The following is a 57,671-nucleotide window of genomic DNA, read 5'->3' as shown; positions in this document are numbered from 1 at the left end:
CAACATTCGATGGTTATATCGAGGGTTCAACATCTCAAAAAGACATTGAGATGACCATATATATTGAATTATAAACAGAGAATATAGGAGGAGAAAAAAGTTGGAATTTAAATCAAAAACTATTCGTAAATCATTAGTACTAGTTTTGACATTCGCAATGATTTTTTCAATGTTCAGCACAGTTTTTGCTGCAGGGTCATCAGATGTTGATGGACACTGGGCAGAAAAGCAATTAAAGCAATGGATCGATAACGGTTTATTAAACGGTTATGGTGAAGGCGTATATAAACCAAATCAAACCATTACAAGAGCTGAAGCAGCTGCTTTAGTCAATCGTTCTTTTGAACATGAAGAAACAGCAGAGGTTGCTTTTTCAGATGTAGCAGCTGAAGATTGGTTCTACAATGAGGTATCTAAAGCTCTAACAGCAGGTTTCATGACAGGTTATGAGGATGGAACATTCAAACCTGATCAAAATATTACTCGTCAAGAATTGGCAGTCATGATTTTCAGATTGCTAGATTTAGAGGCTAATGCAGATGCAGTGGCTTCATTTGATGATGTGGACACTATTGCCGATTGGGCTAAAGGTGAAATCGGTGCATTAGTAGATTTAGGCATCGTAACTGGATATAACGATAACACAATTCAACCTAACGGATTAACAAAACGTGCAGAAGCGATTGTTATGATCGAACGTGCTTTTGAGTACTTGTTTACGTATAGCGAAGCAGGAACGTATGGTCCTGAAGAAGGTACTGAAACAATTACGCATAATGTGACAGTTATAGCAGCTGATGTAACATTGCAGAACTTAGTGATTGAGGGCGATCTTCTTTTAGCTGAAGGGATTGGCGAAGGAGACGTTTACTTAAACAATGTCACTGTGAAAGGAACAACTACGATTCTTGGTGGTGGAGAAAACAGTGTACATTTAACAGATACAGTGTTAGTGACTGTAATTGTTGACAAGAAAGATGGAAAAATCCGTATCGTCGTTAAAGGTGATTCAGAAGTAAAAGAAGTAACATTAAACTCTGGTGCGAAATTAGAAGAATCTGACCTTGATGGTGCAGGATTTGCTGATGTTATTCTTTCAACTGAAATTGCTAAGGATGCGAATGTTGAATTAGTAGGGGAGTTCCAAACTGTAGATGTATTTGCTGCAACTGTAAGCATCGAAATTCCAGAAGGAACTGTTGACAGTTTAAACGTTGATCAAGAAGCTGAAGGTGTAGAATTAGATCTTGGTAAAGAAGGAACCATTGTAGAGCTAGTTCTTGATGCAGTTACTGAAGTAATAGGTGAAGGAACTGTTGAATCAGTTGAAGGTGAAAAAGCTGAAGCGTCTGATGTCCAGGGAGAAGATAACAAAGTACCTGTGACAACTGGAGGCGGAGGTGGATCTTCTAGTGATGATGACGATGACGATACTCCATCTGGACCAGCTGCTGAAGCTGAAGAAATTGCTTTTCAAATAGGTGGAGAATGGTTTGCAGCTAGTTATATTGATAAAAATGAGTTTGAATTTGTTATCCCTAGTGAATTAACAGGTGACGAATATATTACTTTAATTGAAATCGAATCTACTTCATCAAATGCTAAGGAAATAAGTTTTGGAAGTTATGAAGTGCCTTTCGATGGTGATATAGCGGAAATAGATTTACTACAAGTATTAAATGATGAAGATGATCCTCAAAATGATGGAGTACGTGTAGCTACTATTAGAGGTGAACTTGCAGAAGAACCTGTTACGTTAACAGGAGTATTAACAGCTGATAATGGTAGAGAAACAAATGTATCCATTACTTTATTTGATGAGAACAAACTTCCCAATATTGAAAAAGCTTATGTTTTTGTTGAAGGTGGAGAAACTTTAGAAGCAGTTTACAATGAATCTTTTGATGAGTGGACACTTACTATACCAAGAGGTTTAGACGGTGATGAAAGAATTACTAGTATTGAAGTGTTAGCTACTACAGGATCTGTATTATATTATGATGAGACAACTGACTTCGAATTAATGAATTTTGAAAATGGCACTGATACGAAAACAGTTGAAGAACTTTTTGAAGCTATATCTGGTTATCATGATGAAGATCCTATAGATTCAGGTGATCCTGGGGTTACTATTCAGGTGGTGCGTGAAGTATTTGGTTCTGGTTCTACTTATGAAGATTGGTTTGTAGTGAGCAATGACTATGGTAGAACTTTTATTGATGTTGCTGTTGAAATTGAATCTCCAGTAGGAATTGCTATGATTAGATCAATATCAATTGTGGGTATTGAAGAAATAGAATATGATTATGATAATAATAATTTTACAATTGATTTAAGTGGGGAAGATGGTTCCACTATGATTGATGAAATTGTTTTTACAGCTGCTGATTCAGATGTTGAAACTTTTTATGCTGGGTTAGTTTTTGAGGATATAGATGAAGAATTTGTAGTTGAGCGTACGTTTGATAATAAAGAACTTACTATTAGTGTAAGTGAATTACTTGGGGAATTTGGAATACCTGATAATGGAGAAAAAGGGATTTCATTGAGTAGTTTACGTGAATGGATTGCTGATGGAACTTATTTTGTATATATTGAAGGAGAAAACTTCAGTAAACGTGTTCTTATTGACATTAAATTATAGAACATAGTAGTTTGAAGTAAAATGAATATGTAACTTTTGAACAACCTGTATTATTGGTACAGGTTGTTTTTGTTTATAATAAAAGAATGTATAAGTTTTCAAATCCCATATTCAAGAAAATTAATTTTTAAAGAGAAGGATTGGACGATATCTTTGAAAGGCCACTGTTAGGTGGTTTTTTTATAAAATGACTTATCCATATAAAATGTGGTAAATTAAAATAAATATTTATAAATTTTTTTATATTAAGTAATAATTAAAATCACTAAGATAGGTGATAACATGACAAGTAACATGCAATTTTACCCTATAGGAGAAAGAGCTATAGTAGTTAAGTTTGGCTCTGAACTAAACGAAAATACATATGAAGCTGTAACAAGTCTATCTAAAAGCTTAAAACAAAAACCTATTAGAGGAACAATTGAAATAGTACCCACATTTACTACAGTCACCATATATTATGACCCTATAGCTGTCTTAAATTCAAATCAGTTAAAAACCAAGGGGAATTTGAATAATCAATTGACCCGATCACCATATAAAATAATGCACTCCATCCTTCAAGAAAGAATTTCAAATATGGAAGCACGACCTTTAGCTGAATACAGAACAATTAAGATTCCAGTATGTTACGAAGGAGATTTTGCCCCTGATCTTGATTATGTGGCAGCACACAATAAACTTAAAAAAGAAAAGGTCATTCAAATTCACACAGAAGGAGATTATCTAGTTTATATGTTAGGTTTTGCCCCTGGATTTCCTTATATGGGTGGGATGTCTAGTGAGATAGCCACACCAAGACGTAAAAAACCTAGATCGTTAGTTTCATCAGGAAGTGTTGGTATAGCAGGAGAGCAAACCGGAATCTATTCTATAGATTCACCAGGAGGGTGGCAAATCATTGGACGTACACCATTTAAATTATTTAAACCCAAAGAAGAACAGCCAACTTTATTTCAAGCAGGGGATCGAATTCAGTTTTATCCCATATCTTTAGAGGAATATGCTGAAATAGAGGAGAAACAGAAATGAGTCTAAAAATATTAAAACAAGGATTACTCACAACTGTTCAGGATTTAGGTCGATATGGATTTCAAAAATATGGTGTTGTAGCAAGTGGAGTAATGGATCACTTTGCAGCTCGAGTTGCTAATTTGTTAGTTCACAATGAAGAAAATGCAGCAGTTATGGAAATGACCATGATCGGCCCATCGTTACAATTTCAAGAAGATGTATTGATCTCTATATGTGGAGGTGACTTATCTGCGTCTATAGATGGAGTCGTGGTACCTTTATGGCGATCAATGATGGTTAGATCAGGTAGTGTACTTCGATTTGGCAGTGCAAAATCAGGGTGTAGGGCTTATTTGGCTGTTGCAGGTGGTATTTCAGTAGAGAAAGTAATGGGAAGTAGCAGTACATATTTACGTGCGTCTATTGGTGGTTTCCAAGGGCGGGCTCTTAAGCAAGGGGATGTAATCTCTGTAAACCAAGTTGATCCCACATGGCAACAAAAAGCAAACTTCTTAATGCAAAGGAACCCATCAAAATCTTTTATCCCATTCTCTTGGTATATAAGTGAACATAGTTTACCAGTTTATCGATCCAACGTGATGATCAGAATCATGAGAGGGAGAGAGTTTGAATATTTTCAAGAGGAAAGTAAGGATCATTTATTGAATGATACATTTACAATCCATCCTCAGTCCGATCGAATGGCATATCGAATAACGGGTCCACAAATAAAACTCAAATCACAACTAAATATGATTTCGGAAGCTGTTACGATGGGTACTATACAAGTACCTCCAGATGGATCTCCTCGCATATTATTAGCTGACAGACAAACGACAGGAGGTTATCCACGAATTGCTCAAGTAGTTTCTATAGATCTTCCGTTAATCGCTCAATTAAAACCAGGAGACACGATCATGTTTCAGGAAATTTCGTTGGAGGAAGCTGAGATGCTCTATATGCAACTTGAAAAAGATCTTAGTGTATTAAAAAAAATCATACAAGAGCGCTGGATAAGGGGGCATTGAGATGTTAACTGTAGATTTGAATTGTGATCTTGGGGAAAGCTACGGAATCTACTCCATTGGAATGGATGAGGACGTATTGCAGTATGTAACCTCAGCTAATATAGCTTGTGGTTTTCATGCAGGTGATCCAAGCACAATGCGAAAAACAGTATCTAGCTGTATTCAAAATAAAGTAGCCATAGGAGCACATCCTGGATTTCAAGATTTACAAGGATTCGGACGTAGAAATATGCATATTTCCCCAAAGGAAGCTTATGAACTTGTATTGTATCAAATAGGTGCTTTAAATGCGTTTGTAAAAGCTGAAGGTGCTAAGTTAAATCATGTAAAACCACATGGTGCATTGTACAATATGGCTGCAAAAAGTTGTTCATTAGCAGATGCCATAGCAAAAGCTGTTTTTGATTTTGATGATCAGCTCATTTTATACGGATTAGCCGGAAGTGAATTAATAAAAGCAGGGAAGAGTATTGGACTTCCATGTGCAAATGAAGTGTTCGCAGATCGTACATACCTAGAAAATGGTACATTAACACCTCGAAATCAAAAAAATGCACTTATAAAAGATGCAGAAGAAGCGAAGGCTCAGGTCTTGGACATGGTTCAGCATAAAAAAGTAAAAACAATAACAGGTAAGGAAATTTTAATACAAGCCGATTCTGTATGTGTTCATGGGGATAGTGCAGAAGCTTTAGTTTTCGTTAAAATGTTAAGAGAAAAGTTGTTAGAGGAAGGTGTACATTTAGAGACACTAATTTAAACACGAAGTTCCACTATTTAAATCCAGTATTTAGTTTCTTGTTAATATACATCATTCCCTAGATTTTTAGAATGGAGAACAATATATATGATTATAACTTTTATTAAATGGGCTTTTATATTTATCGTTATATACTTGGTGTTTAACATCGTGAAAGGAATCTTAAAATTAAAACGTGTAATAGATAGGGGAGGATTCGCAGCAAAAAGTATCGATAAATGTCCAGCTTGTGGACAAATGATTCAACTTCCCGCTAGCCAGGATCTCATATGTCCGAAATGTGATACTAAATTAGCACGTACTAAGGATGGCAAGCTGTTAATTCGAGTGAATTAGTTGTACGAAAATTGTTTTAGATATGTAAATAAAAGGAGGTGTACTGGTACGAAGGACCTAAACGAGTTACTGTTTTAAGTTTTGATTATTATTAAAATTTAAAACAGAAAGAGGAAGATGAAATGATATATGAGTTACATCCCAAAGATTTTAAAAAGATAAAACCATTGTTAAACGGTTTAGAAAAAAATCCTGTAATTAACGGAGTGATTGACGGGAACAATCTAGGTAGAATTTACGTTGATCAGATTGACTCTCCTAAAGCTGCTTTAGTGTGGGTTAAAATGGAGCTGTTCTATCTAATAGGCATTAGCAAGAATTCAAAATTCAATTCATTCATAGAGCAATTTATCATCCAAAACATAAAACCTGAAGCGTTGGAAATAGGGGACGATTGTTTAAATTTAGAGTTATATCCTTTTGATTTATGGAATTCATCTATAAATGATATTTTCAAATCACAACTAATAAAAGGGGAAAGAGTTCCTTTCCAATTTCAAAAGGAATGTTTCTGTTATGCTAAATGTAATCCTATTCCTAGTGAATATCAGGTCTTAAGAATGGATCAAAATTTAATGGGATTAGATGAAAAACATATCATACGAGAAGAAATAAAGAAGTTCTGGAATTCGTTAGAAACTTTTTTTGAAAATGGTTTTGGGTATTGTGTAATCAAGGATGATGAAGTAGTAGGTACTTGTATTTCTGTTTTTGTATGCAAAGATGAGTATGAGATCGGAATCAATACTTATCATCCAAGACATAGAGGAAAAGGATTGGCTACAGCAATGGCAAGTGAATTCATTAAAGAATGTTTAGAAAAAGGGATCACACCCCATTGGACCACTGAGCATTTTCGTAAGGACTCGATCGCTATTGCTAATAAGTTAGGATTTAAACAATTACCAAACTATCAAGTGTACTATCTTCCTTTTGAAGAATTAATTTAAGAAAAAATAGAAGTAGTATTCAACCCTAATTCTGTTTTTGATGAGCGTGGGGCAATGATAGAAATGAATGGTTAGAATGGTTACAGGATTTGCTGTTTTATGCCCCATTACTCGAAAACAAAAAGGCTACCCTTTTGAAGTGGTCTTGCCTAAACATCTTGCTATTGAAGGGGTTATTCTAACTGATCAAGTAAAAAGTTTAGATTGGAAAGCTAGAGCGTTTCAAATTGAAGGGAAAGCCCCTGGTGAAGTAGTTGAAAGCTGTCTTGATTTAATCCATCCATTTCTGTAATGGTATAAAAAATACAACTATGATCAGAGGCTTGTGATTGTTTAATCTAGTTAGCTCAGCAAAGTTTTTTCAATTAAATTCACAAATCCTACTAATTGTTCTTCAGTTTTAAACATTGCCTGCCCTTGAACTTTACTCCCTCCGCCTTTTCCTTCAAATTGTTTTAAATGTTCTTTCAAAATAGCCCCGCAATCCAAAGAAAATCCACCGCTTTGTGCTAGTAATATTCTTTTTTCAGTATTTGAAACAAGTATGGTCATTCCTTCTTTTTCAGTGAAAATTGCTTTTGTAATGAGCTGTAAATCCTTCATGGTATAGTCATCAAAATAACGTACGATCAAACCATTGTTTTTTTGCTCTTTTAAAAGCTCTTGCCCTAACGAAGAAAATAGTTTTTCTTTTGTTTCCGATAGTTCTTTTTGGAGTTGCTTCTGCTCCATTTCCATTTGTTCAATTCTAGATGGCAGGGTATCTCGGTTTGCATTCAATTTAGCTCCTGTTGACATTAACACCTGATGAGTCTGACCGTAATCCTTAAGTGCTCTAAATCCACACTTAAAGTAAAGGCGAACTCCACCCTTGTGTTTTTCTGTTTTTAAACATTTTATGATTCCAATCTGTCCCGTTGATTCTACGTGAGTGCCACAACAAGCTGAAGTATCAATACCGTTTATTTCTACAATTCGGATATTGTCCTCCACATCAGGAATTTTTCGTAAAGGGAGTTTTGAAAGTTCTTCTTTTGCTACCATATAACTTTTTATAGGTCTATTTTCATAAATATATAAATTTGCTTGATGTTCGATATGGTCTAATTGTCTATTAGATAACTGTTTTACATTCAAATCAATGGTTACGGTATCTGCACCAAGGTGGAAACTCATTGTATGTACATCATATAACTCAATACAGACTGCGGATAATAGGTGTTGTCCTGAATGGTGCTGCATATGATCAAAACGGCGTTTCCAATCAATTTCACATGAAACAGTATTTTCTTCAGGTAGGCGATCAACCAAGTGATAAATCAGATCTTCTTTCTCTTGAACATCGATCACTTTTACCCCATTAATCGAACCAATATCAGAGGGTTGTCCACCACCTTCTGGGTAAAACGCAGTTTCTTCTAGTTGTAAAATGAAGCGGTTGTTTTCTTCTCTTATTTCTTTGATGTTTGTTTTCCATGATTTTAAAAATGGATTTGAATAATACAATTTGTTTGACATCTCGTACTCCTTATTTGTTTTATTATTATCGTTATTTTACATTACATTGATCAGACTAGAAAGCTTGTGGAATTTTGTAGACTTGTTTTTATTTTTTGCTCTTCTTTTGGTAATATATAGATCATGATGATTGGAGGGATATATTAAATGACTAATGCAAATGAAGTTTTTGGACAAACATTAGTAAAATCATTAAGAGGAGAACGGGGACATATCCCGATCAAAAGAGCATTATCTGATATTGATTTCGACCTTGCTGGAAAAAGGATAGAGGCGTTGCCTTATACAATATATCAATTAGCAGGACACATGTTGTATTGGCAAAGATGGTTTCTGGAACATCTAGAAGGAGAACAGCCGCAAATGCCAAAAGATGCGATGGAAACTTGGCCAAGTGAACATAAACCAGCTGATGAAGGAGCATGGAAAAAAATCATTGAAGAACTGCTGTTAGGTGTAGATCGAGCCTGTGATTTCGCAACAACTGTTCAATTAGATGATCCTTTGGAACATTGGCCTTCAGAATCTAAGGCAGGAATTTTGAGAAACATGGCATCCCATAATTCATATCATCTTGGCGAAATTGTATTGATTCGTAGACTATTTGGAGCTTGGCCACCACCAGGTGGGGGATATCCAGCATAACTGTAGTTTCTAGTTAACGCTTCTAAAGTATAAGCATATGGTCAACATGTTTGATGCAAATCAAAGGACCGTTCGATGGTTTTTTCGAATGGTTTTTTTGTACATCACCCTTACATCCAGTGATATTTTAATATATCAGTCTAAAGTTGTAGTTTTGCTCATCCCATTAGTCGATGTGATAGTTACAAAAATAAAGTAAGATTAAAATATCACTTAACGACAAGGGAGATTGAATATGAAACATCACAATGTACTACCGATTATCGTTGGGATATTAGGTGCAAGATATGAAGGAGCTGTAAATCATGAATGATAAACCAATACCAAACTGGGTTTCAAAATATTTAGAAAAATTATATCTATCAATACCTGAAAAACCTTCATATGAATTCTTAACTTTGTTTAGTGAACGTCATCTATCTACATTACCATTCGAAAATGTAAGTAAATTAATATATTTCTCAAAATTTAATATAAACAGGTACTATATTCCTTCTATGGAGACGTATGTAGAGAGCTTATTCAAACATGATTATGGTGGTACTTGTTATGTCTTAAACCAATATGCTCATAAATTGTTATCATTTTTAGGCTATGATTGTTCTCTTGTAAATCTGGATAGAGGTCATATTGGTATTTTAGTTAAATTGCCTGAGTTTCCAGCTGAACGTTTATATCTGGATGTCGGAGCGGCGGCTCCTATATTGAAACCGGTAAGATTTGAAAACAAGGATAATTCTTCTAAATATAGTGTGGATGAAATTCAAATATTACCAGATGCTGAACAAGAAGGATATTACCGTTTTACTCGTTATCGCAATGAGAAATTTCTGACTAATACATGGATTTTTAATCCTAATATTTCTTTTTCAAAACAAAATCTAGATGAGAGCATTCAAAACTCCTTTAAATCGGATGCTTTTTTTATGACAAAACTGAGGGTGGATCTTTTTCAATTAGAACATGGACGAATCTTATCCTTAAATAATAATAAATTTACAATTAGAACTGAGGATCTTCAGGAAACCGTGACAATATTGAACTCCATAGAAGAAGTGGAGAGCGTGATTGATAAAGAATTTGGTCTTTCAAAACTTCCTGTTAGAAAAGCGGTTGAGATATTAAAGGGATTCGGCGTTGATATATTTGAGACTTAACTTCAACTTTGTTGAAGTTTTTTTCAATCGACTAAAAAATCCCTTCTATTGACTTTTACTGATGGATATGTTAATTTGTATAAGTTGTTGCTTTAAAACCTCAGATTGTTCCTCATTAGGTATTATTCCTCACCATAGGATTCAAATTCTCATAACCCTAATAGAGTTTGTAAGTATTACTGATTCACACTGGCGCGGTCATCGGAGCCGCAAGGACAAAAGAGAGGTAGGGCTTTTGTTGTTTTAGGATATACAAAAAATAATGGTACACATTTATATATATATGGAACTAAGTAAGCAACACTCAAAAGCTGATGTTCATACTAAAGAAGTATGGAACACCAGCTTTTTTTAAGGATAAGAAAGTATAGGGGTTTCAGTGGGAGATATTAAAACTCCCATTGAAAGAAAGATTCTCTTTATAATTTTTGAATACCATCTTGTAAAACTTGGAGTTGACTCTTGTGGTATTCTATACCGATTTCAAGACTTATCTTCTGTGTGTCAGACATATTTCCACCATATAAAGTATACATATGTTCAAGTTGATGGACTGTTTTCTCATTTTGTGAAATTGTATTTTTTATTATGGTTAGCATTTGTTTTTTATTTATAAATTCTCCAAAATACAATCTCATGCAAATATCAGAACGTATATTATCTCTCTTCACTTCACTTTCCAAATAACATTCAAAAAGTTCTTCCCCTTTTTTAGTGATTGAAAATAAATGTTTATTTGGTTTTCCTTCTTGAATTAAGGTTTTTTTATGGATATATTGATTACTTTCTAGTTTTTTTAATGTAGGATACACGCTGCCATAACTGGAATCAAAGAAAAAGGAAAATTCCTCCTCAAACCTTTTTTTAATATCATAACCAGACATATCCTTCTTTTTTAACAATCCTAAAATGACATCTTTCGCTTGCATATTCGAACTCCTTTTTAAATATTGTTTTATTATTCCATTCGTTTGACTGCATCAGTCCAACTAGGCAAAGTGTTTGATTTAAAACGTGCTGAATCTACATGTGATGCTAAAGTATTGGTTCTTTGCATGGATTTTAAATGTGAACCATGATTTTGGAATTGTTTTAATGCGTTTTCAGAATGAAAGACCGTTAATGTCATGTATGTTTTTATTCCTATTATTTTAACGGATGAAGTAGAAATACCTTTTGTTTGAGAAAGCTGAAATAAAACTTTAAATGTACTCCACATAAAAGGAATGAACTGAGATAATGACTTCAATCGAATTTTAGTTGCAGATACCAAATATTGCTGAGTAAGTATCGTTTTTGAACTCCATAACACCCATATAATAAGGAGTGGCTGCAGTGCAAGTCTTATCCATAAATAAGTTGGATTACTTGGGATGGCACCTGATAATTGTGTAGCATAGATTGCGTTATTTAGATTTGCAGGAAAAACAGCTATAAAATAAATGACCAAGAGAATACCCGATATTCTTTTATAACGAGGTATTAGTAATCCAATTCCAAAAAGAATTTCCAATACACCAGTCATATACACAATAACTAATTTAAAAGGGATAATAGAAGGTATGATTTTCAGCATATCATCAATTAATACAAAATGACTAATGCCTATAAAAACAAGCATGATTGACATTGAATAATTGCCTATTTCTCTGATCATTAAAGCTCTAGGTAAAAAACCAAATGTGGAAAGAATAAATAAAACAATAAAACTAACGCTTATAATAATAAATGGAATCATATGTAATTCCCCCAATCGTTTTATATTCATAATATTAATATATATAATATGAATATAAAATGATACTCTTTTTTTAAAAAAAACTAAAAAATAATAAAACCATTCGAGAAATGGGTTCTTTCTCGAATGGTTCTCATGTTTGGTTTTTACTTTAGTATATCTTTATGAATTTAGATGTTATTATTTACTATGACTGTCACAATAAATATACATTGTGTCTTTCATAAACTGCGCTAAACCTTTCTTGTGTTTGTCAATGTTTTTAGTAAATCGTTCATCTGCAACATACATTTCCCCTAGTCCTTTAAAGGTGTCAATTGTACATTCATAAAAGTACTTGGTAATGTGTTGTCTCCATTCATGGATAGCTTCTTGAGCTTGCTCATCCTCTGCACCAAATTCCATTCTAGAAGCTAATTTTGCATAGATGCCATTTGCCTCTTCGGTGATATTTTTCCAATCTTCTTCTGTATAGTTTTTTGTTTTTTCCACAGTTTTATTATAGGCTTCACCGAATTTTTGTTTGGCTTCTTCTGCGTATTTCTGCTGATGTTTTTCGATTTCTTTCATATCAAAGCCATTGAACATTTCTTTGTTTTCCATTTTGATTCCTCCTTCAATTGACACTAAAGTGTAATCCACTGTTTTGATCATTTTCTCGATACGTTTTTTCTTTTTCACCAATACTTCTTTGTGTGTTTGAAGTGTTTTTTTTCTGTCAAAATCGGGTTGATCTAAGATCTCTTTAATTTCTTGCAGACTAAAATCCATTTCCTTAAAAAATAAAATTTGCTGCAGTCGTTCGAGGTTATGATCAGTATAAAGTCGATATCCGGCCGGAGTTGTCGTTTCAGGTTCAAGCAATCCTATGCGATCGTAGTGATGAAGCGTGCGCACACTTACACCTACCATTGTTGAAACTTCTTTTACTTTATACATGATGTATCACCTCCCCAATTTATCGTAATCTATGACGTATGGTTAGAGTCAACTAGAAAAGGATGAAATTTTTATTTATGTAATATTTATTTGCTTTTTTAAAGAAGTTATATTAAATAGTATCTAACTGATGTTACAGAGTGTTTATAAAAGGATTAAAAAAATGGGGGAGAATGAAATGGGAGTTAATTTCACTGTAATATTTGAGCACTCGTATAGTTTTGACGAAATAAAAAAGATCCCAGACATTATTAATAACAATGAGCAGATGTTCCATTTAAATAACATCTACTATAAGGATTTAATAGTTATCAAGGATATTATATAGACACTTTTGAGGGTTTCAAGAAAGGTAAACCACACAAAGATGAGTAGACCGCCCTCAACTTAAGAAAACCATATAGAAAGAGATTTCTTTCTTAAGTTAAGGAGCGGTGCAAATGCATTTATTCTTCCTTTTCTTCATCCTTCCAAGCTTGAGGATGATTTTCACTTATGTACTGAATAGCCGCTGCGTTTGATTCAACCTGCTTTACATTTTTACAACCTGGGATAACCGTCGTAACTGCAGGATGTTTTAGACACCAGGCTAAAGCCCACTGAGCCATATCTATACCTTCTGGGACTTCGTATTTTTTGATCTCCTCAACGATTTTCAGTCTGGCATCACGATCTGTATGTCGGTGTCGAACATCAGTTTGACCAAACTCTGCACCAGGTTTGTATTTTCCACTTAAATAACCACTGGCTAATGGAACTCTCGCTAATACACCTAGATCTTGTTCCTGACAAGATGGGAAAACCTCTTTTTCTGGTTTGCGATCTAATCGGTTGTATACAACTTGAATTGCTTTCGCCTTTACGTTCGTTGCATTTGAAGTTTGATGAATGTTTTCGTTACTTCCTATAGAAATACCGAGGTGGCGGATTTTTCCTGCTTGTACTTGTTTATCTAGGGCAGTCCAAAGCTCATCATTATCAAAGTATTCATCCATACCTGAATGGAATTGGTATAAATCCACATAATCTGTTTGTAATGCTTTTAAGGAATCCTCTAATTGTTGTACGACTTGATCTGCACTCCATACTTGATCACGTTCAAATAAGTCATTGAATTTATGACCGAATTTAGTAGCTACAACCCAGTCTTCTCGGTTTTCATTTTTTAAATATTCACCAATTAATTTTTCAGATAAATGATCGCCATAACATTCTGCAGTATCTATAAGATTGATGCCAAGCTCTTTCGCTTTTTCTAATATTAAAGCTGCATCCTGTGCGGTATAAGTTTCACCCCACTCACCTCCAAATTGCCATGTTCCTACTCCTACAATGGAGACTTTTAAATCTGTTTTTCCAAGACGACGATATTTCATAATCTCACTCCTTGATTATTCATTTAAAGTTCAATAAATATATAGTTACGTATAAACACAGATAGTAAATCTTGGTTTCCAGGTCATCTAACTTTCAGCGGGAGATATTAAAACTCTCATTGAAAGAAAGATTCTCTTAATTTTATCATTATCAAATTGAAAGATCACTCAAGCTATTCGTTTCTAATGTTGTGGTTGTTTATGTACTTCACAATAAATTTAGCATCCTCACCAACACCGCCTAGAAGTGCAGAGGGTCTTTTATGTAACCATGGCAATCCGATAAAAAATAATCCTGAAACCTGTGTAATGCCTCTATTGTGTAGTGGATTTCCTTGTTTATTAAGTACATTATCTATTTTAATCCAATTGAAATCTTGTGTAAAACCTGTAGCCCAAATGATGTTGGCTACTTTGATTGAACTGCCATCTTCAAAAGTAACTTTATCACCGTCTGTAGATTTTGTTCTTGGGGTTAGCTTTACTTTGTTTTGTTGTACAAGTTCTTTTAATTCGGTTCCCATAATAGGTTCAGGTTGCTTTTTGATCCATTCCCCCACTTTGGTCCCTGTTCGAAACATATCATATATTCTAAGTTTCTCAAACCACCAAAACATACTTTTTCCTGCAATGAAATGTGGTGAAAACTTTAAATCTTGATTAGATGATATATAGACATCGTGAGTATTATAAAGTTCTACAGCAATCTGTGCCCCAGAGTTTCCAGCACCAACAATCAAGGTTGTTCCCCTTTTTAGTTGTTGAGGATTTTTATATTTTGAAGAATGTAATTGTATGATTTGTTCATCTAATCCAGAACCAGTTAGTTTAGGGAGAAATGGAGTTTGAAATGGGCCTGTAGCAATAACAACTATTTTTGAATGATATGTAAAGTGGTTAGTTGAAGTAATAAAAGTATCGTTTTCCTTTGATATTTGCTCAACAAATGTGTTCAGCTCTACAGGTATAGAAAATTTCTGTTGATACTTTTTTAAATACTCGGCTGTTTCATTCTTGTTAGGATACCCATCAGATTCACCAGGAAATTCATAACCAGGCAAGCTGCTGTATGTTCTAGGTGAAAATAAAATTAAGGAATCATACCGATTTAGCCAAGTTTCTCCGATTTGTGAGCTTTGATCTAAAAGAACAAAAGATAAATTAGATTGAGTTAAATAATACCCTATAGATAATCCGGCTTGTCCTGCACCGATGACAACTACATCAAGTTTTACTGAATTATTCATAAAAATCCGCCCTTCTATAAAAAAATATTTGCATTTTATTATAAGTCATGATATATTAATTCTTGTCGCAACAAAAGGTATTGATCATCAACGGGACGTAGCTCAGCTTGGTAGAGCACTTGGTTTGGGACCAAGGGGTCGCATGTTCAAATCGTGTCGTCCCGACCACTAATACCTTAACATGCGGGTGTAGTTCAATGGTAGAACTCCAGCCTTCCAAGCTGGTCGCGTGGGTTCGATTCCCATCACCCGCTCCATTTATACTTATGAGTCAAAGTGAACACAAAAGTGTTCTTTTTTTATTTTTAAAATATTAATATATGAGCATTTATTCATATATTATATAGAAAAAATTCATTCATAGCAAGTAAATCGTGTAGATTTTAAAATTATATTGATTACAGGAGAAAATAATCATATATTCTTTTTAAGTATAGGAATTTATAAGACTTATAATCACAGTTGATTAGAACATTTGTAGTATCTATGCCCTAATCCTTTCTTTCCTCTACTTTCATATAATAAGATGAATTGAAAGAAATAGGGAATGAAATTCCTTTATTCTTAAAAGGTTTCAAGCAATAATTAGAATGGGGATGTACATAATGGAAAAACGTATGCTTGTTAGGTTGATTAGGATAACTGGAGTAGTTAGTTCATTCATCATATTATTAGTTATGAATATTGTGCAATACAATCAAAATCAATCTATATATGATTTGAATGAGTACTTAATCAATAGGTTGCAGTTAGTTGAGGGTGAGAAAAGCACACTACTAGTTGAAAAAAAAGAAGTGAATAAAGATATAAGTGAAGTTAAACAAGAAAATGATAATTTAATCAATGAAATTGCACGTCTCAACACAGACATTGAAAACTTGGGGAAAATAGATTTTGCATCGATTCAGGAATTAAGCCAGTTTGGAATTGATACAGAATACATTATAAAGGATTTATATGACCATCCAGAATTAATCCCTTTTGATGGTGTCTTTGGAGGTACAATGTTTTTTTACAAGGCTTATGTTTTGAATTATAAGTGGGTTTATGCCAAATTTGAAGATGGGCATATACTAGGTGCTGGTCTCTATAAGTTTGAATTGGATCAACATCACAATATTTCTTGGGAACTGGTTGATGCGTTTTTATATAGCTCAAAATAATTCTTAAGAATGAGATAACATTTACTTTACCTAACAATGGTCATTTATAAAGCAAATATTAAAGTTACCTAAAAAATGTGATTTAGTCCTATAATGACTTGCAATTTATAACTTATTTTCATATAATACCGTTATTGAAATTAAATACAAAAATGCAATGAAGGAGAAAAGTAAGCAATACTTCATTACAGGGAGGAAATGCATTGATTGAGAGCATTTCTACTTGAACAGATTGCTGAAGTTCGCTCCAGAGCAGAAACTTGAAAAAACCAATTGAAGTTTACTTTATGGAAGTAGAGTTTTCCGGTGATTACATCGTTATTTAAATGAAGTGAGAATATTTTATTATTTGAGTGTTCAATTATGGACTTATTGAACAAATTCTTCTACAAGGATATTCTAATTAGGGTGGTACCACGGCTCTTTCGTCCCTTACGGATGGAAGAGTCTTTTTTGTTGTACTAAGAAGGTATTAACTTTCATTAAAACTGGTCTAACCAACATCTGAACTTTGTTCATTTTTTGGGGTATGTTATTAGCTATTCTTCACTTTTGTGGGTACATTTAAGGAGGGTAATCAATGAAAGAGCAATTAGAAGCTTTAAAGCTTGAAGCTCTAAAAGAGCTTGAAAGTGTAAATGACAGTAAAACATTAAATGATTTTAGAGTAAAATACTTAGGAAAAAAAGGGCCTTTAACAGAAATTTTAAGAGGTATGGGCAAACTTTCGAACGAGGAAAGACCAGTCATCGGTCAAGTTGCAAATGAGGTCCGTTCAGCGATTGGAAATGCGATTCAATCTAAACAGGATGAGATTTCGCGTAAAGAATTAGAAAATCGATTAAAAGAGGAAACAATCGATATTACCTTGCCGGGAAGAAAACCAACACAAGGCGCTATTCATCCACTGAATAAAGTCATTCAAGATATTGAAGATATATTCGTAGGTATGGGTTACACCGTAGAAGAAGGACCAGAGGTTGAAAAGGATTATTATAATTTTGAAGCCTTGAATTTGCCTAAAGATCATCCAGCAAGGGATATGCAAGATACTTTTTATATTACAGAAGAATTTTTGATGCGTACGCATACATCACCAGTACAAATTAGAACGATGGAAGCAAAAAAAGGTGAGGTGCCTATTAAAATCATCTGTCCAGGTCGCGTGTACCGAAGAGATGATGATGATGCAACGCATTCCCATGCATTTACTCAAATCGAAGGGTTAGTTATTGATAAAAACGTGAGAATGAGTGATTTGAAAGGTACATTGCTGCAGTTTGTCCAAGAGATGTACGGAAAAGACACACAGATTCGTTTGCGTCCTAGCTTTTTCCCATTTACAGAACCAAGTGCAGAGGTAGATATTACTTGTGCCAACTGTAAAGGTGACGGTTGCCGCATATGTAAACAAACTGGTTGGATTGAAATATTAGGATCAGGTATGGTTCATCCTCGTGTGCTGGAAATGGCGGGCTATGATCCAAACGAGTATAGCGGTTTCGCTTTTGGAATGGGTGTTGAAAGAATTGCTATGTTGAAGTACGGCATAGATGATATACGTCATTTCTTTACGAATGACTTACGTTTCTTAAATCAATTTGTACGAATATAGAATAAAAGGAAGTGAAAATAAATGAGAGTATCTTATGGGTGGTTGTCTGAATATGTGGATGTAACTGGGTATTCAGCTTCAGATTTAGCAGAAAAACTAACGCGCAGCGGTGTTGAAGTTGATATTGTTGAAAAATTAAATCAAGGTATTACAAATGTTGTTGTTGGATATGTAAAAACGTGTGAAAAACATCCGAATGCAGATAAATTAAGCTTATGTACTGTAGATGTAGGTAAAGAAGAGGATCTTCAAATTATTTGTGGGGCTAAAAATATTGCTGCAGGTCAGAAAGTACCCGTAGCCGTTCCAGGTGCTGTTTTACCAGGGAATTTTAAAATCAAAAAGGCGAAGCTTCGTGGAGTAGAATCCTACGGCATGATTTGTTCTGCCAAAGAATTAGGTATGAATGACCGCTTGCTGCCTAAAGAAATTCAAGAAGGGATTTTAGTCCTTCCTGACGATACAAATGTTGGTGACGATATTTTAGAAGTGCTTGGTTTAAATGATGAAGTTTTAGAGCTAGAGCTTACTCCAAATCGCTCAGACTGTTTAAGTATGATTGGTACAGCTTATGAGATTGCTGCAATTTTAGGTCGAGAGGTCAAATTGCCTTTAGCAGAGGTTAGCTCTTCAAGTACAATAGCTGCTGATAAGATTAGTGTGAAAAACCTAAGTCCTGAAAATTGTCATCACTATTCAGCTAGATATATTGAAGAAGTATCCATTCAACCAAGTCCGCTTTGGATGCAAAACCGATTGATGGCGGCTGGCATTAGACCGATTAACAATATTGTAGATATCACAAATTATGTAATGCTGGAATATGGTCAGCCATTACATGCTTTTGATGCCGATCAGCTTAATGAAGGGCATATCGAAGTGCGATTAGCTGAAAAAGATGAAAAAATGACAACTTTAGATGAGGTTGAAAGAACATTAGAAGAATCCATGTTGTTAATTACAGATGGAACAAAACCAGTGGCTATTGCTGGGGTAATGGGCGGAGCGAATTCAGAGGTTCAAGCTGAAACTATAAACATCTTACTAGAATCTGCTAAGTTTTCTGGGAGTTCTGTAAGAATTACATCTAAAAAGCTTGGTTTAAGATCTGAATCCAGTCTTCGATTTGAAAAAGAAGTGAATCCAGAGAATGTTACAGCTGCGTTAAATCGAGCTGCTGTGCTTTTATCTCAATATGCAAACGGAAAAGTAGCAGATGGAATTGTTGAAGAGCTGTCTGTACAAAACCCCGCAACGAATATTGAAATTAGTTTAAGAAAAGTGAATGATTATCTTGGTACAGACCTATCTAAAGAGGATGTCAAGCATGTGTTTGATCGTTTGCATTTTTCTTATACAGAAACTGATGAAAGCAACGTAGTTGTGCATGTGCCAAGCCGCCGTGGAGATATAACAAGAGATGTGGATTTAATTGAAGAAGTAGCACGTATCCATGGATATGATCATATCCCTACAAGTCTTATGGTTGGTGTAACAACACCTGGCTCACTTACTAAAGAACAGAAAATTAGAAGAGCAATCCGCCGCATCTTGACGGATGAAGGTCTACACGAAGTAATAAACTATTCTTTCACACATCCAAGTCAAATCAAACTGTTTCCAGGCATGTATGCAGAATCCAAGCATGTTAAATTAGCGTTGCCGATGAGTGAAGAAAGAAGTACTTTGAGAACAAGCTTAATTCCACATTTATTGGATGTGGCTGCTTATAACAATAATCGAAATCAAGCGGATGTGCGTATTTTTGAAACTGGGAGAGTATTCCTTACAGAAGAAGAAACCTTATCTCGCTTGCCTGAGGAAAAAGAACTTCTTTCTATATTGTTAACAGGAAAGAGAGAGACTGCGCATTGGTCTGTTCAAGAAAATAAAGTAGACTTTTATGATTTAAAAGGTCATGTTGAAACTTTATTTGAGTATCTTGGCATTATTGGTCTTGAGTTTGTTTCTGCAAGTCCAAATGGATTCCATCCAGGAAGAACAGCTTCTATTCAAATCAATACTGGAGAACAAAATATTGAACTCGGTTGGATTGGACAACTGCATCCTTCTATTCAACAAGAAAAAGATCTTGAAGAGGTTTATATTTTAGAAATTGCATTAGAAGAAGTATATAAACTGTCCTCCTTCGATATTGAATACGTTTCTTTACCTAAATATCCTGCGATTGGAAGAGATATCGCTATCGTTGTGGGTCAAACATTACAAATTGGTGAGATCGTGAATTCAATCAAAGAAACAGCGAAAGAATTGCTTGAATCTGTCTCCGTTTTTGATATTTATACGGGAGAGAAGGTAAGCAGTGGTAAAAAGAGTGTAGCACTATCACTTACTTATCGTCATAATGAACGTACATTAACGGATGAAGAAGTAACGGAGCTTCACAGTAAAGTTGTTGAAGAAATAGAAAAATCTTTTAATGCTGAATTGAGGAAATAAAGAGGGAAATAGGTCAGTCATATCGAAATATGTTATCATCGATATAAACTGACCTTTTGTTTGATAGGGGAGGAGACGACCTGTGAAACCTGATGAAGAAAAAACTAGAGTAACCGTTAGCATCTATGGGACACAATACAAAATGAAAGGGAGTCCTGAAATGACTCCTGAATATATCAAAGAAATTGCAGCCTATGTAGACGGAAAGATGCGAACAATAGCTGGAGATCAAAAAAATCTGGATTTAAACCGATTATCTGTTTTATCTGCTTTATACATTGCCAATGAATATTTCGATATAAAGGATATTGGGCAGGAAAATGAAATATTGAATGTGAAAATACAAAAGTTAGAATCCGAAAACGAATTATATATGAAACAAACGCAAGAAAAGAGTGAGAAGGAAGAACTTCTGCTGCAAGAGATTTCTCAATTGAAAAAGTATCAGCAAAAGCTTGAAGAAGATCTAAAGGATGCTTGGCAGCAAAAAGAACAAGCAAAAGATAAGTCAGATCAGATTGAAGACAAGTACAGCAAGTTGCAGGATGCATTTAATAAATTAAAAAGTGAGTACAATGAATGGATTGAACTTGCAGAAAAAGAACTGACAATTGAATAGAGAAAATCGAGTCAAATCATTGGTTAACCCCGCCCATTGGGCGGGGTTAAAGTACATTGTTTTTATAAAATTATATGATCGTTACTTTCTCATCAAATGATGCTCTTACTCTATCATATGGGGGTTGGCTTCTATAACCTAATGGAACAATGAGTGAACCTACATATTCTTCAGGTGAGCGGTCAATGACTTCTAAAACTTGATCACTAACGAATCCCTCCATTGGGCAAGAATCAATTTCAAGTGATGCAGCTGCTAACATAATAAAGGATGCGGCGATATATCCCTGTGCTTTAGACCAAGCTGTGAATGCTTCATCACTTGGGAATGATTCTAAGAAATCAACTGCAATGTGAATGCTGTGCTCAGGAATCCTCTCTTTGATTAATTTCATAACCTCATCAGATTTAGGATCTAACAACTTTTGTCTTTTTGTTAAGATGACAACGACCGCACTTGCATCTTCTACTTGTTCCTGATCAAAAGATGCTGCTCTTAACTTTTTCTTTGTTTCTTTATCTTTAACTACTACAAATTCCCAGTGCTCAAGATTTAAAGATGAAGGGGCTTTTATCGCACTATTTAGAATGAACTCTAAATCCTTTTGATCCATTTCTTTATCCTTTATAAAATGACGAGCAGCATGTCTGAAATCAACAGCTTCAGAAAAGTTTAACATATTAATTTGTCCTCCTTGGTATAATAAAAAATGTATTGATAAAATGTAACGTGCTTACGTTTATATAGTAAAATGAAAATGAGAAAAAATAAATAAGTCAAATTTATTTGACCTTATGGATAGGAGGAAAAAGGATGGCTGTATCACGAAAAAAACCTTGTGAACAACTGACAAAATTAGAGAAAGTACTGATCTCTATAGATGGCAGATTTACACCACTCATCATTTTATTATTAAAGGATAGTCAGAGATTTAGTGATCTTCTCAGGCGAATTCCTGATATTAATAAACAAAGCTTATCTAAAACATTGCGGCAGTTAATGAAACACGAGCTTATCAAACAAAATATAATTAAAGAAACGGCACCACAGCATATTGAATATGAATTAACGGAAAAAGGATGGAAGATCCGGGGGCTTTTGAAACAAATGGAGGAAATCCTTTAAAGATTTTAATATGTAAAAAGCATCTAATACCACTGTATACACGGTATTAGATGCTTTTTATTAATACTAGTATTTATATCAAATTCAAGAGTTTTTCTATTCTACAACCAAAGTAGAAATCATATCTCTGTGCCCAGATCCACATTGGATAGAGCATTTAATTTCATACGTTCCAGGCTCATTGATTGTAAATTGTTTAGGTGAACTTTGATCAACTTCAATGCCTAAATCCTTAATTTTAAATGCATGCAATCCTTCCGCATTTTCAATTGAAAAATGAATTGGCTCTCCGACAGCAACCTTGTATTCTTCTTGATCAAATACCCAGTTAGATGCAATTAACTTCAATTCCTTAGCATCTGCAGCAGATGTTTCAACAGCAGCATTACTTGTATTTTCCTCTGCAGCTCCACAAGCGGCAACGGTAAGAGCCATCGCTAATAATGTAACTAGAAATAACATTTTTTTCATGGTTAAATCCTCCTAGTGATATATATCCTACAGAAAGTTTAATTCAAATTAATAAATTAAACATGTCAAACTTGTGAAAATAATGACAATCATGTGAACTCTCTCGCACAGAATCATAGGCGAATGCATAGGATGTATCGCTAATACAATAAACTGAGGAGTTATTATAATATGAATGAAAGGGGAATAAACGATGAATGAAAATGTAAGTGATGTGCAGCCAAATATATCTCTGCCAGAACCATCCAATATTGAAGCGGAACAATACGAAAATCTTGCTTCAAACACATATCCCTCTCATATGACACAACCTATATATTATCCTAATTCATCACCTTCACCTTGTTCAGGATGTCTGGATCAAAGCCCTTGTCATCCATGCGCAGAAAAGTATCCAACGATGCCAATGTATTCGATGGGAGTACAAGGAATGACCCCATATATTTACCCTATGGGTAATCAACCAATAAATACTAACCTTCAATCGATGTACTCTATAGAATCACAAGGGATGAATGCAAGCATGGAACCGATGCATCCAATGGGAGTGCAAGGAATGAATACAAACATGGAACCGATGCATCCAATGGGAGTGCAAGGAATGAATGCAAACATGGAACCGATACATCCAATGGGAGTACAAGGAGGAAATGCAAATGTGAATCCATTGTCCTACGGAAAAACACAACAGATCAACCCAAATCAGCCTGCTTTAACTCCAAATGGAGTAGAGGGACTAACAGAATACAGTCATAATCTTCACCCAATGGAGACTCAAGAGCTTTCATCCAATATGTATCCAATGCATCCAATGGAGATGCAGCATTACGCTCATGATAATGTTATGCCTTTAATGCAAGCTCCTTATAGTATGCAACCAAATCAGCCTAATTATTACCAAACTCCAAATATGTATACTATGCCTGGTGTGACTCCAATGGAAACCATGAATTCAAATTTTATGATGCCAAATATAGAACCGTCAAAATTGGCTGAGCAAGCTGAGAATTTTAAGTATGTCCCTTCCTTGCCAACTGATTTAACAAATGTTTTTATGAGAATCTCACCTTGGGTTCAATATGGATTAGATGAGGCGCGAAGCACGAATTATAAACATGCTATGGAAGAAATCGCACTCATCAGTTATTTAATGGGAAGAGGATATGATGCAAGAACAGCTCATCAAATTGTTGAGTCATGGGAAGTAGATGAAATGTTTCCTACAGAGGAATCAGATGTAAATATGAATACACAGGAAGAACAGACAGTTTTAAATGAGGATGATTAAATTTAAAATGAAATAAGGACTGTGTTTATATGAGCACAGTTCTTATTTACACTTTAAAAATTTATAAATATAGTAAAGTTATAATGAAGAATTCATCCTTGAATACAATTACACCTCTGTTTTTGCCTATAGGGCTCGCCAATCGGCGAGTTTCTTTATCTTTTGGTTTAGATTTGCAAAAAAAACCTTTTCGTAATAATATCAACTCATGTGAAACGATTATTAAAAAATAGAGGAGAGTTTAAATAAAATGAATCAAGTACAACTAATTGTTGATTCAAAATCTTTGCTAGGTGAAGGACCATGCTGGGATGAACAGAAGCAGTGTTTATATTGGGTAGATATTTTACAAGAAAAGCTACATATATACGATCCAAAAGAGGAATCAAATACAACAATTCAACTTGATCAAGCTCCAGGTGCTGTAGTGAAAAGAAGCAGCGGGGGTCTAGTATTAGCTATGTTGGATGGTTTTTTTGCATATGACCTGCATACAAATCAATTTACACAAATCATAGATCCAGAAAGTCATTTGCCAGAAAATCGTTTTAATGATGGGAAATGTGATCCTGCTGGACGATTTTGGGCTGGAACGATGAGATTGGATCTGAAGAATGATTTGGCCGCATTATATTGCTTAGATACTAATTTGTCAGTACGTAAGATGATTCATCCAGTATCAACTTCTAATGGATTAGCCTGGTCCCAAGATCATAAAACCATGTACTATATTGATACCCCAACTCAGCAAGTAGTTGCATATGACTACAGCATTGAATCAGGAGAAATAACGAATAAAAAAGTAGCTGTAGAGATTCCTGCTGCAGAAGGTGGACCAGATGGGATGACCATAGATGCAGAAGGGAAACTGTGGGTTGCTCATTGGGGAGGTTACAAAGTCTCTAGATGGGATCCTCAAACAGGTAAACAAATCGATGAGATTAAGGTTCCAGCAAAACAAGTTACTTCTTGTACATTTGGTGGTGATAACTTAGATGAGTTATTCATTACGACGGCAAACGTTGGTTTAGAATCAGTTGAGTTAGAAAAATTTCCTCATTCTGGTGGGTTGTTTTCAATCAAAACAAATATAAAAGGGACTCAATCATACGAATTTATAGGATAATGGGCACATTTCCTAGATATAGGCATATACAGTAATATACTCATTATGAGAGGTGTAAGGTATGCCATCTATTTTAGGTATTGCTAAAGTGATCAATGTTTCTGGGGGTGCAAAACTACGAGCAGGAGATACGATTCAAATTACACCAGTAAGTTATACTAAAGCTTATATAGGATCTGGAAGTGGTAATGCAGGGGACTTACCAAGAACCAATAATTTTGTAAGTACAACGAATACGATTGATGCCGATATAAAAGATCAGACACAGGATAATATTTTTGGAATAGAAAACAATGTATTTCCTTTCTTATTTATTTAATGATTTAAATTTGATTAGAAAGGGTGTCGGTGATGCCATCTGTTTTAGGTATAGCGAAAGTGATCAATGTTTCTGGAGGGGCAAAACTGCTTGCAGGAGATACGATTCAAATTACACCAGTAAGTTATACTAAAGCTTATATAGGATCTGGAAGTGGTAATGCAGGGGACTTACCAAGAACCAATAATTTTGTAAGTACAACGAATACGATTGATGCCGATATAAAAGATCAGACACAGGATAATATTTTTGGAATAGAGGACAATGTGTTTCCTTTCTTATTTATCTAAACAAAAAAATCAATCCAGATTCTATGGATTGATTTTTTTAAAACTTTCGAAGCTAAGCGTCACTTTTAATACCCCAAAAAATGACGTTAACTCAAAGAAGTAATGTCCGAATACTTTCCGGGGCCCCCCCTTATCTAATTAAAATCAACAAACCTGCTTAAACTATTTTTTGGGGAAATGTTTCGGACCCCGCAAAAGTACTCGAATTTAACTCTCGAAGCATAAGTTTCACTTTTGTAGATATATCAGGTTGCTTTTCCTTTCTTTTTTCCAGCTTCAAATGGACTTGAAATTGGAATGAACAAATCAATGATCCCAATCACTAGAGCAGCTAATACCGCACCTAGCATTGTAACAGAAACATTACCTACAAAGAACTGTGCTACCCATATGACAACAGCACTCGTTAAAAATCCAACAATCCCTCTTCCAAATGGAGTGACTCGACTCCCAAATATTCCTTCAACAATCCACCCTATTACAGCTATAGCAAGGGCTAAAAATAATGCACTCCAAAATCCTCCCACTGAAAATTGAGGTGTAACCCAACCTACAAACATCAATACAAAGGCGGAGACTATGAACCTTACAACATGCCCTAAAAAATTATTCATTTAAGGATTCCCTCCTTTTTTATAGATAGAAAAAAATGAACTTTCCATCCTATTTGTCTTGGGACCCGCAATTGTGTGAACAACATAGGGGGTAGTGATATGATTTAACACGACCTCTTCTTTGTTGTTCACTTTTACAGGTTAAAATTGATTAGTGATCATATTATTAACATAATGCAGATGATTTATGTTTTGTTACAACTTTTCCTTAGAATATTCGCGTAAAACATCTGATTTCGATATAATAAGGTTGAGCTTAAATCAGGAGGAACAGGATTTGAACAGAAGAATTTTAAAAACAATGGAATTTGATAAAATTATAGATAAATTAAATCGGCATGCTGCAACAGCTTTAGGGAAAAACAGAGCAGCGGAATTAGCCCCTTCTACGAAGTTTTCAGAAGTTATTGAATTGTTGAAAGCTACAGATGAAGCGGTAAAGGTTCAACGTTTAAAAGGGACTGCTCCATTTGGGGGAATTAGGGACATTTCAGCTGCAATTCACCGTGCGAGAATTGGAGGCATGTTGAATATACAAGAACTGTTGGATGTTGCAAATACCATTTATGGAGCAGGAAGATTGAAAAGATTTATACATAAAGTACATGATGAATTTTCCACACCACTGTTATTTGCTCATGCAAAACAGATTACAGATCATAAGAAGATAGAAAATGCGATCAAGGCTTGTATTAATGAACATGCAGAAATGATGGACAGTGCTAGTCCAGAGCTTTCACGGATCAGACATCAGTTGAAAACAGGGGAGTCTGCCATTCGGGAGCAATTAGAGCGTATGATTCGCTCTCAATCTGTGCAAAAAAAATTGCAAGAGCCCATTGTAACAATTCGAAATGATCGCTATGTGCTGCCAGTAAAGCAAGAATATCGATCTTATTTTGGCGGTATGACACATGATCAATCTGCGTCTGGGGCCACTTTATTTATTGAACCAGAAGCGATAGTAAATTTAAATAATAAACTTCGTGAACTGAAGCTGAAGGAAGAACGAGAAATTGAAAAAATACTTCAAATGTTAACAGCGCAAGTGACTGAAATTCATGATGAATTATTAGTAAATATTCACCAGCTTGCAGAAGTAGATTTTATTTTTGCAAAAGCAGGCTTAGCACATGAGATGAAATCTACCTTACCTCGTATGAATGATCGAGGTTTTATGAATTTAAAGAAAGCTAGGCATCCATTAATTCCAGAAGAACAAATTGTACCTATAGATGTGAAACTTGGAGATAAGTTTGACAGTATTATAGTAACAGGACCAAATACGGGAGGGAAAACCGTCTCCTTAAAAACGATTGGGTTACTGCACTTAATGGCTATGTCTGGGTTGTTCGTACCCGCTGAGGATCATAGTCAAATGTGTGTTTTTGATGGGATTTATGCAGATATAGGAGATGAACAAAGCATTGAGCAAAATTTAAGTACCTTCTCAAGTCATATGACAAATATTATCACGATATTAAAAGAAGTTACACCTAAAAGTCTAATATTGCTTGATGAGCTTGGTGCTGGAACAGACCCAACAGAGGGGTCAGCGCTTGCTATTTCCATTATAGAATATATTCATAAGTTAGGCTGTCGTTTAGTTGCTACCACACATTACAGTGAACTAAAAGCATTTGCATACGAGCGCAAAGGGGTTATAAATGCGAGTATGGAATTTGATGTAAAAACATTAAGTCCTACTTATCGGTTGTTAATTGGAGTGCCAGGACGAAGCAACGCATTTGCTATTGCAGAAAAATTAGGTCTGCCAATGTCCATTCTTAGGCATGCAAAAGGTCAAGTGAATGAACAAGATCTGCAAGTAGAGAACATGATTGCTTCTCTGGAGGAAAATCGGATCAGTGCTGAAAATGATCGTTTAGCAGCAGAGAAATTAAGAAGAGAAGTAGAACAATTGCAGGAAAAAGTAAAGGATCAAAAGCTTCGCTTTGAAGAACAGCGTGAAAAGTTGATGCAAAAAGCAGAGGAAGAGGCGAGAGAGGCCGTTCGAAAAGCTCGTAAGGAAGCGGATCAAATTATTTCTGATCTTCGGAAAATGGCAATGGATGAAAAAACCTCCATTAAGGAACATAGGTTAATTGAAGCAAAACGCCAGTTAGAACAAGCAGAGCCTCAATTAACTACACATAAATCTTCTAAATCAGCAAAAAAAATCAAAGGGGTTAAAAATGTAAATCCTGGAGATGAAGTTTTTGTTGCAAGCTTTAATCAAAAAGGCTTCGTAGTTGAAGAGGCTAATGCCAAAGAGGTTGTAGTACAACTAGGTATTATGAAAATGAAAGTGAAAAAAACGGAACTAGAACTTATTTCTAGTGCAGAGAAACAAGTCCAGAAACAAATCACGAGCATTAAACGCTCCAAGGATCAACAGTTTAAATCAGAGCTGGATTTAAGAGGAATGAATTTAGATGATTCCATTATGGAAGTTGACCGCTTTTTGGATGAGGGAATTTTGGCGGGTGTAGGACAAGTGTATATCATTCATGGTAAGGGCACAGGTGTGTTGAGAACAGGGATTCAAGAATTTTTAAACAAGCATAAACATGTCAAACAGCATAGATTAGGCAATATGGGAGAAGGCGGGACTGGAGTCACCGTCGCAGAATTAAAATAAGGTGAGAAAGAAGAGTGGGTTAGGTGAATCAAGAAATTGATGCATTATTAGAACATCCATTTATGGAAACGATCGCTTATTTTTCTGTTGCTGCATTAGCATTAATAATATTTTTGGCTATCTTTGAGCTTGTTACGTCCTATCGTTCTTGGGATGAGATTCTTAATGGTAATATTGCAGTGTCATTAACGATTGGTGGAAAAATCATAGCGATTTGTAATATATTTCGTTTTGCTGAAAAGAATCATGAATCCTTTTACGTATCGTTCGTGACAGCTAGTTTTGGATTTGTATTATTAATTCTTGCTTATTTTTTATTTGAGTTTTTAACACCTTATATAAAAGTGGATGAAGAGATACAAAAGGATAATCGTGCAGTTGGGTTTATTGCCATGATTATATCCATTTCTTTATCTTACGTGATCGGTGCTTGTATAAACTGATAGTAGGAGGATTGAATTTAAGGTGAAATATTTATGGGGTACTCTTTTTATCCTGGCACTTTTATTTTTTATATTTGGCATCTATTTTTTTATACAAAATACATAGGAGGAAACATGAATGAAAGAGAGTGAAAGCAAAGAAATTTGTCCTTGGTGTGATACAGAAATTGTTTGGGATGAGGAGATTGGCAGAGAAGAACAATGCCCTCATTGCTTGAATGAATTGAGCAATTATAGAACGATGAATGTAGATCTTGATTTAGAAGAAGATGAAACGCGTTCTAAAAGTGTTAATAAAAGCAACTCACCTAAAGAGAATGCAGCAGAAGACATCGAAGATATCAATACACCAATCTTAGACTCATTTATTTCAAAGATAGAACCAAAAACCGACGATTTACTGCAATATGAAGAAGGTGTATATCATTATCGCAGAAAACAGGAAGAGTCCTTTGAATGTTCAAATTGCCATGATTTTATGATTATGGTTGGAGACCAAGAAATAAAAAAAGATGAGTTTATTCCTTATGTTCCAGTTAGTCAGGCACAGGGAATTTTACAAGCCCCATACAAGCTGAATTTATATATTTGTCCATCTTGTTTTGAGATGAAACCTGTTTTATCTGAGCAGGATCGATTGAAAATGATGGATGCTTTAAAAAAACAGCAGGAAAAATAAAATAATTACAAAAAAGAAAGAGCTTATTTTGAATAAGATTCATCAAAATAAGCTCTTATCGTTTATTTTAAAATATAATTAAAAGGATTTAGCAACATCTTTGGCTTTGTTTTCTGCTGCTTGGTAAATATCTTCTGGATTTCCCCCCATATTTACACCTTCACACACAACAGCTTGGAAATTTTGAATACCTAGAAAACCCATCACAGTTTGTAAATAACTTTCAGTATGTTGAGCACCCTTTGCTGGTCCCTCAGAATAAATACCTCCACGTACTTCAAGCAACACTACAGACTTGTCTCCAGCAAGACCAACTGGACCATTTTCAGTATATTTAAAAGTCTTACCTGCAATTGCAATAGAATCGATATATGCTTTTACCATTGGAGGGTAACCAAAGTTCCACATTGGAGCCGCAAAAATAACTTTATCAGCTTGTAAAAATTGCTCAGTAAGTTCATTCATTTTTCCAACTTTTTCTTGTTCTGCTTGCGTAAGTTCTTGATTTGAAGCAAATTTCCCCCAAGCAGATAATATATCACCATCAATCAAAGGAATTTCTTCTTTGTATAAATCTAACTCAACAACTTCGTCATTGAGGTTCTCAGCTTTATAAGTTTCTATAAAAGCATTTCCTAATCTTAATGAATATGAATCCTTGTCTTGTTTTGGATTTCCTTTTACATATAATAGAGTAGCCATGTTTAATTTTCTCCTTCTTTTTTATGATTTTGTTTTTAATAGTTCGAACCATTTCGTTCTACTGGCTGCTCTCTTCTTCTTTAAGAGGGAGAACAGCCAGCTTACATTTTAAAGTCATATACAGTAAATTCTTTTACGCTCTTAATGCTTTGATCTTCCCAATTAAAACGATGACACTTAGAATGAGAAAGACAAATGAAGGCATTGCAGCACCAAATCCTTGACCTAAGCTTAAATGTGTAAATACGGCACCTGCCATGATCACTGCTAATCCACCAGAAGCAAGCAAAGCAAGCTTAGGTTTCCAGAATCCAACGATGAGTCCAATACCCCCAAGTATTTCACAGATACCTATAAAGACTAAAAATCCTGGGGAATAACCTAAACTTTCCGCCATTTGAGCTGCCCCTCCTGTAACCTTCGAAACTCCAGAAGGAGTAATTGCAGCAGCAAGTAAAACTTGAACAATACGTTGAATCCATTTCATAAATCATTTCTCTCCTTTATTTTTATATGTTTTATTTTTTATTTTTAAACTCCGATATGACTTACATTTAAACTAAGCACTATAATTCCCATTATTAACAAAATGACAGGCATCATGACTCTTTGTGCAGGATCTTTTATCTTTATATGTGTTAAGATTGCTCCAATCATCGTAAATGCAATGAGCAGTGCTCCTAAAGCAGCAAACAACCCATTCCAAATACCTATGAGTATAACAATGGCTGCTGTAATTTCCACCAAACCTGTTACGACTCTAAACCATTGAGGGAGCTCAAGACGATCGAATTCATCTACCATTTGTTTTGACCCCAACTTCATAACTCCAAACATTATAAATCCTAAGCCCAATAAGACTTGAATTACAATTGATAAAATACCCATAATAAACAACCCACTCCTTTCACCATTTACTCTAAAATTATATATCCTATTATTAGTATAAATATATCCTAACATTAGGGTATGTGATTGTCAATGCAAAATTTCAATATTTTTTTGCATAGAGAAGAAGTTGAGTATTTTTTGATTCCAAAATGAGTTTTTGGGGAAGGTTAAATATGTTGTTACATAGACAGTTAAGAAATTTTTTAAATTGGGTGAGTCATATATGCCGATGTCGCATGAGAAGCATCATTTTCCAAACAAATGGATTAAAACAAAAGATCAACAAGAACATTCTTATTTTCAGTATCATGAACCAGAAGAACCAAAGGAGCATAAAGAAGGAACATTAACAAAACAAGCCATTTTATTGCTGGCAGTTCACGGTTTATTTACTGCAGCAAACGCTTTATCAGGCACATTTGTAAATGTATACTTGTGGAAAGTGAGCAATGATTTATCCTTAATTGGTTGGTTTTCTTTGTCGCATCAGGTAATGAATATTATAACTTTTTGGTTAGCGGGAAAATGGGTTAAAGAGCATAATAAAATGAATAGTTTACGTCTTGGCGTGGGGTTATCTGCTATTTTTTATTTAATTGTGCTGTTACTACAAAAACAAGCCGTAGATTTTGTATTGGTATTAGGTGCTGTTCAGGGGATGGCAGCGGGATTCTTTTGGCTTGCCTTTAATGTTGTTTATTTTGAAATTACAGGTCCTCATGATCGTGATAAATTCAATGGTTATGCAGGATTGTTAGGGTCAGGAGCGGGTATGTTTGCACCGTGGATTTCTGGTATTGTCATTACACAAATGACAGCATCAAACGGGTATAAAATTATTTTTTCTATTTCACTTGTCGTATTTGTCATCGGGGTCATTGTTAGTTTCTTTTTGAAAAAAAGGGAACCAAAAGGTACATATCAATGGTTTACTGCTTTTCAACGTTTAAAAGAGAAAAAAAATCCGTGGAGGAAGACGTTTTTAGCTTTAATGGCACAAGGAATGAGAGAGGGTGTTTTTGCTTTTATCATTGGTTTACTTGTTTATATAGCTACAAAAAATGAAATGAAGTTAGGGAATTACTCTTTAATTGTTTCTGGGGTAGCGTTAGTTAGCTATATGCTGATGGGTAAATACTTAAAGCCTTGGCATCGGAATAGAGCCATGTTTATTGGAACTCTATTTATGATTGTTGTTATTCTTCCTTTTTTCTGGGATGTTAGTTATACAACATTGCTTATTTTCGGAATTGGAACTTCACTATTTTTACCGTTGTTTACAATACCGATGACCTCTACCGTGTTTGATATTATCGGGAGGGATGATGAGAGCGCACAGCAGCGGGTTGAGTATGTTGTTTTACGGGAAGCGGGTTTGAATGCTGGGCGTATTCTAGGTACATTAATTTTTATCGTTATCATCACATGGAGTAAAAAACCAATCGTATTGAATATATTTTTATTATGTATAGGGAGCTCTCCTTTATTAGCTTGGTATTTCATGAGAAATTTAATGCCGAAGGCACCTGAAAAAGCGAAATGATATAAATTATAGTCGAGTTTGTCTAGTATAAGTTGAATTGTTCAGTTAAAATATGTATGAGATATGTTTTACTAGCAAATTACAATGAAGAGGGTTATTTAGAGAGGAGCGGATGAAGGTTGTCTGCCAAAGTGGTATCAAGCATAACTGAGCTGATAGGTGATACACCTATAGTGAAATTGAATAAATTATGTTCTGAAAATGATGCAGAGGTTTATGTAAAATTGGAGTATTTTAATCCAAGTGGAAGTGTAAAAGATAGGGCTGCATACAACTTAATAACGCAAGCAGAAAAGGATGGATTGTTGTCTGCAGGGGGTACCATCATTGAACCTACTAGCGGTAATACTGGAATTGGACTGGCGATGAATGCAGCGTCAAAAGGATATAAGTCTATTTTTATCATGCCTGACAATATGACCAAAGAAAGAATCAACATTTTAAAAGCTTATGGTGCTGAAGTGGTTTTAACACCAGCAGAAGAGCGTATGCCTGGTGCGATTAAAAAAGCACTGGAATTAAAAGAAAAAATCCCAAACAGTTATATTCCTCAACAGTTTGAGAATAAAGCCAATCCTGCAATCCACAGAACAACAACAGCGCCTGAAATTATCAAACAAATGGATGGTAAGATCGATGCTTTTGTAGCAACTGCAGGTACTGGAGGGACTGTAACAGGTACTGGAGAAGTTCTGCGTGAGAAAATTCCAGGCATAAAAATCTACGTTGTTGAACCTAAAGGGTCTCCTGTACTTTCAGGAGGTAAGCCGGGGAAACATAAACTAGTGGGTACAAGCCCTGGGTTTATTCCTAAAATCTTAAATACTGAAGTATATGATGAGATTATCCAAGTATCGGATGAGGATGCCATTCAAACGATGCGAGACTTAGCCTCAAAGGAAGGCATTTTAGTAGGTCCTTCAGCAGGTGCCTCTGTATGGACTGCTATGCAAATCGCCAAAAAGTGGGGAAAAGGGAAAAGGATCTGTTGTATTGCACCTGATAACGGTGAAAGATATTTAAGTATGAACCTTTTTGATGCTCCAAATAGTGAAGAGGATTAGTTTAAAGTGTTTACATAAAACTATCCTTTCCTCTATTTTTTGTATGAATGATACGAAATTCCTTTATTGTGCACCCATCCAAGAAAGTCCGATCAAATAAGAAGAATATTGGAAAGCTGGATGGGGGAACGTCCGATTTGAAAAGGAAGGGCTGGATACAGCCCTTCCTTTTGCATTTTAAGTCCCTCAGGAAACTCATAATAAGTGAAGCGAAAGCTTCTGAAGTTTAATTCATAAAAGAAGAAGGTATGGATGATGTGATAATTCGATCAAATCATTCTTTATAAATTTTAATCCTACTTGGTGCTGCTCTTTACCCGATAATAATATCTTCCTTAGGATAGTGGAAGTTTTCTTTTTTCTTTTTCGCTTGAAAAATATATAACATGGAGAGAACTCCGATTCTTCCTGTAAACATCAGCACCATGATAATGAGCTTTCCTACAGTGGTTAGTTCACTTGTAATCCCCATCGACAGCCCACATGTACCAAACGCCGAGGCAATTTCAAAAATGATAGCCATTAATGAAAAGTGATCTTTTTCCAAGGACACCAGAAGAATAGTGCTGATAACAACTGTCATCGACGCCAGTGTAAAAATAAAAAAGCTTTTTGTTATATCATCTTCTTTTAAAGAGCGACGGAAAATTCTAATTTCACTTTTGCCTAAAGCATATGTAATTAATGCTAAAATGATAATTGCAAAGGTTGTAGTGCGAATTCCTCCACCAACACTTGAAGGACTAGCTCCTATGAACATCAATACGGACAAGAACATTTGAGTGGCAACTCCAAACTCTGAGACATCCATTGTGGATAAACCACCACTTCGTACCGTTACTGAATTAAATAGGGAGAAAAATATTTTTTCGTGCCAGCTCATGTCTGCATAGTACAATTGATTCTCAACCAACCAAATACCAATTGCACCAATGATCAATAACAAGAAAAACATTGAAGTCGTTAACTTCGTATATAAAGAAAACCGAAAGTTTTTATTATTCTTAGAAAAGTACTCCTTCATTTCAATGAGTACTGGGAATCCAATTGCACCTAATATAATTAATGCAATCGTTATAATTTGTACAAAATAATCATGAGAAAAGTCGAATAAAGAATTGCCAAAGATATCAAAACCGGCATTTGTATAGGATGAAATCGAATGAAATAACCCATGATAGAATGATTCTAGCCAAGTATCATAATATCCAGCAAAATGAAAATAGACGGTGAAGATTAATGTACCGATGGCTTCAAACAACAATACTAATCCAAGTACAATACGTATAAGCTGAACAAGCCCTGACAATCGATTTTGGTTTTGGTCAATCATAATTAGTTTACGATAGGATAAGCTAATATTTCGACCTAGAATCATCCATAAAAATGTCCCCAATGCCATAATACCTATACCGCCAATTTGGAACATAACTAGAAGTACGATAGTTCCAAATACACTAAAGGTTTCAGATACATTGACAACAGTAAGTCCAGTTACGCTGATTCCACTGGTAGCTGTAAATAATGCATCAATGAATGAAAGCTCCACCCCGTCTTTTAAACTGATCGGTAGCAGCAGCAGAATTGTAGCGATAATTATAGATATTAAATAACCAGACACAATAAACTGTGTAGGTGACATTTGCAGTATAATTTTTCTTATAGACAAAATGAGATATCCCCCAATCTTTGAGCACCATATCAAATTATTATCATACCCTATTTTTAAAAGAATTTCTAACAGTAATTGATTTAGGACTTAACATGTACTGGATTTCGTTGTAATATGAGGTATATTGTTGTTTTTTATATTTCGGAAAGGGGAAACCCCAATGAACGATTTTAAATTAAAAGTATTAGAGCTTTTACAAGAAGATGCACGTCGTGGGGCTGATATTATAGCTACTTTATTAGGGGCTTCTGAAGAAGAAGTGCTTTTAGCGATTCAAGAGATGGAGCAGGACAATGTTATTGTCAAATATGCGCCTGTTATTAATTGGAGTAAAGTACACGATGACAAAGTAACAGGTATTATAGAGGTTCAAATTACACCGGAGCGTGGAAGAGGTTTTGATACGATTGCAGAACGGATTTATCGATACCCTGAGGTGAAAACGGTCTATCTCATGTCAGGTGCTTATGACTTGCAAATTGAGATTGAAGGAAAAACCTTAAAGGAAGTTGCTTTTTTTGTATCAAATAAGCTCTCCACCATTGAATCCGTTCTCTCTACGAAAACCCATTTTATTTTGAAAAAATATAAACAAGATGGCATTATTTTAGAAGATCATGAAGATGATCATCGCATGCTCATTTCGCCGTAAGGGGTGATGGGATATGTTGAAAACGAAAAAATCCATGACAGAGTATATATCTCCATTAGTGAAAGACATTCCTCCTTCTGGAATCCGTAAGTTTTTTGACTTAGTTTCAGGGAGAAAAGATATCATATCATTAGGTGTTGGTGAGCCTGATTTTGTTACCCCATGGCATGTAAGAGAAGCTTGTGTGTATTCCTTGGAAAAGGGGAAAACAACATATACACAAAATGCAGGATTGCCTGAATTAAGAGAGGTCATTGCTGAATATTTATACAATCAGTTTGCATTAAAATATGAGCCTGCAAACGAACTTTTAATTACAGTTGGTGGCAGCGAAGCGATTGATTTGGCTCTGCGTGCTTTAATTCAACCTGGAGATGAAATTTTGATACCAGAACCGTGTTATGTATCTTATTCTCCAATTGCTTCTATTGTTGGAGGTAAAGCGGTTGGGATTGAAACCTTTGCTAAGGATGATTTTAAATTAACGGCTGAGTCGTTAGAAGCGCAAATTACTCCTCAATCTAAAGTTTTAATATTAAATTATCCAAGTAATCCTACAGGTGGAATTATGACTTATGAGGATTGGCTCCCGATCGTAAGTCTTGTAGAGCAGAATGATTTAATCGTGATTTCAGATGAAATATATGCGGAACTAACCTATGAACAAAGGCATATTAGTTTTGCCTCTATGCCGGGTATGAAGGATCGGACGATTATCGTTAGTGGTTTCTCTAAAGCTTTTGCAATGACTGGGTGGCGACTAGGTTATGCATGTGGACATCAAGATCTAATCGCAGCCATGTTGAAAATACATCAGTACACGATCATGTGTGCACCTGTTATGGCTCAACAAGCTGGGATTGAAGCATTAACCAACGGATTGGAAGAAAAGGATCGCATGGTTGAATCTTATAATCAACGGCGTCGATTGGTGGTTAAAGGATTTAGGGAAATGGGATTGGATTGTCATGAACCAAAAGGTGCCTTTTACGCATTCCCATCAATTCAAACAACAGGACTCACTTCTGAGCAATTTGCTGAAAAATTATTAGAGGAATCAAAGGTAGCCGCAGTACCTGGTAACGTATTTGGACTGGGCGGGGAAGGATTTATTCGCTGCTCCTATGCGACTTCTGTTAGTGATTTAAATGAGGCTTTGGAACGGATCGGAAATTTTGTAGAGAAATATCAGTAATGTCAGTAATGTATTTACGATGTGATATTGAAGTATGAACCATATCGAATTATGTTGGGGTTTGAATAGAAATAAAAAGAGTCTTTGCTTAGACAAAGACTCTTTTTTAAAATATCTCCGAGGGACTTCTATAGGAGTTTTTGTTTATACTTCTTTAGAGCTTTCGCTTAGTCCAAAACTCCGGAACTTCATCTTCACCTTCAAAGTAATCTACTTTATCAGTGATTTTATAAATTTGACCATTTCCAGCATTAATTTTATTCGAATCTGGATATTTGCATACATCAGTACCAAATCGAGTGGTTAAATCTAAATATCTTACAGGATTGTCTGTGTGATTAAAAAGCTGATGAGCACCTTCTTCTGAGTTTGGAAAGAAAATCAAATCCCCTTTCTTTAAAATCTTACATTCATTATTTTGCCTAACAGTCACTTCGCCATCAATGATGATAAATACTTCTTCTTGATCAGAATGATAGTGGTAAGGACAAGAGAGTTGCCTAGGCAGTAATTCTTTTACATCGAAAAAAAGTTTTTTAGCTCCTAAGTCTTTTGAAGTGATTTTAGAAGAATTAGAGTTATAATGAGAATATTCCGTTCCTTCGGATTGAAACTCTAATTCATGAAGATTGATGAGGTTAGTAAAGTTCAATGAGATCATCCTTCCTTCCATATACTTTGTCATATTTAATAATTCAGCATGTATGTTTGTATGTATGTATGTAATTTCCATTATAGCACATATGTTTGTGTTTATAGTGTATGTAATTTCAGCAGATATACAAGTGTACTATATATACATTTTTTAAATGAACAACCTCAGTTTTTGTATCATAGTCAGGGTTTACAATCATACATATTTTAAATAGTACTTTATTTTTTAGTTATCTTACGCAATATTATAATGAGTAACACAATGATGATACTGAAATTGATTTGTAAGGCAAAAAAAGGATTCATTTCTTCTATTAAATATATCATTGCCAACGTATATAAGATGATAAATAAAATTAAATAAGAAACCCACCTGTCTTCGTTCATTTTCTCTCCTCCTATTGTTAATCTGTACTAATTCCAATTACTAACATTTTAATAAAATAATAGAGGGAAATGCAATTGTAATATGAATGAAGAACAATAGGTAGATCATCAATGGCTTTGGTATAAAACCAGGGGCATTTTTTTGTCTTGTAATATCAGTACTTTACTTAACTAAAGTAAGAGAACGTTTCTTATGTTTACTATTGCAAAAAGTATGAACATACAAAAATGAATAAATAAATAATGTCTAAAATTAATGTAATAATTATCCATTAATGCAAGTATTTATATTGTAATTGGTTAGGGAGTTAATTTTAAATACCCTAAGGATGGCGCTCAAACCAAAATATAATTAAAATCGGAGGTAAGTGATGAAATTAAAACATTTTTTTTCAATTTTCATGGCAATTGCTTTAATTTTTTCTTTTTCAGTCTCAGAACTACAGGTTGAGGCAGATTCTAATGAGTCAAATTCAGAGGATAGTGAAATCATAGTAAAGTTTAAAGAAAAAACAACTAAAGAGGATAAACAAAAGATACACAAAGAAGAAAATGCTGAGGTATTAAGAGCAAATGAAGAAATTGGCTTCGAAGTTATAAAAGTAAAAGGGAAATCAGTTGAAAAAGCACTAGAAAAATATAATAAAAGATCGGATGTTGAATTCGCTGAAGCCATTGTTGAATATTATGCTCTATTCGATCCGAACGACCCACTATATTCATCAGATCAATATGGACCTCAAATCATAGAGGCAGATAGTGCTTGGGACATCACTACAGGAAGTTCCAATGTACTAGTTGCAGTTATAGATACTGGTGTGGATGAGGATCATGAAGACTTAGCAGGAAAAGTAGTGAGAGGTTATGACTTTATAGATGATGATAGAGACCCTTCCGATTTGAATGGACACGGGACTCATGTAGCGGGAACAGTCGGTGCACTCACAGACAATAGAACAGGTGTTGCAGGAGTAGCTCCTGATGTTCAAATCATGTCTGTTCGTGTTTTAGATAGAAGTGGTTATGGTACGAATGAAGGAGTTGCAAATGGGATTACATATGCAGCGGACAATGGTGCAGATGTAATTAACCTAAGTCTTGGAAGCTCATCTCCGTCTGGAGTTGTAGAAGATGCGGTTAACTATGCATGGAATCGCGGCGTTGTTGTCGTTGCTGCTGCAGGTAATGATGGAAATAGAAGAGCGCATTATCCAGCGTATTATACAAACTCATTAGCCGTTGCGGCTACAGATGATAGGGATAGAAAAGCTTCATTTTCCACATATGGTACTTGGGTTGATGTAGCTGCTCCTGGAGTAGATATTGTTTCTACACAGCTTGGTGGAGGTTATGTTTCTTATAGTGGAACATCTATGGCTGCTCCACATACAGCAGGTCTTGCAGCATTGCTTGCATCTCAAGGGCTTTCTAATACTGAAATTCGAGATCAGATTGAAAGCACTGCAGATCCAATTAGAGGCACAGGCAGATATTGGGAGCATGGAAGAATTAATGCATTCGAAGCAGTGAGGTAAGTTGCGGGGACATCCCTGATCCCGGCACCACGAATTATAACCAATTATGCTGCAACTACATAAAGAACAGGAGCAGCGCAAGTCATATATTGAGACTGATCCCTAACCTATTATTTGGAGTTATAAAAGCCATCCGTAGCAACCTAAGCCCATATTGAATCCGGGTTTAGGATTTTTTATGGTCTTTAATGATTAACTATATTCAAGGAATATGAGGGAGCAAGTGAATATTATGTTTCTCCTTATACTTTCATTGCCCAAACTTATGTTGTTCGTATTTTTTATCTTACCATTTTATTGATTTTATATATTAAATGATCAAAAACAAAAAGCGAACGACTAGTACTAACTAATAAATTTTTCTAATTCTATTATAAGTATACGTAACGTTTTATGGATTCTAACAGCTGGTATTTTATGATTGTTAATTGTCGATAAAGACCAGCAGTATAGCCAAGCAAAAGTTTTATTTTTTTTGGTTCAATCCAAAAAATGACTCATTTTCGTTCGTTTCAAATGTAAACATAAAATGATTTTCTTTAGATGAAACTAAATATTCTTCTACTTGTTTGTTGGAGAAGGAGGTTGTCTTTATTCTTTTTAAATTAAATATAATAATGCATATTGTAATAAAATCTACAATTTTTTAAGACCCATTTCGTATGAAAAATCATTACACACAATGAAGTAAAATGAATTAAATATAGTATCTTCAAAAACTATCAATTTATCTTCTGGTTCAAGTTGACACTGCTTCCTGTGCCTTTCTCTCTCCTCTTTGGTTGCAACTCTAATATTATCCATAATGAAATATGTGGGACAATTAATATAGTCTACAGAGTAAAACGTTATTTTAATCTCATAATAGTATGTTAAGTCAAAACTACCTAGCAAAATTAGGTTATTACCATCAAACTTATTTATTTTATGTTAGATGTAGAGTATTCCCCAAATACTAATGGCATTAGAAAATAGCGCTTGCCAGTCCATTCATAGATTCTCCTTTATTCAATCCTCTTTGTATTTTTCTTCTTAGAGATTCATCTGAAATGTAATTCAGAATAAAGATGGTTTTTTCTATTCGACCCATTTCACGCAAGGCTGTAGCTAGGCTATTTTGTCTTGAATAAGAACCTAATTACCCCATAATAAGGGATGCTGAGACAGTTCCTTCTCTTATTGAATGGGCTAATCGCAAAACATCCTCATAATTTTCTTTAATAACCTTTATATTTATTTGTCCACGTAAAATGGCTTCTAAGTTTGGATACTCACTTGCCTTATCAATTGTAAATAACTTGGAATCGGATAAATCTCTTATTCTTGGAGCAAATTTAAACCCTAATAGGTGAGTCAATCCGAAAATTTGATCAGTATAACCAGCTGTGTCTGTATAATGCTCTTCTATGTTTAAATCTGTTTGTGGTGCAATAAACCATCCAAAATCTATAGGGTGTACTCTATTGATATAAGTGTAATAGACTGATAAAATCATAGTTACGAGTGTCTCATAAGACTTGTCTCAAAAATAATGAGGTGATATTTTGCGGAAAATCGGTTATATACGTGTTAGTTCGATCAGCCAAAATTCTTTAAGGCAATTTCAGCAATTGAACGAAATCGGTATGGATATTATTTATGAAGAAAAAGTCTCTGGGGCAACAAAGGACCGTGAACAACTTCAAAAAATGTTAGGGGATTTACGAGAAGATGACATTATTTATGTGACAGACTTAACTCGAATCACTCGAAGTACGCAGGATTTATTTGAATTGATCGATTTAATACGAAGTGAAAAAGCAAGTTTAAAATCTATAAAGGATTCATGGCTAGATTTATCAGAAGATAATCCATATAGCCAATTCTTAATTACAGTAATGGCTGGTGTTAACCAACTAGAGCGAGATCTTATCCGTATGCGTCAACGTGAAGGGATTGAATTGGCCAAGAAAGAAGGAAAATTTAAAGGTCGATTAAAGAAATATCATAAAAATCATGCTGGAATGAATTATGCAGTGAAGCTATATAAAGAAGGAAATATGACTGTAAATCAAATTTGTGAAATTACAAATGTGTCTAGGGCCTCATTATATAGAAAGCTATCAGAGGGGAAAAGTTGATGGATTATACTAAAAATCGGAAAAATATATTGGAAAATAAATTTGATATAGAGGTGGAATTATATGCCTAAAATCGACAATATACTAGCCATTCTATGGATGCTTAGTTCAGGTGAAAAAATTACTGCAAAACAAATTTCAGAAAAGCTAGAAATGAATATAAGGACTGTGTATCGTTATATTGATACACTTTCAACAAGTGGCGTACCTATAATTTCAGAACCAGGACATAACGGTGGATACACTATATTAAACAATTTTATTGAAGCCCCTCTATTTTTTGATTTTGAAGAGCAAACCTCACTTTATCATGCGGCTGTTTTTGCAGAGGAAGCCGGATATTATGGTGGTGAAGCACTAGATAGGGCTATTTCAAAGCTAAGCAAATATTCAAATCAAGAACAGGAAACAAAGATAAACCAACATTTAAACAGTCTTGAAGTAATAAGTCGATTAAGTTTCCCTTCTTTAGAAACTTTCTTGAGGCAGTTGGAGCAGGCAGTAGCTGATGGATACACTGTAAAAATTCTATACCACAAAAGTGGTGAAGAGCAATCAATGTATAGATTGGTTGATCCTTACAAAATGATTTATTGGAAAAATAAGTGGTATGTGATTGGGTTTTGCCATCTTAGGAATGGTATCCGCAGTTATAGAGTAGATCGAATTGAAAGCCTAATGCTAACTGAAAATAAGTTTATTCGACCAGAAAATTTTTCAGCACGTGAATTTTTTATGAAAGACCTTCTTCCAACCATAGAAAATAAGGAAGAAGTTATTTCTTTGGTTATTAATGGAAATACAACGACGTTGGGTGATATTTGTCAACATTGGTTCTTAGGGCATTATTTAAAAGAACGGACTTTAAATCAAGCAGTATTTCTATTTGAAGAGGATATACTACACACATATGTACCTTATTTACTTTTACCGTATGGTAAATCTATTCAAGTAATTGAGCCAATAAGTCTTAAGAAAAGACTTATTGAAGTACTGTCGGAATTAATAGAATTTCATCAACTATAATAACTTCCCTGACGTTAGTTGTCAGGGAAGTTATATTATAATAGGCTCATATCAATTGTGATTGGAGTGTTATTGGTGAAAACAAAGAAAGTTTATCTTTATGTATTTAATACAATGTCAGATTGGGAATATGGATATTTAGTTGCTGAACTAAACTCAGGAAGATATTTCAAAATGGATTTAGCGCCTTTAAAAGTAGTCACAGTGGGAGCCAATAAAGAAATCATTACTACGATGGGAGGACTGAGCATAAAACCAGATATTTCTCTTGATGAATGTACTCTTGAGAGTAAAGATCTTTTAATTTTACCAGGGGGGACTACTTGGAGAGAAATTATCCATCAGCCTATCTTGGAAAGAATCAGCGAAGCTTTAAAGCTTGGCACTATTGTTGCTGCAATTTGTGGTGCAACTGAAGGTCTTGCGAGTATAGGATACCTAGATTCAAGAAAGCATACAAGTAATAACTTAGAATATATTCAAATGGTCTGCCCTAATTATAAGGGAGAAAAATTTTATGAGATGGAACCTGTAGTATCTGATGCGAATTTGGTTACTGCATCAGGATTAGCTCCTCTCGAATTTGCGATGGAAGTACTTAAAATATTAGATGTATTTGCACCAGATACTTTACATTCATGGTATAAATTAAATAAAACTTATAATCCTGAATATTTCTTCCAGTTAATGAATTCAATAAATAAATGAATTAGCGGAAAAGCTCAATTTCTCTGTTTTGAACTTCATAGCAGTTGGGCTTTTAGTTTGGAATTTCATTATCGTTGTAAATCCGCATTTTCCTGACGGTACCCATACTTTATCTATCCTTTAACTTATTGTCTTTATAATGTTACACATCATAAAAGATAATAGGCTCTCATTTATAATAGTGTCTTTTTAACTGTTTTAATAAAATCTCTAAAGGTTGCGGTCTAACCTTTGACTAAATCCTGCAGTTTTATAAACGGACTATTGTATTAAAAATTGAAGCCGTGGGTGCTCACAACACCATCGGTTTCTTTATTAGTATATGAATCTATATAATCTATTACACACCATAATGTTGTTTAACGGTAACAGGTAAAATTTTAGAGTAGGGATTTTTTTGTTCAGTTGACTAAAGAAGAAACAAAGGTTTAATGGATTATATTTTTTTATTTACACTATTTTTTTAATGGTGTCAGGTACTTAAAAATTTATCTCCTGTACTTTCTTTATTAATATCACCATTTCTTATCTGGGATGGAAGAAAGAATAGCTAATACAAAGTGTTATAATATATTTCTAATACTAGTCAGCATGGAGGATTATTTATGAAGAATTTCGTTCAGTTTAGAATCGCAAGACCAACAGATAAATTTGAAGAGATCATTGAATTCTATGAAGATGGATTGGGTTTGAAACGAATCGGTGGCTTTCAAAATCACGAAAGATATGATGGAGTCATGTTTGGACTCCCTAATGTAGAATATCATTTGGAATTTACTAGGCATATAGATGGAAGTCCTTGTCCCGCACCTACTAAGGATAATCTTTTAGTATTTTACATACCAGATAAAAATGAAATTATAGAAATTAAAAATAAACTTAACTCGATGGGATATGGCGAAGTTGAACCAGAGAATCCATACTGGAAAGATAGCGGAGTCACAATTGAAGACCCAGATAGATGGAGAATTGTGCTTATGAATACACAGGGATTACAAAACTCATAAAATGAACGAATAATAGACCCAATCATTATTTTGAACCTAAATAGATGAAGTGACTGTCCAGCAAGGGCAGTTGCTTTTTTTGTATAATTCTATATCCATTTTACAAATTATATAAAGATAGGGAAAATTCATCACGATCTACATGTTATAATACTCTCTATTTTTCAAGGGGAGATAACAGTTATACTTTATCCAGATGGTGCAATCTAACTTTCAATGGCATTCCCTGTACTAGCTCACCCCTGAGTCATCCACGATGCATCAGTAAATTCTGTATTAGTCTGAAAGCAAGTTTTTCTTTATCTTTTAATTAAACTTGAGTTTCGTAATGCTCACAAAGGAAGGACAATAAATAATGAAAAAACAATTAGTACTGCTTGTTAGTTTATTTTTATTACTAATAAATGTATCTTCTGTTTATGCTGTGAATAACCCGAGAAACACATATGAGGTAAAAGCAGGAGATCATTTATGGAAAATAGCGAATATCTATGGGACTACGGTAAAGGATCTGAAGCTCATCAACGGATTGCAGTCAGATACGATCTTGGTTGGTCAAAAATTAAGAATTCCCATTATGTATGAAGTTGTGAATGGAGATACAATTTGGGAGCTTTCACAAGCATTTAATTCAACAGTAGATCTAATAAAAACAAAAAATGGACTTACATCAAACAATATATATGTAGGTCAAAAAATAAAAATTACTCCTAAAAAACTGACTATGCAAGGACAGTATGTGCTGATGACAAGAGAGGAATTTAGGGATTGGTTGTTCAATCATAGCTTCAATAGAAAAATAGGAAAAATTCAAGAACACCATACATGGTCACCAGCATATCAGCAATTTAACGGTTCCAATCATTTTTCAATGTTGAAGAGCATGGAGGGTTATCATGTTGAGGGAATGGGATGGAGTAATATAAGTCAAAATCTAACTATATTCCCAGACGGAAAAGTAGCAGTAAGCAGACCATTTGACACACCACCGGAAGGCTCATTTGGATTACAAAATAAATCTGCTATGCTGGCCATTGAAGCTGATTCGTTAGCGATTGAAAATGTCGGCAACTTTGATAAAGGGCAGAATCAAATGACAGAGGAACAAAAGAATACGATCGTTACAGTGACTGCCCTGCTTAGTTTAAAGTTCGGTCTAACTCCTTCCGTTGACAGTATCACATACCATCATTGGTGGGATATTAATACTGGAGAAAGAGTATTAGATAATGATAAAGGACATGCTGTAAAATCTTGTCCGGGTACTGCATTTTTCGGGGGGAATTCTACAACAAGTGCGAAAAATAATTTTTATCCTTTAGTGTCTCAAAAAATGAAAGAAATAAGAGCATCTTTGAAATAAGTAATGATTATTCATGATATAGTTACACTGAAACTAGATAGGAACCAAAGAAAGGTCTATGTACTAATAAAGCACATAGACCTTCCTTAATGATTCTTTAGGTTTTTAAATTAAGATAATGCTTCAGTAAGATTAGGAACCACTTGTTTCTTACGTGATACAACACCTTGAAGAACAGCAGTATTATTGTTTAAAGTTACGTTAAATGCTTTCTCAACGGCACTTGCTTTCTTACCAAGAGCTAGTGCAGTAGAGTTGTTAGTTAAAATATCTGTAACAGCAAAAACAAACAAGTCTAACTCTTTTTCAGCAATCACTTGTGTAATAGCTTCTTCGATTTCTTGCTGACGATTAAGAACGTCTGCTGTATCTACTGTATTTACTTGAGCAATTTCTACTTTGGAATCACCCATGCTGAATTCTTTTGCATCAAGCGTGATCATTTCATTAATGCTTTTACCACTTAGATCTGCACCAGCTTTTAGCATGTTCAAACCGTACTCTTCTGCATTCACGCCAGCAATTTCAGCTAACTCTTGAGCAGCAGCAACATCTTGATCTGTGCAAGTTGGGGATTTGAATAATAGGGAGTCAGAGATGATTGCAGAAAGCATTAATCCCGCAATTTCTTTCTTGATCGCTACTCCATGCTCTTTATACAGCTTGTTTAAAATAGTTGCAGTACATCCTACAGGCTCAGCTCTATAATATAAAGGATCGCTTGTTTCAAAGTTTGCAATACGGTGATGGTCAATCACTTCCAAAATACGTACATCTTTGATATCCTCTACACTTTGTTGGAATTCATTATGGTCTACTAAAATAACACTGTTTACTTCGTTAGCTACTGTTTTCACTTGACGAGGTGCTTCAACTTTAAATTGATCTAACGCGTATTGAGTTTCTCCACTTACTTCACCTAAGCGAACAGCCTCAGCGTCCATTCCGATTTCTTTCTTTAAATCAGCATAAGCTATTGCAGAACAGATTGTATCTGTATCTGGATTTTTGTGTCCAAAAATAAGTACTTTTTCCATTTTAATTCTCCTTCATATCATCATTATAGAGATACTTATTCCTAAGTTATCCTCACTAAAAATATATTTTATCATAAATCCTGAGTAAAATAGTAGGTTTTACAAAGAAATTATATAAGAAAAAGATACCATTATGCAAGCGAAGTGCCGTCTATCATCTGCTATAGTCTTTGCAGGTGATTTCTAAACTTGTTTCTAGAAGCTTATTTTTCTTGGAAAAAGAGGACCAGCGTAAGGTTAGTCCCTTACCAGTCCTCATTTATCCGCACTTCCCCAAGTGCATATTTGCCCATAAACATATTTACCAAAAGGTAAATAAACTAGTTTTGCCCCACGTTTCTTTGGAAGATATGTGTGACAACTCCATCATAATATATGGAAAAAAATAAATCAAAAAGAATAAAAGTAGAAAAAAGTCGATTTTTGAAGAATAAAATTGACCATCAGTGATCAAAGACCGATTTCATTATTAATCCATTTTAACCATTATTATGTTCTTTTATGTAAAAATTTGTGACTTTTTTCTTGATTTTTAACACATTATGTAATAAAGTGTAAATTAATGTAGGGTAGAGTGAAGTGTAACTATCATGAATATGAGTCTAGAGTCTTAAAATTCAACACATCAAATTTAAATGAAAGGAGTGATGAATATTGGATGGACAATTATTTCATATTGTTATGGATGCTGAATCTAGTAGAACCCATTTTCAAAAAATGAAGAAGAAATTAATATTAGAAAGGAAACTTGCCAAAGAGTTAAACGATATAAACATGTTAGATGATGCGGATCTAGATATTATTTCTTTGAATAGAGCAATTTCAAACTTAAATGCACAAATTGAGCTTATAAACCTAACGCATAGAAATGAATTAATACCTGATAAGTTTTTTCAAGCTACAAAATTATCTGAACTGCAAAATAAAGTTATTCATAAAAGACTCATAGAGAAAAAAACGTTTCATCAGATAGAATCAGAATTAGCATATATTAACCATAATTTGAATGCTAGAGATTCATTTAAAAAAGGATATTCCAAAATTAAAAAAGCAGCTTCTTCCTATAAAGAAGCAGTGAATTTGGGATTGAGTGAAGTAGAAGCCATTCAATACATACAGATGTCAAACAAAACAAGAGAGATTTGGTTGATGTACAAAAATGGACAATCGTATTCTAAAATTTCTAAAATATTAAATGTAAGCAAACCCTACATATCTAAGGTATTAAAACCGTATAAAAATGATTGAAATCAATACTTATCTAGTTACCTTCCCTAATAACTAGATGTTCAGTCATTTTCCATAAACACATTGTTTCTGTTCACGATGCATTATGATTTTTGTATCGGGAATTGAAAGAATGTACAAGTAAAACTAGTTTTGTCAATTAAACAATTAAAGGAGGAGATATAAATGAGCTGGTATGCAGTTCAAGTGTGGAAAAATGAAGAAAAATATGTTGCGAGAGTAGTTTCTCCTTTCGTAACAGAGGTGAAAAAATTTACAAAGATAATGATGGTGAAGAGTGGAAAAGGAATAAAGTGTGAGTCAGTCTGCATGCTTCCAGGATATATCCTAATAAAGGCGGATATGACAGAAAAACTTCTTTCAACGATTTGTAGTTTACCTTATGTTATACATGTGATCACTGATTCAAGTTTAGATCCTATCAAAATAGATGAAGATGTAATACGACAATTTGAAAGGAAAATACAAGAAGAAAATGTAGAACAATATTCATTATTTGAGCTTTGCTCGAAACTAAAGACTAGCAATACTCCCCTTTTTAAGAAAAATAACAACAATATAAATTTATTTTCTTAAAACATTTATATAAATAAAATATCAATAAATGATGTACACAAATAGAAAATTATGTTATATTATTTACAAATATATTCAAATTAAGTAAATATAGTTAACTGAATCAGCGACATTTTAAATAGGTTCTATAGTTATGCCCTTTTTTAATTAAATAACATCGAACTCTCCTTATTTTTAAGGGGAGTTTTTTTGCATGTAAATTTATTCTTTATAGATCTATTTTCCTTATAATGACTGCTGAGAGAAGAAAGGAGAAATCAAAATCAAAATATATTAATTATTCTGTGACTACCCATCACAGGTTTAATGTGTTTATGCCCACAAATTTACGAGCAGGTAGAAAAATCCCCAAAAAGAGAAGATAAGCTCTGTAAGCAAAATATAAAAAGTGAAAAGCTTTGTAATTCATAATTGAAAGGATGAGAATAATGGAGTTGTATATCCAATCCAATGAAATGATTAAAAAAATGTTTGAGTGTCGCTATCAAGTTACAGACATGGTTAGTAAAAGTACGGATATCGCTGTTGTTGTTCGTTCAAACGATCAAGAACCAGCAAATATCCATGAAATAATTAAACAAACCGATGGAATGCTTCCGATTGTAGTAATGACTGGAGCAGAGGATCAACTAGGGAAAATCTATGAAGAAATAGCAAGGACAGCAGGTATACCTTCAGATTATATTATTCGAGGGACTGAATGGAGGATGTCACAAGTGAAGGAGATATTGGAAGGCATAGAGAACAATCCTTTACTTCCTGATCCAAAAATATTCATGGACAATGAAATGATTAGTTTAAATGAAAATAACATTGCAGATTCTGAAGTTAATGAAATAACTCAACTTACTCCTCTTCCATCAAGTATACAAATTGTTTCTGTTTTGGGATTAAATGGAGGTGTAGGTGTGACTACTATAGCTGCTTCACTTACAGCTTTCTATTATTTAAATGGATTATCTACTAGATTGATTGATTTATCGTACAATGCTGATGCAGCATTACATTTCAATTTACAACAGCAGCAAGGTATTCAAACCTCAGATTTTGGAGAAGTTGCTATTACTCATTCAGATCCTAATTTGATACAAAGAGCACTAGATACTTCTTCAGAAGTGATTGTTGCAGATTTGCCTTTTTACTCAACCTATACTTCACAGTTTCTTGAGATGTCACAAAAGATCATTATCGTAATCAATCCATCAGAAGTAGATTACATAAAGTTGAAAGAATATATGAAAGGGATAGATAAAACGAAGGCGATCATTTGTATCAATAAAATAGATACTTCTAAACCTTTAAGGAAGTCCTTCACTTCCCTAATCGAACAAGATTTTAACCAGCCGTTTATTATGAGTGAGGATTCGGATGAAGTTGCTTCCGCTTATGCAGATCGAAAACCAGCTTATTTTAGATATCCTTTTGAAAATGCAATTCAAGATTTAGCTGTGCATATTCAAATAAGTTAGGAGGCAGCATGGAATGAAAAAACGTTTTATTTTTATTATGATTGGGTTGCTGTTGGGAACAATATCAGGTTATTTAGTTTACTCTTACACAATACAGAATACAGAAACTAAAAACGTATATGTATTTAAACAGAATATAGATAACTACCAACCTCTTCAACCAGATATGTTGATTGAAAAAGAATTGCCTCTGGCAGCTATACCCTCCGATGCTGTATTAGATAAAGCAAAGGTCTTAGGGAAAAGTATAAAGGGTTATGGTTTTGAGGATACCGTTGTTCGTTCTGCAATGTTAATAGATACTTCGAAAACAACGATGTCAGGTAAGCTATTAGAAAAAGGGGATGCAAACACGAGGGCGATAGCACTACCTGTAAACATACATACAACCGTCGGAGGAACTATAAACACGGGTGATTATATTGATTTATATGTACTGGACAACAGCTTAAAAAGCGCTGTGAAATTGGCTGAAGCAGTTGAAGTAATCAAAGGGGTTTCAAATCACAGTCAAAATAATGAATTAAGCAATAAATCCATTATCATATCGTTGCCAGTAGGCATTGTTGATGAATATGCAGATTATGCAGCAAGTGGAGCGAAGGATTTTATTACTTTAAGACCACTAGGGGATGGTGGGGATAGCGTTATTCTTTCAGAAGCAGTAGAGCCTTTTTTGGCTGATGAGCTAGAAAATGAAAAAACAGTCGAACAGTCGAAAATGGAGGTGAGTCATCAGTGAATATTTTATTGTGCGGAGATTCCATGTTCGTCAAAGAGATGATGCCCAAACTACAAAAAAATCAATTTAAGATTGTAGGGATTGGGACTTCAACTGCACAGTCTGCACATCTTTTAAAAGCAAAAGGTTATGACGTTGTACTAATAGGTTTTAACGAACAGGATTCTCTAGCACTTTTGGAAGATAATAAATACCTGAACAATGTGACGATAGTTTGGGTTTCTTTACCTATTATAAGTATCCAATCATGGAAGCGATTTGCGACAATTGGAGTGATAGCAATCACAAGAGGAAGTGAAATTCAAGCTGTAAAAACATATCGTTCTAGTGGACATACAGATAAAATAATCGAAATGAAACAACCTGCGGATGAAGAAGATTCTGATTGTCAAGTGATTTCTGTGTATTCCCCCAAGGGCGGAGAAGGTAAAACAACGATTTCTACATACTTAGCTTATTATATCGCTAAATACTCCAAGTTAAAGGTTTGTATTATTGATTTGGATCATACAAGAGAAGGTAGTGATGTGGCTAGAAAGTTTGGCTATTTTGTAATTACGGAGGACAATCCAGGTAATGACATTACAAATTGGAACTCCTTTCCTGACAAAGAATTTAAATCATGGAAGAAGGTATCGGAATACATGACACAAACAAGTTTACATAATCTTTTCTTTATATCTTCACCTTGGAACATAGAAGATGAAAAATTTATGACAGAATCACTAATAGAAAAAACGACTCCTATTTTAAAACATCATTTTGATTTCATTATTTTTGATATGGCGGATGATTTAAGGGAAAGCAATACAAAAGCGTTGGAGTTGAGTGATGATATTTTATTCATTAGTGGGATTGATTTAGATATGATCGATATATCTTCGTCATTTGTCCAAAGGACGACTCAAAAGTTACAGCTGCCAATTGCAAAAATTCGATTGGTGTTTAATAAAATACCAAGTAAGCTGCCGTATAAATTGGATGATATCTCTCAAAAAATTGGAGTGCCGCGATTTGGGGTCATTCCCTACGATGCGGAAGTGCATAAACCTAGAATAAAAAAGGTAGGCATTCGAGAGGATTTGCGTAAAACCCCTTTTGGAAATAGTATTTTTCAACTTGTACAAGCACTTTTACCAGATGGTAGACTTCAAAACTCATATTTAAAAAAACCGTGGTATAAAAGAATATTTAATAAAAAAGGGGTGGTTTAAAACATGCCTCTCATGATTTCGGTGATGATTTTCCTATCTGCGTTTATCATGACTGTTTCTCTTGTACCTGAATCAACAAGGATGTTCCAAGTGCAAAAGAAAGATGAAGAGAAAGATATGACGAAGCTATTTCCCATTATTCTTGATTTATCTGGGGCTGTATTCGTTTTTTTATTGATTAGTTACTCCCTATCTATGGTGTGGGGATTGATGATTTCACCTATGGGATTGTTGTTAGCTAGGAAGCTACCAGCTTTGGTTAATCAATGGAAGTATTATTTTATGAGGAAAAAATGTTTAGAACAATTGGAAGGAGCCTGTCTTGTCATTTCATCCACTGTAAGAAGCGGTTTAACCTTGTTAGAAGCTTATCGATCAGCGATAGGTTATGTACATTCTCCATTGAAGGAGGAATTAGAATTTATCGTAAATGAAGTACAGTTCAGTGGGAAGTCATTAAGTGGGGCTTTAAAAAACTTTTCAGAGAAATGGAGGTCTCCTGAAACAGAAATCCTATACCATGCAACTTACTTAGCATCAACTGTTGGAGGGAAAGAAGTGCCGAATGTGATGCAATCTGTATCCAACAGTATAAGGGAAAGGAAACAAATTGATAAAAAAATAAAAGCGAAAACAACTTATCAACGAATCAGTGCTATTACAATTAGCATTTTACCCATTGTGATATTAATGATCTTTAAATTTATGGCGCCAGACTTGTACATTACTTTGCTTGGTGAAGGACGTATTTTTTTAATCATTGGGATTATAATCTCATGTATTGCTTGGTATTTTATATTTAAAATTATGAATTTTGAGGAGTTTTAAAATGGTGATTTGGTATTCTGTTTTATTTGGAGTATCTATTTTTTTTATTTCCGCTGCTTTTATCCCAGAATTTATATTGGAGAAAAGATTTATGATTCGTAACGTTCATCGTTCAGATCATGCTTTGAAGGATATGTTGTTATTAATAGGTACTGTAGGTGCTTTTTTTTATGACGTAATTTTATCCAAGTTGAACATATTTCAAAAAAACCAATATGAACTTATGAATTTGCTAGAGAAAAATGGTTATCCTTCTGTTTGGTCGAAGTCAATATTAGGCACACAATGGCTGCTTGTTATCCTATTATTTGGGTTAGGTCTCTATTTATTTCAACCTATTCTGATGATGATTAGCTTTGTACTTTCGATGTCTGTAAAGCAGCATTTAAAAAGGAAATGGAAAAAACAGCAATCATTAATGGGTAAACACGTATTGTCATTGGCAGAATTAACAGCCATAGGCGTTTCTGCTGGACTGTCTCCAATAGAAGCTTTACAGAAAGCCATTGATGGAAGAGACAATCATCTTTTTGAGGAAGTGCAATTAGCGATACATAAAATAAGAATGGGGAGTTCAGCAGATCGAGCGTTTATGGAATGCTCTAAAAGAATAGAAATTCAAGAAATGCACGCTTTTTTAGATCAGTTGATTCAGGCCATTGAAACAGGAGCAGGTGGTTTTTCTGAATCTGTTGTAGAGCTAGTGAAATATTTAAGAGAACTAAGGCAAGCTAGAATTGAGGAAATTGCAGGTCAAACAGAAGCAAAGCTGCTGCTGCCTTTGATGCTGATTTTTGGTTCGATTCTATCGTTTTTGTTAGGACCGCTTACGCTTACATTTACTGATGTCTTTTAGAATATCCCAAAAAGTGAAGAACATGCTTAGATGCTTAATCCTATTACTTTTCGGGGACCTTTTCATAAACTAAAGTTTTTCTTTGGGGGTACTCTATCTAACATGCGATATTAGATTTTAATCAATAGTCGTTCATTCAGAACGTAGCAAAGCAAGGTGAAATACCTATAATATCAACGTTAGTTAGTCTATAAGTGTAAAATATGTGTAAAACTATATAACCATATCTCCAAAAATCTTGACTGTATTTTTTTCATCTTTTTCACGTAGTTCTTTGACTATGTGAGCATAATGTTGAAGTGTTGTTTCTATGGCGGAGTGCCCAAGGCGCTCGCTTATATAGTATATCGACACTTTTTTATAGAGTAGCACACTTGCATGAGTGTGTCTAAGTCCATGTATACTAATAGGGTTAATATTTAGTTTTTCGAGCAAGGTTTTTAATAATTTATTTGCTGCTCCATTGCTTATAATTTTGTATTTTGAAACAGGGCAATAGAATATCAAACCATGTAGGTTCTCAGGTGTGTTATTAAACATTTTTTTGAAAACATCCATTGTCTTGGCATCCATTTTAATGGTTCGGTTTGACTGTTCATTTTTAGTTTTTCCAAAACCCACGTGCATTTTTTTTGTGTGTCCCCATGTCTTATTTATCGAGATTTCATTCTTTTCAAAATCAAAATCCTTCCTAGTTAAACCTAGTAATTCAGAAAATCTTAATCCAGAAGTTAGTGCTAGTAAAATCAAATAATGTGTCAGTGAATCTAGATTGTTTTGTAGTTCGTTCAGGAGACGCTTACTATCAAAGTAACTTAAGTGCTTTTCATCTGCCTTTTTAGTTTGTACACTCCCTGAAAATACTACCCTCCTAGTGAAGTCGGTGTGAATAATCCCTTCATCAATCGCGTCTTTAATACATGCTCTGATATGTCCATTTATTTTTTTTGTTGTCGTTTTAGCTCTAGTGAGACCGTATTCATTCAAAAAGAGCTGGTATGTTCGTTTGTTGATGTTTTGTATAGGTACACCTTTAAAGTGCTCTTGTATTGTCTTGAGGGTGTTCAAGTAACGTGACATTGTGTTTTTAGAAACGTCTTTTTTATATAATTTAAGCCACTCCGCGAAATATTCATCGAATGGCTCAGGTTTAAGATGAGGGGTTATTCCTTTTTGTAAATCCGCTTCAACTTCAGTTGCTGCAATTTGTGCTTCTTTTTTAGTACTGAATCCACTTTTTCGAATTGGTTTCGATACACCATTAATCATTCGACTAATAGTATACTGCCATGTCTTCCCTCGCTTTTGAAAACTAGCCATTTAAAAATAATTCCTCCTTAGAATTCAGTTGTTGCCATTTTTAACTTTCCAATGATTTTTACATCGTCAGATGAATAAAAAACTGGTTCGTAATTATCATTTTCTGATTGCAATACAATTTGATCCCCATTTATAAATACTCGTTTTAATACTGCTTCATCATTAATCATTACAGCAGCAATGTCACCATGCTCAACAGCAGACTGTTTGCGGATTAGCAATAGATCGTTTTCGTGTATTCGAGCGCCTACCATAGAATCTCCTTTAGCGCGTAAATAGAAATATTCACCACCATTCAACAATTCTTTTGGTGTTTGTCGATAGCCTTCTACTTCTTCAAAAGCTATTAATCCATCACCACAGGAGATTCGACCAACTAAAGGAATGTTAACAAACTCAGCTATTTTAGTTAATCCAGCATCACTATATATATTTTCATCGACAAGATAATCAAGACTCACTTTAAAGTAATCACTTAGTTTTTTTAATGTAGAAAGTTTAACGTTATCTGTTCCTTTTTCATAAAAATTAACTAGTGTGGTATATGGAACTCCAGATTCTTTTGACAAACCCATTCGACTGATCCCTTTTTGTTTCATTAATTCATCTAACTTATCTGTTAACTTCATACCAATTCACCCTTCGTATCACGTTTTTTTCTATTATACATCTAATTTTATACCTTGTGAAGTAATTTTATACCACATAACAAAAAAAATGTACTTATTATCGTTGACAAACTACCATACAAGGTATAATATTGAATCAAATCATATACCACACATGGTAAATAGAAGGGGGTGGTAATATGTTTCCTAACTTGAGAGCTGAAATGGCTAGGAAGGGGATAGAAAGTAAAACAATGTCCTTAGAACTAGATGTTACAGCCAAAACGATAAGTAACAAATTGTGTGGAAAGTCAGAGTTCACGCTCTCTGAGATGTTGGCGATTAAGTACAAATTTTTTCCTAGCATGACTCTAGAATATTTGTTTGAGAGAAAAGTCAAAACTACCGCCTAAGTTTTAAATGAGGCGGTAGTTACCACAGAAAGTAGGTGAAATAAAAATGCAACAACTAAATGTACAAATGTCTATCCCAATTCCTTCTGACTCTGTTCTGATTAATAAAGTGGAGTTAGAAAGTTTGAAGAAAAAAGAGTTAGTAGGGGTTTATTGGAATATGAAAGATCTTGAGAAACGTGTTAATAAAAAAAGTGAGTGGATAAAAGAGAATATTTTATATCCTTCTCGTTTTAGACAAAAACTTGATGTTAAGTATGGTGGATTTGTATTTTATCCTAATTCCCAAGGTCAGACTTGGACGTTTCAAGCCAATAAGATGTCGGAGTTTTTGGATAAGCAATTCAATAAAATATTTGTGTAGGTTTCTCAAAGGAAGGTGAAAGAATGAACCAATTAGTATACATCGAAAACAACAGAGTAGTAACAGACAGTTTAACAGTAGCAGAAGTATTCAATAAAGCTCATGACAAGGTATTGCGTGACATCAAGAATCAGATGGGGAAGTTGGAAGAAGCAGAGGAACAAGAATTTAATATCGCCAACTTTGGCGTTATTGATTACAAAGATTCTCGTGGAAGATCACAAGAAAAGATTTTACTTACCGAAGAAGCTTTTACTTTAATCGCTTTTTCA

The 57,671-nt window shown here is 34.4% G+C and carries 59 protein-coding genes, 2 tRNA genes, 2 pseudogenes and 1 other annotated feature (1 of these 64 running past the window's edge); of the genes and pseudogenes, 44 read left to right on the top strand and 19 right to left on the bottom strand.

The window, feature by feature from the left end; genetic code table 11:
• The 8 genes and pseudogenes from Q5Y73_RS21210 to Q5Y73_RS21175 form a co-directional block, all read left to right on the top strand.
• On the top strand, window positions 1–74 hold the final stretch of the coding sequence (locus Q5Y73_RS21210; protein WP_305993923.1) for an S-layer homology domain-containing protein. The gene continues 1,564 nt to the left of window position 1, outside the view; the window shows 74 of its 1,638 coding nt (coding positions 1,565–1,638); its start codon lies beyond the left edge, outside the window; its stop codon occupies window positions 72–74.
• Between the two features lie 26 nt (window positions 75–100).
• Entirely contained in the window at window positions 101–2,644 is a 2,544-nt protein-coding gene (locus Q5Y73_RS21205) for an S-layer homology domain-containing protein (protein ID WP_305993922.1), read from the top strand.
• 282 nt (window positions 2,645–2,926) lie between these two features.
• Window positions 2,927–3,676: a 5-oxoprolinase subunit PxpB gene (gene pxpB, locus Q5Y73_RS21200; protein ID WP_305993921.1), complete on the top strand. Its 750-nt coding sequence runs from the start codon at window positions 2,927–2,929 to the stop codon at window positions 3,674–3,676.
• Window positions 3,673–4,686, top strand: coding sequence for a 5-oxoprolinase subunit C family protein (locus tag Q5Y73_RS21195; RefSeq protein WP_305993920.1), 1,014 nt, complete (start codon window positions 3,673–3,675; stop codon window positions 4,684–4,686). The genes pxpB and Q5Y73_RS21195 overlap by 4 nt, the downstream gene beginning before the upstream one ends.
• Window position 4,687: 1 nt before the next feature.
• A complete protein-coding gene (locus Q5Y73_RS21190) occupies window positions 4,688–5,446 on the top strand; it encodes a LamB/YcsF family protein (protein ID WP_305993919.1) in 759 nt (252 codons plus the stop codon).
• A gap of 87 nt (window positions 5,447–5,533) precedes the next feature.
• Entirely contained in the window at window positions 5,534–5,782 is a 249-nt protein-coding gene (locus Q5Y73_RS21185) for a hypothetical protein (protein ID WP_305993918.1), read from the top strand.
• Between the two features lie 122 nt (window positions 5,783–5,904).
• Window positions 5,905–6,732: a GNAT family N-acetyltransferase gene (locus Q5Y73_RS21180; RefSeq protein ID WP_305993917.1), complete on the top strand. Its 828-nt coding sequence runs from the start codon at window positions 5,905–5,907 to the stop codon at window positions 6,730–6,732.
• A 79-nt stretch (window positions 6,733–6,811) separates the two neighbouring features.
• Window positions 6,812–7,024 (top strand): annotated as a pseudogene (locus Q5Y73_RS21175) (type II toxin-antitoxin system PemK/MazF family toxin); the annotation flags it as partial.
• 50 nt (window positions 7,025–7,074) lie between these two features.
• Here the strand turns inward: Q5Y73_RS21175 and Q5Y73_RS21170 are convergent.
• Window positions 7,075–8,250 carry an alanyl-tRNA editing protein gene (locus Q5Y73_RS21170; RefSeq protein WP_305993915.1) on the bottom strand — a complete coding sequence of 392 codons (1,176 nt, stop codon included), beginning with the start codon at window positions 8,248–8,250 and terminating at the stop codon, window positions 7,075–7,077.
• Between the two features lie 147 nt (window positions 8,251–8,397).
• On the opposite strand from Q5Y73_RS21170, the gene Q5Y73_RS21165 reads away from it, so the two are divergent.
• Together Q5Y73_RS21165 and Q5Y73_RS21160 are read left to right on the top strand one after the other, a co-directional pair.
• Entirely contained in the window at window positions 8,398–8,895 is a 498-nt protein-coding gene (locus Q5Y73_RS21165) for a DinB family protein (protein WP_305993914.1), read from the top strand.
• Window positions 8,896–9,200: 305 nt separating this feature from the next.
• Entirely contained in the window at window positions 9,201–10,052 is an 852-nt protein-coding gene (locus Q5Y73_RS21160; RefSeq protein ID WP_305993913.1) for an arylamine N-acetyltransferase, read from the top strand.
• Window positions 10,053–10,471: 419 nt separating this feature from the next.
• On the opposite strand, the gene Q5Y73_RS21155 is transcribed toward Q5Y73_RS21160, so the two are convergent.
• The 5 genes from Q5Y73_RS21155 to Q5Y73_RS21135 all read right to left on the bottom strand — a co-directional run bounded on the left by Q5Y73_RS21155 (window position 10,472) and on the right by Q5Y73_RS21135 (window position 15,352).
• A complete protein-coding gene (locus Q5Y73_RS21155; protein ID WP_305993912.1) occupies window positions 10,472–10,981 on the bottom strand; it encodes a PadR family transcriptional regulator in 510 nt (169 codons plus the stop codon).
• Between the two features lie 29 nt (window positions 10,982–11,010).
• Complete coding sequence (locus Q5Y73_RS21150) at window positions 11,011–11,790, bottom strand: DoxX family protein (RefSeq protein WP_305993911.1); 780 nt, start codon at window positions 11,788–11,790, stop codon at window positions 11,011–11,013.
• Between the two features lie 180 nt (window positions 11,791–11,970).
• Window positions 11,971–12,732: a MerR family transcriptional regulator gene (locus Q5Y73_RS21145; RefSeq protein WP_305993940.1), complete on the bottom strand. Its 762-nt coding sequence runs from the start codon at window positions 12,730–12,732 to the stop codon at window positions 11,971–11,973.
• Window positions 12,733–13,175: 443 nt separating this feature from the next.
• Window positions 13,176–14,105, bottom strand: coding sequence for an aldo/keto reductase (locus Q5Y73_RS21140; RefSeq protein ID WP_305993910.1), 930 nt, complete (start codon window positions 14,103–14,105; stop codon window positions 13,176–13,178).
• Between the two features lie 173 nt (window positions 14,106–14,278).
• The gene (locus Q5Y73_RS21135) at window positions 14,279–15,352 is read right to left on the bottom strand and encodes a flavin-containing monooxygenase (protein ID WP_305993909.1); all 1,074 of its coding nucleotides are present in this window, start codon (window positions 15,350–15,352) and stop codon (window positions 14,279–14,281) included.
• A 91-nt stretch (window positions 15,353–15,443) separates the two neighbouring features.
• On the opposite strand from Q5Y73_RS21135, the gene Q5Y73_RS21130 reads away from it, so the two are divergent.
• The 6 genes from Q5Y73_RS21130 to Q5Y73_RS21105 all read left to right on the top strand — a co-directional run bounded on the left by Q5Y73_RS21130 (window position 15,444) and on the right by Q5Y73_RS21105 (window position 21,209).
• Window positions 15,444–15,520, top strand: a tRNA-Pro gene (locus Q5Y73_RS21130).
• 15 nt (window positions 15,521–15,535) lie between these two features.
• Window positions 15,536–15,609, top strand: a tRNA-Gly gene (locus Q5Y73_RS21125).
• Window positions 15,610–15,957: 348 nt separating this feature from the next.
• Window positions 15,958–16,515: a hypothetical protein gene (locus Q5Y73_RS21120; RefSeq protein ID WP_305993908.1), complete on the top strand. Its 558-nt coding sequence runs from the start codon at window positions 15,958–15,960 to the stop codon at window positions 16,513–16,515.
• Between the two features lie 148 nt (window positions 16,516–16,663).
• Window positions 16,664–16,951 (top strand) — a binding site (T-box leader).
• Window positions 16,952–17,095: 144 nt separating this feature from the next.
• Window positions 17,096–18,130 carry a phenylalanine--tRNA ligase subunit alpha gene (gene pheS / locus Q5Y73_RS21115; RefSeq protein WP_305993907.1) on the top strand — a complete coding sequence of 345 codons (1,035 nt, stop codon included), beginning with the start codon at window positions 17,096–17,098 and terminating at the stop codon, window positions 18,128–18,130.
• A gap of 21 nt (window positions 18,131–18,151) precedes the next feature.
• Window positions 18,152–20,590 (top strand): phenylalanine--tRNA ligase subunit beta, encoded by a 2,439-nt coding sequence (gene pheT, locus Q5Y73_RS21110; RefSeq protein ID WP_305993906.1) that lies wholly within the window; start codon window positions 18,152–18,154, stop codon window positions 20,588–20,590.
• An 82-nt stretch (window positions 20,591–20,672) separates the two neighbouring features.
• Window positions 20,673–21,209, top strand: coding sequence for a cell division protein ZapA (locus Q5Y73_RS21105; RefSeq protein ID WP_305993905.1), 537 nt, complete (start codon window positions 20,673–20,675; stop codon window positions 21,207–21,209).
• A 70-nt stretch (window positions 21,210–21,279) separates the two neighbouring features.
• Here Q5Y73_RS21105 and Q5Y73_RS21100 read toward each other — a convergent pair whose 3' ends face one another.
• Complete coding sequence (locus Q5Y73_RS21100; protein ID WP_305993904.1) at window positions 21,280–21,888, bottom strand: NAD(P)H-dependent oxidoreductase; 609 nt, start codon at window positions 21,886–21,888, stop codon at window positions 21,280–21,282.
• A 134-nt stretch (window positions 21,889–22,022) separates the two neighbouring features.
• On the opposite strand from Q5Y73_RS21100, the gene Q5Y73_RS21095 reads away from it, so the two are divergent.
• A complete protein-coding gene (locus Q5Y73_RS21095) occupies window positions 22,023–22,334 on the top strand; it encodes a winged helix-turn-helix transcriptional regulator (RefSeq protein ID WP_305993903.1) in 312 nt (103 codons plus the stop codon).
• A 96-nt stretch (window positions 22,335–22,430) separates the two neighbouring features.
• Here Q5Y73_RS21095 and Q5Y73_RS21090 read toward each other — a convergent pair whose 3' ends face one another.
• Window positions 22,431–22,805: a cupredoxin domain-containing protein gene (locus tag Q5Y73_RS21090; protein WP_305993902.1), complete on the bottom strand. Its 375-nt coding sequence runs from the start codon at window positions 22,803–22,805 to the stop codon at window positions 22,431–22,433.
• A gap of 193 nt (window positions 22,806–22,998) precedes the next feature.
• Here Q5Y73_RS21090 and Q5Y73_RS21085 point away from each other — a divergent pair, with 193 nt between their 5' ends.
• The 4 genes from Q5Y73_RS21085 (at window position 22,999) to Q5Y73_RS21070 (ending at window position 25,828) form a co-directional block, all read left to right on the top strand.
• Entirely contained in the window at window positions 22,999–24,093 is a 1,095-nt protein-coding gene (locus Q5Y73_RS21085) for a hypothetical protein (protein WP_305993901.1), read from the top strand.
• Between the two features lie 250 nt (window positions 24,094–24,343).
• Entirely contained in the window at window positions 24,344–25,219 is an 876-nt protein-coding gene (locus Q5Y73_RS21080; protein WP_305993900.1) for an SMP-30/gluconolactonase/LRE family protein, read from the top strand.
• A 61-nt stretch (window positions 25,220–25,280) separates the two neighbouring features.
• The gene (locus Q5Y73_RS21075) at window positions 25,281–25,538 is read left to right on the top strand and encodes a spore germination protein (protein WP_305993899.1); all 258 of its coding nucleotides are present in this window, start codon (window positions 25,281–25,283) and stop codon (window positions 25,536–25,538) included.
• 32 nt (window positions 25,539–25,570) lie between these two features.
• On the top strand, window positions 25,571–25,828 hold the full coding sequence (locus Q5Y73_RS21070; RefSeq protein ID WP_305993898.1) for a spore germination protein: 258 nt from the start codon (window positions 25,571–25,573) through the stop codon (window positions 25,826–25,828).
• Between the two features lie 245 nt (window positions 25,829–26,073).
• Here Q5Y73_RS21070 and Q5Y73_RS21065 read toward each other — a convergent pair whose 3' ends face one another.
• Window positions 26,074–26,442, bottom strand: a complete 369-nt coding sequence (locus Q5Y73_RS21065) for a phage holin family protein (protein ID WP_305993897.1) — start codon at window positions 26,440–26,442, stop codon at window positions 26,074–26,076.
• Window positions 26,443–26,719: 277 nt separating this feature from the next.
• Here Q5Y73_RS21065 and Q5Y73_RS21060 point away from each other — a divergent pair, with 277 nt between their 5' ends.
• From Q5Y73_RS21060 to Q5Y73_RS21050, 3 genes are all read left to right on the top strand, one after another.
• A complete protein-coding gene (locus Q5Y73_RS21060; RefSeq protein WP_305993896.1) occupies window positions 26,720–29,083 on the top strand; it encodes an endonuclease MutS2 in 2,364 nt (787 codons plus the stop codon).
• Window positions 29,084–29,106: 23 nt separating this feature from the next.
• Window positions 29,107–29,526 (top strand): DUF350 domain-containing protein, encoded by a 420-nt coding sequence (locus Q5Y73_RS21055; protein WP_305993895.1) that lies wholly within the window; start codon window positions 29,107–29,109, stop codon window positions 29,524–29,526.
• A gap of 118 nt (window positions 29,527–29,644) precedes the next feature.
• On the top strand, window positions 29,645–30,205 hold the full coding sequence (locus Q5Y73_RS21050) for a hypothetical protein (RefSeq protein WP_305993894.1): 561 nt from the start codon (window positions 29,645–29,647) through the stop codon (window positions 30,203–30,205).
• A gap of 78 nt (window positions 30,206–30,283) precedes the next feature.
• Here Q5Y73_RS21050 and Q5Y73_RS21045 read toward each other — a convergent pair whose 3' ends face one another.
• From Q5Y73_RS21045 to Q5Y73_RS21035, 3 genes are all read right to left on the bottom strand, one after another.
• Window positions 30,284–30,907 carry an FMN-dependent NADH-azoreductase gene (locus Q5Y73_RS21045; RefSeq protein WP_305993893.1) on the bottom strand — a complete coding sequence of 208 codons (624 nt, stop codon included), beginning with the start codon at window positions 30,905–30,907 and terminating at the stop codon, window positions 30,284–30,286.
• A gap of 133 nt (window positions 30,908–31,040) precedes the next feature.
• Window positions 31,041–31,394: a DoxX family protein gene (locus Q5Y73_RS21040; protein ID WP_305993892.1), complete on the bottom strand. Its 354-nt coding sequence runs from the start codon at window positions 31,392–31,394 to the stop codon at window positions 31,041–31,043.
• Between the two features lie 44 nt (window positions 31,395–31,438).
• On the bottom strand, window positions 31,439–31,795 hold the full coding sequence (locus Q5Y73_RS21035) for a DoxX family protein (protein WP_305993891.1): 357 nt from the start codon (window positions 31,793–31,795) through the stop codon (window positions 31,439–31,441).
• Window positions 31,796–32,021: 226 nt separating this feature from the next.
• Here Q5Y73_RS21035 and Q5Y73_RS21030 point away from each other — a divergent pair, with 226 nt between their 5' ends.
• Both Q5Y73_RS21030 and cysK read left to right on the top strand, forming a co-directional pair.
• Window positions 32,022–33,341 (top strand): MFS transporter, encoded by a 1,320-nt coding sequence (locus Q5Y73_RS21030; RefSeq protein ID WP_305993890.1) that lies wholly within the window; start codon window positions 32,022–32,024, stop codon window positions 33,339–33,341.
• Window positions 33,342–33,460: 119 nt separating this feature from the next.
• A complete protein-coding gene (gene cysK / locus Q5Y73_RS21025) occupies window positions 33,461–34,405 on the top strand; it encodes a cysteine synthase A (protein WP_305993889.1) in 945 nt (314 codons plus the stop codon).
• Between the two features lie 313 nt (window positions 34,406–34,718).
• Here the strand turns inward: cysK and Q5Y73_RS21020 are convergent, their stop codons facing one another.
• Complete coding sequence (locus Q5Y73_RS21020) at window positions 34,719–36,047, bottom strand: TrkH family potassium uptake protein (protein ID WP_305993939.1); 1,329 nt, start codon at window positions 36,045–36,047, stop codon at window positions 34,719–34,721.
• Between the two features lie 190 nt (window positions 36,048–36,237).
• On the opposite strand from Q5Y73_RS21020, the gene Q5Y73_RS21015 reads away from it, so the two are divergent.
• Window positions 36,238–36,729 (top strand): Lrp/AsnC family transcriptional regulator, encoded by a 492-nt coding sequence (locus Q5Y73_RS21015; protein ID WP_305993888.1) that lies wholly within the window; start codon window positions 36,238–36,240, stop codon window positions 36,727–36,729.
• 13 nt (window positions 36,730–36,742) lie between these two features.
• Window positions 36,743–37,924 carry an aminotransferase class I/II-fold pyridoxal phosphate-dependent enzyme gene (locus Q5Y73_RS21010; protein ID WP_305993887.1) on the top strand — a complete coding sequence of 394 codons (1,182 nt, stop codon included), beginning with the start codon at window positions 36,743–36,745 and terminating at the stop codon, window positions 37,922–37,924.
• 154 nt (window positions 37,925–38,078) lie between these two features.
• Here Q5Y73_RS21010 and Q5Y73_RS21005 read toward each other — a convergent pair whose 3' ends face one another.
• Together Q5Y73_RS21005 and Q5Y73_RS21000 are read right to left on the bottom strand one after the other, a co-directional pair.
• On the bottom strand, window positions 38,079–38,576 hold the full coding sequence (locus tag Q5Y73_RS21005) for a cupin domain-containing protein (RefSeq protein WP_305993886.1): 498 nt from the start codon (window positions 38,574–38,576) through the stop codon (window positions 38,079–38,081).
• 221 nt (window positions 38,577–38,797) lie between these two features.
• Window positions 38,798–38,965, bottom strand: coding sequence for a hypothetical protein (locus Q5Y73_RS21000; RefSeq protein ID WP_305993885.1), 168 nt, complete (start codon window positions 38,963–38,965; stop codon window positions 38,798–38,800).
• 371 nt (window positions 38,966–39,336) lie between these two features.
• Here Q5Y73_RS21000 and Q5Y73_RS20995 point away from each other — a divergent pair, with 371 nt between their 5' ends.
• Window positions 39,337–40,500, top strand: coding sequence for a S8 family peptidase (locus Q5Y73_RS20995; RefSeq protein ID WP_305993884.1), 1,164 nt, complete (start codon window positions 39,337–39,339; stop codon window positions 40,498–40,500).
• A 967-nt stretch (window positions 40,501–41,467) separates the two neighbouring features.
• On the opposite strand, the pseudogene Q5Y73_RS20990 reads toward Q5Y73_RS20995, so the two are convergent.
• Window positions 41,468–41,946, bottom strand: a pseudogene (locus tag Q5Y73_RS20990) (Tn3 family transposase); the annotation flags it as partial.
• Between the two features lie 98 nt (window positions 41,947–42,044).
• On the opposite strand from Q5Y73_RS20990, the gene Q5Y73_RS20985 reads away from it, so the two are divergent.
• The 5 genes from Q5Y73_RS20985 (at window position 42,045) to Q5Y73_RS20965 (ending at window position 46,724) form a co-directional block, all read left to right on the top strand.
• Window positions 42,045–42,620, top strand: a complete 576-nt coding sequence (locus tag Q5Y73_RS20985; RefSeq protein ID WP_305993883.1) for a recombinase family protein — start codon at window positions 42,045–42,047, stop codon at window positions 42,618–42,620.
• A gap of 63 nt (window positions 42,621–42,683) precedes the next feature.
• Entirely contained in the window at window positions 42,684–43,646 is a 963-nt protein-coding gene (locus Q5Y73_RS20980) for a helix-turn-helix transcriptional regulator (protein WP_305993882.1), read from the top strand.
• A 75-nt stretch (window positions 43,647–43,721) separates the two neighbouring features.
• Window positions 43,722–44,354 (top strand): type 1 glutamine amidotransferase family protein, encoded by a 633-nt coding sequence (locus tag Q5Y73_RS20975; protein WP_305993881.1) that lies wholly within the window; start codon window positions 43,722–43,724, stop codon window positions 44,352–44,354.
• A gap of 605 nt (window positions 44,355–44,959) precedes the next feature.
• Window positions 44,960–45,361, top strand: coding sequence for a VOC family protein (locus Q5Y73_RS20970; RefSeq protein WP_305993880.1), 402 nt, complete (start codon window positions 44,960–44,962; stop codon window positions 45,359–45,361).
• Window positions 45,362–45,716: 355 nt separating this feature from the next.
• A complete protein-coding gene (locus tag Q5Y73_RS20965; protein WP_305993879.1) occupies window positions 45,717–46,724 on the top strand; it encodes a LysM peptidoglycan-binding domain-containing protein in 1,008 nt (335 codons plus the stop codon).
• Between the two features lie 110 nt (window positions 46,725–46,834).
• Here the strand turns inward: Q5Y73_RS20965 and Q5Y73_RS20960 are convergent, their stop codons facing one another.
• Window positions 46,835–47,761 (bottom strand): manganese-dependent inorganic pyrophosphatase, encoded by a 927-nt coding sequence (locus Q5Y73_RS20960; protein ID WP_305993878.1) that lies wholly within the window; start codon window positions 47,759–47,761, stop codon window positions 46,835–46,837.
• A gap of 654 nt (window positions 47,762–48,415) precedes the next feature.
• On the opposite strand from Q5Y73_RS20960, the gene Q5Y73_RS20955 reads away from it, so the two are divergent.
• The 7 genes from Q5Y73_RS20955 (at window position 48,416) to Q5Y73_RS20925 (ending at window position 54,694) form a co-directional block, all read left to right on the top strand.
• Window positions 48,416–49,009, top strand: coding sequence for a hypothetical protein (locus Q5Y73_RS20955; RefSeq protein ID WP_305993877.1), 594 nt, complete (start codon window positions 48,416–48,418; stop codon window positions 49,007–49,009).
• 165 nt (window positions 49,010–49,174) lie between these two features.
• Entirely contained in the window at window positions 49,175–49,585 is a 411-nt protein-coding gene (gene nusG / locus Q5Y73_RS20950) for a transcription termination/antitermination protein NusG (protein WP_305993876.1), read from the top strand.
• A 428-nt stretch (window positions 49,586–50,013) separates the two neighbouring features.
• Window positions 50,014–51,054, top strand: coding sequence for a CpaE/TadZ family protein (locus Q5Y73_RS20945; RefSeq protein ID WP_305993875.1), 1,041 nt, complete (start codon window positions 50,014–50,016; stop codon window positions 51,052–51,054).
• A 13-nt stretch (window positions 51,055–51,067) separates the two neighbouring features.
• Window positions 51,068–51,796: a Flp pilus assembly protein CpaB gene (gene cpaB, locus Q5Y73_RS20940; RefSeq protein ID WP_305993874.1), complete on the top strand. Its 729-nt coding sequence runs from the start codon at window positions 51,068–51,070 to the stop codon at window positions 51,794–51,796.
• Window positions 51,793–53,010 (top strand): CpaE/TadZ family protein, encoded by a 1,218-nt coding sequence (locus tag Q5Y73_RS20935; protein WP_305993873.1) that lies wholly within the window; start codon window positions 51,793–51,795, stop codon window positions 53,008–53,010. Before cpaB ends, Q5Y73_RS20935 begins: the two co-directional genes overlap by 4 nt.
• Before the next feature lie 3 nt (window positions 53,011–53,013).
• Window positions 53,014–53,838 (top strand): type II secretion system F family protein, encoded by an 825-nt coding sequence (locus Q5Y73_RS20930; protein ID WP_305993872.1) that lies wholly within the window; start codon window positions 53,014–53,016, stop codon window positions 53,836–53,838.
• Window position 53,839: 1 nt separating this feature from the next.
• Window positions 53,840–54,694, top strand: a complete 855-nt coding sequence (locus tag Q5Y73_RS20925; protein ID WP_305993871.1) for a type II secretion system F family protein — start codon at window positions 53,840–53,842, stop codon at window positions 54,692–54,694.
• Between the two features lie 213 nt (window positions 54,695–54,907).
• Here Q5Y73_RS20925 and Q5Y73_RS20920 read toward each other — a convergent pair whose 3' ends face one another.
• Both Q5Y73_RS20920 and Q5Y73_RS20915 read right to left on the bottom strand, forming a co-directional pair.
• Window positions 54,908–56,014, bottom strand: a complete 1,107-nt coding sequence (locus tag Q5Y73_RS20920; protein ID WP_305993870.1) for a site-specific integrase — start codon at window positions 56,012–56,014, stop codon at window positions 54,908–54,910.
• Window positions 56,015–56,031: 17 nt separating this feature from the next.
• A complete protein-coding gene (locus Q5Y73_RS20915) occupies window positions 56,032–56,643 on the bottom strand; it encodes a helix-turn-helix domain-containing protein (RefSeq protein WP_305993869.1) in 612 nt (203 codons plus the stop codon).
• A gap of 179 nt (window positions 56,644–56,822) precedes the next feature.
• On the opposite strand from Q5Y73_RS20915, the gene Q5Y73_RS20910 reads away from it, so the two are divergent.
• From Q5Y73_RS20910 to Q5Y73_RS20900, 3 genes are all read left to right on the top strand, one after another.
• Window positions 56,823–57,035 carry a hypothetical protein gene (locus tag Q5Y73_RS20910; protein ID WP_305993868.1) on the top strand — a complete coding sequence of 71 codons (213 nt, stop codon included), beginning with the start codon at window positions 56,823–56,825 and terminating at the stop codon, window positions 57,033–57,035.
• Window positions 57,036–57,081: 46 nt separating this feature from the next.
• Window positions 57,082–57,399 carry a DUF771 domain-containing protein gene (locus Q5Y73_RS20905; RefSeq protein ID WP_305993867.1) on the top strand — a complete coding sequence of 106 codons (318 nt, stop codon included), beginning with the start codon at window positions 57,082–57,084 and terminating at the stop codon, window positions 57,397–57,399.
• Window positions 57,400–57,422: 23 nt separating this feature from the next.
• Window positions 57,423–57,671: Rha family transcriptional regulator (locus Q5Y73_RS20900; RefSeq protein ID WP_305993866.1), on the top strand; the 249-nt coding region annotated here is incomplete at its 3' end.

Source organism: Chengkuizengella axinellae (assembly GCF_030730905.1).
GTDB lineage: Bacteria > Bacillota > Bacilli > Paenibacillales > KCTC-33759 > Chengkuizengella > Chengkuizengella axinellae.
The sequence above is the reverse complement of the archived record's forward strand: the minus strand, read 5'-3'. Positions and strand labels throughout refer to the sequence as shown.

What these genes read in the sequence shown, in the direction of transcription:
- pxpB (WP_305993921.1), top strand. Translation starts at nt 2,927, where the DNA reads ATGACAAGTAACATGCAATTTTACCCTATAGGAGAAAGAGCTATAGTA.
- Q5Y73_RS21195 (WP_305993920.1), top strand. Translation starts at nt 3,673, where the DNA reads ATGAGTCTAAAAATATTAAAACAAGGATTACTCACAACTGTTCAGGAT.
- Q5Y73_RS21190 (WP_305993919.1), top strand. Translation starts at nt 4,688, where the DNA reads ATGTTAACTGTAGATTTGAATTGTGATCTTGGGGAAAGCTACGGAATC.
- Q5Y73_RS21185 (WP_305993918.1), top strand. Translation starts at nt 5,534, where the DNA reads ATGATTATAACTTTTATTAAATGGGCTTTTATATTTATCGTTATATAC.
- Q5Y73_RS21180 (WP_305993917.1), top strand. Translation starts at nt 5,905, where the DNA reads ATGATATATGAGTTACATCCCAAAGATTTTAAAAAGATAAAACCATTG.
- Q5Y73_RS21170 (WP_305993915.1), bottom strand. Translation starts at nt 8,250, where the DNA reads ATGTCAAACAAATTGTATTATTCAAATCCATTTTTAAAATCATGGAAA.
- Q5Y73_RS21165 (WP_305993914.1), top strand. Translation starts at nt 8,398, where the DNA reads ATGACTAATGCAAATGAAGTTTTTGGACAAACATTAGTAAAATCATTA.
- Q5Y73_RS21160 (WP_305993913.1), top strand. Translation starts at nt 9,201, where the DNA reads ATGAATGATAAACCAATACCAAACTGGGTTTCAAAATATTTAGAAAAA.
- Q5Y73_RS21155 (WP_305993912.1), bottom strand. Translation starts at nt 10,981, where the DNA reads ATGCAAGCGAAAGATGTCATTTTAGGATTGTTAAAAAAGAAGGATATG.
- Q5Y73_RS21150 (WP_305993911.1), bottom strand. Translation starts at nt 11,790, where the DNA reads ATGATTCCATTTATTATTATAAGCGTTAGTTTTATTGTTTTATTTATT.
- Q5Y73_RS21140 (WP_305993910.1), bottom strand. Translation starts at nt 14,105, where the DNA reads ATGAAATATCGTCGTCTTGGAAAAACAGATTTAAAAGTCTCCATTGTA.
- Q5Y73_RS21135 (WP_305993909.1), bottom strand. Translation starts at nt 15,352, where the DNA reads ATGAATAATTCAGTAAAACTTGATGTAGTTGTCATCGGTGCAGGACAA.
- Q5Y73_RS21120 (WP_305993908.1), top strand. Translation starts at nt 15,958, where the DNA reads ATGGAAAAACGTATGCTTGTTAGGTTGATTAGGATAACTGGAGTAGTT.
- pheS (WP_305993907.1), top strand. Translation starts at nt 17,096, where the DNA reads ATGAAAGAGCAATTAGAAGCTTTAAAGCTTGAAGCTCTAAAAGAGCTT.
- pheT (WP_305993906.1), top strand. Translation starts at nt 18,152, where the DNA reads ATGAGAGTATCTTATGGGTGGTTGTCTGAATATGTGGATGTAACTGGG.
- Q5Y73_RS21100 (WP_305993904.1), bottom strand. Translation starts at nt 21,888, where the DNA reads ATGTTAAACTTTTCTGAAGCTGTTGATTTCAGACATGCTGCTCGTCAT.
- Q5Y73_RS21095 (WP_305993903.1), top strand. Translation starts at nt 22,023, where the DNA reads ATGGCTGTATCACGAAAAAAACCTTGTGAACAACTGACAAAATTAGAG.
- Q5Y73_RS21090 (WP_305993902.1), bottom strand. Translation starts at nt 22,805, where the DNA reads ATGAAAAAAATGTTATTTCTAGTTACATTATTAGCGATGGCTCTTACC.
- Q5Y73_RS21085 (WP_305993901.1), top strand. Translation starts at nt 22,999, where the DNA reads ATGAATGAAAATGTAAGTGATGTGCAGCCAAATATATCTCTGCCAGAA.
- Q5Y73_RS21080 (WP_305993900.1), top strand. Translation starts at nt 24,344, where the DNA reads ATGAATCAAGTACAACTAATTGTTGATTCAAAATCTTTGCTAGGTGAA.
- Q5Y73_RS21075 (WP_305993899.1), top strand. Translation starts at nt 25,281, where the DNA reads ATGCCATCTATTTTAGGTATTGCTAAAGTGATCAATGTTTCTGGGGGT.
- Q5Y73_RS21070 (WP_305993898.1), top strand. Translation starts at nt 25,571, where the DNA reads ATGCCATCTGTTTTAGGTATAGCGAAAGTGATCAATGTTTCTGGAGGG.
- Q5Y73_RS21065 (WP_305993897.1), bottom strand. Translation starts at nt 26,442, where the DNA reads ATGAATAATTTTTTAGGGCATGTTGTAAGGTTCATAGTCTCCGCCTTT.
- Q5Y73_RS21050 (WP_305993894.1), top strand. Translation starts at nt 29,645, where the DNA reads ATGAAAGAGAGTGAAAGCAAAGAAATTTGTCCTTGGTGTGATACAGAA.
- Q5Y73_RS21045 (WP_305993893.1), bottom strand. Translation starts at nt 30,907, where the DNA reads ATGGCTACTCTATTATATGTAAAAGGAAATCCAAAACAAGACAAGGAT.
- Q5Y73_RS21040 (WP_305993892.1), bottom strand. Translation starts at nt 31,394, where the DNA reads ATGAAATGGATTCAACGTATTGTTCAAGTTTTACTTGCTGCTGCAATT.
- Q5Y73_RS21035 (WP_305993891.1), bottom strand. Translation starts at nt 31,795, where the DNA reads ATGGGTATTTTATCAATTGTAATTCAAGTCTTATTGGGCTTAGGATTT.
- Q5Y73_RS21030 (WP_305993890.1), top strand. Translation starts at nt 32,022, where the DNA reads ATGCCGATGTCGCATGAGAAGCATCATTTTCCAAACAAATGGATTAAA.
- Q5Y73_RS21020 (WP_305993939.1), bottom strand. Translation starts at nt 36,047, where the DNA reads ATGTCACCTACACAGTTTATTGTGTCTGGTTATTTAATATCTATAATT.
- Q5Y73_RS21015 (WP_305993888.1), top strand. Translation starts at nt 36,238, where the DNA reads ATGAACGATTTTAAATTAAAAGTATTAGAGCTTTTACAAGAAGATGCA.
- Q5Y73_RS21010 (WP_305993887.1), top strand. Translation starts at nt 36,743, where the DNA reads ATGTTGAAAACGAAAAAATCCATGACAGAGTATATATCTCCATTAGTG.
- Q5Y73_RS21000 (WP_305993885.1), bottom strand. Translation starts at nt 38,965, where the DNA reads ATGAACGAAGACAGGTGGGTTTCTTATTTAATTTTATTTATCATCTTA.
- Q5Y73_RS20995 (WP_305993884.1), top strand. Translation starts at nt 39,337, where the DNA reads ATGAAATTAAAACATTTTTTTTCAATTTTCATGGCAATTGCTTTAATT.
- Q5Y73_RS20980 (WP_305993882.1), top strand. Translation starts at nt 42,684, where the DNA reads ATGCCTAAAATCGACAATATACTAGCCATTCTATGGATGCTTAGTTCA.
- Q5Y73_RS20970 (WP_305993880.1), top strand. Translation starts at nt 44,960, where the DNA reads ATGAAGAATTTCGTTCAGTTTAGAATCGCAAGACCAACAGATAAATTT.
- Q5Y73_RS20965 (WP_305993879.1), top strand. Translation starts at nt 45,717, where the DNA reads ATGAAAAAACAATTAGTACTGCTTGTTAGTTTATTTTTATTACTAATA.
- Q5Y73_RS20960 (WP_305993878.1), bottom strand. Translation starts at nt 47,761, where the DNA reads ATGGAAAAAGTACTTATTTTTGGACACAAAAATCCAGATACAGATACA.
- nusG (WP_305993876.1), top strand. Translation starts at nt 49,175, where the DNA reads ATGAGCTGGTATGCAGTTCAAGTGTGGAAAAATGAAGAAAAATATGTT.
- Q5Y73_RS20945 (WP_305993875.1), top strand. Translation starts at nt 50,014, where the DNA reads ATGGAGTTGTATATCCAATCCAATGAAATGATTAAAAAAATGTTTGAG.
- cpaB (WP_305993874.1), top strand. Translation starts at nt 51,068, where the DNA reads ATGAAAAAACGTTTTATTTTTATTATGATTGGGTTGCTGTTGGGAACA.
- Q5Y73_RS20930 (WP_305993872.1), top strand. Translation starts at nt 53,014, where the DNA reads ATGCCTCTCATGATTTCGGTGATGATTTTCCTATCTGCGTTTATCATG.
- Q5Y73_RS20925 (WP_305993871.1), top strand. Translation starts at nt 53,840, where the DNA reads ATGGTGATTTGGTATTCTGTTTTATTTGGAGTATCTATTTTTTTTATT.
- Q5Y73_RS20920 (WP_305993870.1), bottom strand. Translation starts at nt 56,014, where the DNA reads ATGGCTAGTTTTCAAAAGCGAGGGAAGACATGGCAGTATACTATTAGT.
- Q5Y73_RS20915 (WP_305993869.1), bottom strand. Translation starts at nt 56,643, where the DNA reads ATGAAGTTAACAGATAAGTTAGATGAATTAATGAAACAAAAAGGGATC.
- Q5Y73_RS20910 (WP_305993868.1), top strand. Translation starts at nt 56,823, where the DNA reads ATGTTTCCTAACTTGAGAGCTGAAATGGCTAGGAAGGGGATAGAAAGT.
- Q5Y73_RS20905 (WP_305993867.1), top strand. Translation starts at nt 57,082, where the DNA reads ATGCAACAACTAAATGTACAAATGTCTATCCCAATTCCTTCTGACTCT.